Annotated in this window: 55 protein-coding genes, 1 tRNA gene and 1 pseudogene (2 of these 57 only partly in view); 26 read left to right on the top strand and 31 right to left on the bottom strand. The window is 66.3% G+C overall.

Translation table 11 applies throughout. The features are described from left to right. Together hutH and hutI are read right to left on the bottom strand one after the other, a co-directional pair. A protein-coding gene (gene hutH, locus EAO27_RS07675) for a histidine ammonia-lyase (protein WP_242779162.1) crosses the window boundary here: on the bottom strand, positions 1 to 424 show its 5' portion. The gene continues 1,097 nt to the left of window position 1, outside the view; 424 of the gene's 1,521 nt are visible here — the first part of the coding sequence; its start codon is at positions 422 to 424; the stop codon falls past the left edge of the window. After that, on the bottom strand, positions 415 to 1,602 hold the full coding sequence (hutI, locus tag EAO27_RS07670) for an imidazolonepropionase (protein WP_242779159.1): 1,188 nt from the start codon (positions 1,600 to 1,602) through the stop codon (positions 415 to 417). The genes hutH and hutI overlap by 10 nt, the downstream gene beginning before the upstream one ends. 66 nt (positions 1,603 to 1,668) lie before the next feature. On the opposite strand from hutI, the gene EAO27_RS07665 reads away from it, so the two are divergent. The 3 genes from EAO27_RS07665 to EAO27_RS07655 all read left to right on the top strand — a co-directional run bounded on the left by EAO27_RS07665 (position 1,669) and on the right by EAO27_RS07655 (position 4,668). Further along, a complete protein-coding gene (locus EAO27_RS07665; protein WP_242779156.1) occupies positions 1,669 to 3,018 on the top strand; it encodes a formimidoylglutamate deiminase in 1,350 nt (449 codons plus the stop codon). Beyond that, the gene (locus EAO27_RS07660) at positions 3,015 to 3,674 is read left to right on the top strand and encodes a UTRA domain-containing protein (protein ID WP_242779153.1); all 660 of its coding nucleotides are present in this window, start codon (positions 3,015 to 3,017) and stop codon (positions 3,672 to 3,674) included. Before EAO27_RS07665 ends, EAO27_RS07660 begins: the two co-directional genes overlap by 4 nt. A 238-nt stretch (positions 3,675 to 3,912) precedes the next feature. After that, positions 3,913 to 4,668 (top strand): AraC family transcriptional regulator, encoded by a 756-nt coding sequence (locus EAO27_RS07655; protein ID WP_242779150.1) that lies wholly within the window; start codon positions 3,913 to 3,915, stop codon positions 4,666 to 4,668. Between the two features lie 75 nt (positions 4,669 to 4,743). Here EAO27_RS07655 and EAO27_RS07650 read toward each other — a convergent pair whose 3' ends face one another. After that, complete coding sequence (locus EAO27_RS07650; RefSeq protein WP_242779147.1) at positions 4,744 to 5,208, bottom strand: Lrp/AsnC family transcriptional regulator; 465 nt, start codon at positions 5,206 to 5,208, stop codon at positions 4,744 to 4,746. Between the two features lie 144 nt (positions 5,209 to 5,352). Between EAO27_RS07650 and alr the strand changes: the two genes are divergently transcribed. From alr to EAO27_RS07635, 3 genes are read left to right on the top strand one after another with little or no spacing between them, the layout of a single operon-like run. Next, positions 5,353 to 6,483 carry an alanine racemase gene (gene alr / locus EAO27_RS07645; RefSeq protein ID WP_242779144.1) on the top strand — a complete coding sequence of 377 codons (1,131 nt, stop codon included), beginning with the start codon at positions 5,353 to 5,355 and terminating at the stop codon, positions 6,481 to 6,483. Then, a complete protein-coding gene (locus EAO27_RS07640) occupies positions 6,480 to 7,739 on the top strand; it encodes a D-amino acid dehydrogenase (protein ID WP_242779141.1) in 1,260 nt (419 codons plus the stop codon). Before alr ends, EAO27_RS07640 begins: the two co-directional genes overlap by 4 nt. 29 nt (positions 7,740 to 7,768) lie before the next feature. After that, a complete protein-coding gene (locus tag EAO27_RS07635) occupies positions 7,769 to 8,113 on the top strand; it encodes a RidA family protein (protein WP_242779138.1) in 345 nt (114 codons plus the stop codon). 203 nt (positions 8,114 to 8,316) lie between these two features. Here EAO27_RS07635 and EAO27_RS07630 read toward each other — a convergent pair whose 3' ends face one another. The 4 genes from EAO27_RS07630 to EAO27_RS07615 all read right to left on the bottom strand — a co-directional run bounded on the left by EAO27_RS07630 (position 8,317) and on the right by EAO27_RS07615 (position 13,827). After that, positions 8,317 to 9,126 carry a sulfite exporter TauE/SafE family protein gene (locus EAO27_RS07630; RefSeq protein WP_242779135.1) on the bottom strand — a complete coding sequence of 270 codons (810 nt, stop codon included), beginning with the start codon at positions 9,124 to 9,126 and terminating at the stop codon, positions 8,317 to 8,319. Further along, positions 9,123 to 10,703, bottom strand: a complete 1,581-nt coding sequence (locus EAO27_RS07625; protein ID WP_242779130.1) for a bifunctional protein tyrosine phosphatase family protein/NAD(P)/FAD-dependent oxidoreductase — start codon at positions 10,701 to 10,703, stop codon at positions 9,123 to 9,125. Before EAO27_RS07625 ends, EAO27_RS07630 begins: the two co-directional genes overlap by 4 nt. A 31-nt stretch (positions 10,704 to 10,734) precedes the next feature. Next, complete coding sequence (locus EAO27_RS07620) at positions 10,735 to 11,685, bottom strand: MBL fold metallo-hydrolase (RefSeq protein ID WP_242780491.1); 951 nt, start codon at positions 11,683 to 11,685, stop codon at positions 10,735 to 10,737. Between the two features lie 336 nt (positions 11,686 to 12,021). After that, positions 12,022 to 13,827, bottom strand: coding sequence for a CIA30 family protein (locus EAO27_RS07615; protein WP_242779127.1), 1,806 nt, complete (start codon positions 13,825 to 13,827; stop codon positions 12,022 to 12,024). Between the two features lie 198 nt (positions 13,828 to 14,025). Between EAO27_RS07615 and EAO27_RS07610 the strand changes: the two genes are divergently transcribed. From EAO27_RS07610 to EAO27_RS07590, 5 genes are all read left to right on the top strand, one after another. After that, positions 14,026 to 15,312, top strand: a complete 1,287-nt coding sequence (locus tag EAO27_RS07610; RefSeq protein ID WP_242779124.1) for a dicarboxylate/amino acid:cation symporter — start codon at positions 14,026 to 14,028, stop codon at positions 15,310 to 15,312. 2 nt (positions 15,313 to 15,314) lie between these two features. After that, positions 15,315 to 15,776, top strand: coding sequence for a RidA family protein (locus EAO27_RS07605; protein ID WP_242779121.1), 462 nt, complete (start codon positions 15,315 to 15,317; stop codon positions 15,774 to 15,776). 197 nt (positions 15,777 to 15,973) lie between these two features. Further along, on the top strand, positions 15,974 to 19,057 hold the full coding sequence (locus tag EAO27_RS07600; RefSeq protein ID WP_242779118.1) for a TonB-dependent receptor: 3,084 nt from the start codon (positions 15,974 to 15,976) through the stop codon (positions 19,055 to 19,057). An 86-nt stretch (positions 19,058 to 19,143) separates the two neighbouring features. After that, a complete protein-coding gene (locus tag EAO27_RS07595) occupies positions 19,144 to 20,607 on the top strand; it encodes an amidohydrolase (protein ID WP_242779115.1) in 1,464 nt (487 codons plus the stop codon). A gap of 1 nt (position 20,608) precedes the next feature. Then, positions 20,609 to 21,862, top strand: a complete 1,254-nt coding sequence (locus EAO27_RS07590) for an amidohydrolase family protein (RefSeq protein ID WP_242779112.1) — start codon at positions 20,609 to 20,611, stop codon at positions 21,860 to 21,862. Positions 21,863 to 21,893: 31 nt separating this feature from the next. On the opposite strand, the gene EAO27_RS07585 is transcribed toward EAO27_RS07590, so the two are convergent. Continuing rightward, positions 21,894 to 22,373 (bottom strand): Lrp/AsnC family transcriptional regulator, encoded by a 480-nt coding sequence (locus EAO27_RS07585; protein WP_037512420.1) that lies wholly within the window; start codon positions 22,371 to 22,373, stop codon positions 21,894 to 21,896. A gap of 2 nt (positions 22,374 to 22,375) precedes the next feature. Next, positions 22,376 to 23,716 (bottom strand): cation:dicarboxylase symporter family transporter, encoded by a 1,341-nt coding sequence (locus EAO27_RS07580; RefSeq protein WP_242779071.1) that lies wholly within the window; start codon positions 23,714 to 23,716, stop codon positions 22,376 to 22,378. A 314-nt stretch (positions 23,717 to 24,030) separates the two neighbouring features. Here EAO27_RS07580 and EAO27_RS07575 point away from each other — a divergent pair, with 314 nt between their 5' ends. From EAO27_RS07575 to EAO27_RS07560, 4 genes are all read left to right on the top strand, one after another. Further along, positions 24,031 to 24,720, top strand: a complete 690-nt coding sequence (locus tag EAO27_RS07575) for an RNA polymerase sigma factor (RefSeq protein ID WP_242779069.1) — start codon at positions 24,031 to 24,033, stop codon at positions 24,718 to 24,720. 13 nt (positions 24,721 to 24,733) lie between these two features. Next, complete coding sequence (gene metC, locus EAO27_RS07570) at positions 24,734 to 25,939, top strand: cystathionine beta-lyase (RefSeq protein WP_242779066.1); 1,206 nt, start codon at positions 24,734 to 24,736, stop codon at positions 25,937 to 25,939. A gap of 75 nt (positions 25,940 to 26,014) precedes the next feature. Beyond that, a complete protein-coding gene (locus EAO27_RS07565; RefSeq protein ID WP_242779063.1) occupies positions 26,015 to 28,477 on the top strand; it encodes a TonB-dependent receptor in 2,463 nt (820 codons plus the stop codon). Between the two features lie 27 nt (positions 28,478 to 28,504). After that, the gene (locus EAO27_RS07560) at positions 28,505 to 29,995 is read left to right on the top strand and encodes a VCBS repeat-containing protein (RefSeq protein WP_242779060.1); all 1,491 of its coding nucleotides are present in this window, start codon (positions 28,505 to 28,507) and stop codon (positions 29,993 to 29,995) included. Between the two features lie 240 nt (positions 29,996 to 30,235). Here EAO27_RS07560 and EAO27_RS07555 read toward each other — a convergent pair. Continuing rightward, a tRNA-Ser gene (locus EAO27_RS07555) sits at positions 30,236 to 30,328 on the bottom strand. Positions 30,329 to 30,577: 249 nt separating this feature from the next. Between EAO27_RS07555 and EAO27_RS07550 the strand changes: the two genes are divergently transcribed. After that, on the top strand, positions 30,578 to 31,339 hold the full coding sequence (locus tag EAO27_RS07550) for a DUF1134 domain-containing protein (RefSeq protein WP_242779057.1): 762 nt from the start codon (positions 30,578 to 30,580) through the stop codon (positions 31,337 to 31,339). Positions 31,340 to 32,024: 685 nt separating this feature from the next. On the opposite strand, the gene EAO27_RS07545 is transcribed toward EAO27_RS07550, so the two are convergent. From EAO27_RS07545 to petA, 3 genes are read right to left on the bottom strand one after another with little or no spacing between them, the layout of a single operon-like run. Then, a complete protein-coding gene (locus EAO27_RS07545) occupies positions 32,025 to 32,837 on the bottom strand; it encodes a cytochrome c1 (RefSeq protein ID WP_242779054.1) in 813 nt (270 codons plus the stop codon). A gap of 31 nt (positions 32,838 to 32,868) precedes the next feature. Beyond that, entirely contained in the window at positions 32,869 to 34,152 is a 1,284-nt protein-coding gene (locus EAO27_RS07540) for a cytochrome b/b6 (RefSeq protein ID WP_242779051.1), read from the bottom strand. 13 nt (positions 34,153 to 34,165) lie between these two features. Next, complete coding sequence (gene petA, locus EAO27_RS07535) at positions 34,166 to 34,723, bottom strand: ubiquinol-cytochrome c reductase iron-sulfur subunit (RefSeq protein ID WP_242779048.1); 558 nt, start codon at positions 34,721 to 34,723, stop codon at positions 34,166 to 34,168. Positions 34,724 to 34,945: 222 nt separating this feature from the next. Between petA and EAO27_RS07530 the strand changes: the two genes are divergently transcribed. Beyond that, positions 34,946 to 35,404: a tRNA (cytidine(34)-2'-O)-methyltransferase gene (locus tag EAO27_RS07530; protein ID WP_242779045.1), complete on the top strand. Its 459-nt coding sequence runs from the start codon at positions 34,946 to 34,948 to the stop codon at positions 35,402 to 35,404. Continuing rightward, positions 35,401 to 36,261, top strand: a complete 861-nt coding sequence (gene hemF, locus EAO27_RS07525; protein ID WP_242779042.1) for an oxygen-dependent coproporphyrinogen oxidase — start codon at positions 35,401 to 35,403, stop codon at positions 36,259 to 36,261. The genes EAO27_RS07530 and hemF overlap by 4 nt, the downstream gene beginning before the upstream one ends. 55 nt (positions 36,262 to 36,316) lie before the next feature. Here hemF and EAO27_RS07520 read toward each other — a convergent pair whose 3' ends face one another. Together EAO27_RS07520 and EAO27_RS07515 are read right to left on the bottom strand one after the other, a co-directional pair. Next, positions 36,317 to 37,174: a hypothetical protein gene (locus tag EAO27_RS07520; protein WP_242779040.1), complete on the bottom strand. Its 858-nt coding sequence runs from the start codon at positions 37,172 to 37,174 to the stop codon at positions 36,317 to 36,319. Positions 37,175 to 37,235: 61 nt separating this feature from the next. Next, the gene (locus EAO27_RS07515; protein WP_242779037.1) at positions 37,236 to 38,054 is read right to left on the bottom strand and encodes a hypothetical protein; all 819 of its coding nucleotides are present in this window, start codon (positions 38,052 to 38,054) and stop codon (positions 37,236 to 37,238) included. A gap of 129 nt (positions 38,055 to 38,183) precedes the next feature. Here EAO27_RS07515 and lipB point away from each other — a divergent pair, with 129 nt between their 5' ends. Both lipB and EAO27_RS07505 read left to right on the top strand, forming a co-directional pair. Then, positions 38,184 to 38,837, top strand: a complete 654-nt coding sequence (gene lipB / locus EAO27_RS07510; protein WP_242779034.1) for a lipoyl(octanoyl) transferase LipB — start codon at positions 38,184 to 38,186, stop codon at positions 38,835 to 38,837. A gap of 9 nt (positions 38,838 to 38,846) precedes the next feature. Next, positions 38,847 to 39,179, top strand: a complete 333-nt coding sequence (locus EAO27_RS07505; RefSeq protein WP_242779031.1) for a hypothetical protein — start codon at positions 38,847 to 38,849, stop codon at positions 39,177 to 39,179. Between the two features lie 4 nt (positions 39,180 to 39,183). On the opposite strand, the gene queE is transcribed toward EAO27_RS07505, so the two are convergent. From queE to EAO27_RS07475, 6 genes are all read right to left on the bottom strand, one after another. Continuing rightward, entirely contained in the window at positions 39,184 to 39,816 is a 633-nt protein-coding gene (gene queE / locus EAO27_RS07500; protein ID WP_242779028.1) for a 7-carboxy-7-deazaguanine synthase, read from the bottom strand. Between the two features lies 1 nt (position 39,817). Then, a complete protein-coding gene (queC, locus tag EAO27_RS07495; RefSeq protein ID WP_242780489.1) occupies positions 39,818 to 40,504 on the bottom strand; it encodes a 7-cyano-7-deazaguanine synthase QueC in 687 nt (228 codons plus the stop codon). A 194-nt stretch (positions 40,505 to 40,698) separates the two neighbouring features. Continuing rightward, a complete protein-coding gene (locus tag EAO27_RS07490; RefSeq protein WP_242779025.1) occupies positions 40,699 to 41,121 on the bottom strand; it encodes a hypothetical protein in 423 nt (140 codons plus the stop codon). Positions 41,122 to 41,246: 125 nt separating this feature from the next. Next, positions 41,247 to 42,161: an Hsp33 family molecular chaperone HslO gene (locus EAO27_RS07485; RefSeq protein WP_242779022.1), complete on the bottom strand. Its 915-nt coding sequence runs from the start codon at positions 42,159 to 42,161 to the stop codon at positions 41,247 to 41,249. Further along, positions 42,158 to 43,084 (bottom strand): ornithine carbamoyltransferase, encoded by a 927-nt coding sequence (gene argF, locus EAO27_RS07480; RefSeq protein WP_242779019.1) that lies wholly within the window; start codon positions 43,082 to 43,084, stop codon positions 42,158 to 42,160. Before argF ends, EAO27_RS07485 begins: the two co-directional genes overlap by 4 nt. A gap of 28 nt (positions 43,085 to 43,112) precedes the next feature. Further along, positions 43,113 to 44,300, bottom strand: a complete 1,188-nt coding sequence (locus tag EAO27_RS07475) for an aspartate aminotransferase family protein (RefSeq protein WP_242779016.1) — start codon at positions 44,298 to 44,300, stop codon at positions 43,113 to 43,115. Between the two features lie 167 nt (positions 44,301 to 44,467). On the opposite strand from EAO27_RS07475, the gene EAO27_RS07470 reads away from it, so the two are divergent. Together EAO27_RS07470 and EAO27_RS07465 are read left to right on the top strand one after the other, a co-directional pair. After that, positions 44,468 to 44,998 carry a hypothetical protein gene (locus EAO27_RS07470; RefSeq protein ID WP_242779013.1) on the top strand — a complete coding sequence of 177 codons (531 nt, stop codon included), beginning with the start codon at positions 44,468 to 44,470 and terminating at the stop codon, positions 44,996 to 44,998. Next, a complete protein-coding gene (locus EAO27_RS07465; protein ID WP_242779010.1) occupies positions 44,998 to 45,483 on the top strand; it encodes a DUF421 domain-containing protein in 486 nt (161 codons plus the stop codon). Before EAO27_RS07470 ends, EAO27_RS07465 begins: the two co-directional genes overlap by 1 nt. A gap of 30 nt (positions 45,484 to 45,513) precedes the next feature. On the opposite strand, the gene EAO27_RS07460 is transcribed toward EAO27_RS07465, so the two are convergent. Together EAO27_RS07460 and EAO27_RS07455 are read right to left on the bottom strand one after the other, a co-directional pair. Next, positions 45,514 to 46,500: an LLM class flavin-dependent oxidoreductase gene (locus EAO27_RS07460; protein WP_242779007.1), complete on the bottom strand. Its 987-nt coding sequence runs from the start codon at positions 46,498 to 46,500 to the stop codon at positions 45,514 to 45,516. A 67-nt stretch (positions 46,501 to 46,567) separates the two neighbouring features. Beyond that, positions 46,568 to 47,020, bottom strand: coding sequence for an Lrp/AsnC family transcriptional regulator (locus EAO27_RS07455; RefSeq protein ID WP_242779004.1), 453 nt, complete (start codon positions 47,018 to 47,020; stop codon positions 46,568 to 46,570). Between the two features lie 72 nt (positions 47,021 to 47,092). Here EAO27_RS07455 and EAO27_RS07450 point away from each other — a divergent pair, with 72 nt between their 5' ends. After that, a complete protein-coding gene (locus EAO27_RS07450) occupies positions 47,093 to 47,683 on the top strand; it encodes a LysE family translocator (protein ID WP_242779001.1) in 591 nt (196 codons plus the stop codon). A 44-nt stretch (positions 47,684 to 47,727) separates the two neighbouring features. Beyond that, positions 47,728 to 48,744, top strand: a complete 1,017-nt coding sequence (locus tag EAO27_RS07445; protein WP_242778998.1) for an aldo/keto reductase — start codon at positions 47,728 to 47,730, stop codon at positions 48,742 to 48,744. Here the strand turns inward: EAO27_RS07445 and EAO27_RS07440 are convergent. Further along, a complete protein-coding gene (locus EAO27_RS07440) occupies positions 48,729 to 49,313 on the bottom strand; it encodes a hypothetical protein (RefSeq protein ID WP_242778995.1) in 585 nt (194 codons plus the stop codon). The two genes, EAO27_RS07445 and EAO27_RS07440, sit on opposite strands and share 16 nt — an antisense overlap. A gap of 39 nt (positions 49,314 to 49,352) precedes the next feature. Between EAO27_RS07440 and EAO27_RS07435 the strand changes: the two genes are divergently transcribed. Beyond that, positions 49,353 to 49,808, top strand: coding sequence for a DUF411 domain-containing protein (locus tag EAO27_RS07435; protein WP_242778992.1), 456 nt, complete (start codon positions 49,353 to 49,355; stop codon positions 49,806 to 49,808). Between the two features lie 70 nt (positions 49,809 to 49,878). Here EAO27_RS07435 and EAO27_RS07430 read toward each other — a convergent pair whose 3' ends face one another. The 3 genes from EAO27_RS07430 to EAO27_RS07420 all read right to left on the bottom strand — a co-directional run bounded on the left by EAO27_RS07430 (position 49,879) and on the right by EAO27_RS07420 (position 52,006). Beyond that, complete coding sequence (locus tag EAO27_RS07430) at positions 49,879 to 50,751, bottom strand: dienelactone hydrolase family protein (RefSeq protein ID WP_242778989.1); 873 nt, start codon at positions 50,749 to 50,751, stop codon at positions 49,879 to 49,881. Positions 50,752 to 51,052: 301 nt separating this feature from the next. Further along, positions 51,053 to 51,325 (bottom strand): hypothetical protein, encoded by a 273-nt coding sequence (locus EAO27_RS07425; RefSeq protein WP_242778986.1) that lies wholly within the window; start codon positions 51,323 to 51,325, stop codon positions 51,053 to 51,055. A gap of 21 nt (positions 51,326 to 51,346) precedes the next feature. Continuing rightward, positions 51,347 to 52,006 (bottom strand): HAD family phosphatase, encoded by a 660-nt coding sequence (locus tag EAO27_RS07420; RefSeq protein ID WP_242778983.1) that lies wholly within the window; start codon positions 52,004 to 52,006, stop codon positions 51,347 to 51,349. Positions 52,007 to 52,075: 69 nt separating this feature from the next. On the opposite strand from EAO27_RS07420, the gene EAO27_RS07415 reads away from it, so the two are divergent. Continuing rightward, a complete protein-coding gene (locus EAO27_RS07415; RefSeq protein ID WP_242778980.1) occupies positions 52,076 to 52,264 on the top strand; it encodes a hypothetical protein in 189 nt (62 codons plus the stop codon). Positions 52,265 to 52,283: 19 nt separating this feature from the next. On the opposite strand, the gene EAO27_RS07410 is transcribed toward EAO27_RS07415, so the two are convergent. The 4 genes and pseudogenes from EAO27_RS07410 to glmS all read right to left on the bottom strand — a co-directional run. Further along, positions 52,284 to 52,595, bottom strand: a complete 312-nt coding sequence (locus EAO27_RS07410) for a type II toxin-antitoxin system RelE/ParE family toxin (RefSeq protein ID WP_242778977.1) — start codon at positions 52,593 to 52,595, stop codon at positions 52,284 to 52,286. Then, positions 52,592 to 52,843, bottom strand: coding sequence for a type II toxin-antitoxin system ParD family antitoxin (locus tag EAO27_RS07405; RefSeq protein ID WP_242778974.1), 252 nt, complete (start codon positions 52,841 to 52,843; stop codon positions 52,592 to 52,594). Before EAO27_RS07405 ends, EAO27_RS07410 begins: the two co-directional genes overlap by 4 nt. Before the next feature lie 158 nt (positions 52,844 to 53,001). Further along, positions 53,002 to 53,673, bottom strand: a pseudogene (locus tag EAO27_RS20965) (SMI1/KNR4 family protein). An 11-nt stretch (positions 53,674 to 53,684) separates the two neighbouring features. After that, on the bottom strand, positions 53,685 to 55,299 hold the 3' portion of the coding sequence (gene glmS, locus EAO27_RS07395) for a glutamine--fructose-6-phosphate transaminase (isomerizing) (protein WP_242778968.1). 209 nt of this gene lie beyond the right edge of the window; 1,615 of the gene's 1,824 nt are visible here — the last part of the coding sequence; the start codon falls outside the window, past its right edge; it ends in the stop codon at positions 53,685 to 53,687.

Below are 55,299 nucleotides of genomic sequence, written 5' to 3'. Positions count from 1 at the left end.
CACCCGAAGCGCCGACCGAACCCTGCGCGGGAACGACCGGGGTCAGTCCCTTGTCGAGCATCGCCTCGAGCATCGCGATCGTCGCCGGACGCACCCCCGACCCACCGCGCGCGAGGCTCGCGAGCTTGAGCGCCATCATCAACCGCGCGACGGGCACCGGCATCGGCTCACCCACCCCCGCGGCGTGGCTGAGCACGATATTGCGCTGGAGCGTTTCCAGATCGTCCGCCTCGATGCGCACCGCCGCCAGCTTTCCGAAGCCGGTGTTGATGCCATAGACCGCCTCGTCGCGCGCGAGGATGCGCTCCACCGCCGCCGCGCTCGCAGCGATGGCGGCGCGGCACTCGGGCGCAAGGCGAACCGCGCCGCCGCGATAGATGTCGCGCCATTCGGCGAGGCTCACCGATCCGGGATTCAATTGCATAGTCCGTCCTTGATGCGCGCGTGAAGCGGGTTGAAGCCGATGCGGTAGACAAGCTCGGCGGGTTCGCTGGTGTTCCAGATGGCGAGGTCGGCGGCCTTGCCGACTTCGAGCGTGCCGATGTCGGCCTGCAAACCGAGCGCGCGCGCCGCGTTGACCGTGACCGCGCGCAGGCATTCGGTGACCGACAGGCCGAACAGCGTCGCACCCATGTTGAGCATCAGCAGCAGCGAGGTCGTCGGCGAGGTGCCGGGATTGCAATCGCTCGCGAGCGCGATCGGCACCCCGGCCTCGCGCAGGGCCTGCACCGGCGGCTTGTGCGTCTCGCGCATGAAATAATAGGCGCCCGGAAGCAGCACCGCGACGGTGCCCGCACCGGCCATCGCCGCGATATCGGCCGCGTCGATATGTTCGAGATGATCGGCCGACAGCGCCCCGTAGGAGGCGGCGAGGCTGGCGCCCGCGAGGTGCGAGAGCTGTTCGGCGTGGAGCTTGACCGGCAGGCCCGCCGCGCGCGCGGCGTCAAAAACGCGCGCAATCTGCTGCGGCGTGAAGCCGATGCCCTCGCAGAAACCGTCGACCGCATCGGCGAGCCCCGCTGCTGCGGGAATGATCGCGTCGCAGACCAGGTCGACATAGGCGTCGGGATCGTCGCGATATTCGGGGGGCACCGCATGCGCGGCGAGCAAGGTCGTCGCGACACGCACATCGCGCGCTTCGCCGAGCGCGCGGGCGGCGCGCAGCATCTTGAGCTCGTCGTCGACCGTCAGTCCGTAACCCGACTTGATCTCGATCGTCGTCACCCCCTCGGCGAGCAGCGCGTCGAGCCGCGGCAGCGCGCTTTCGACCAGTTCGCCCTCGGACATCGCGCGCGTCGCGCGCATCGTCGAGACGATGCCGCCGCCCGCGCGAGCGATCTCCTCATAGGTCGCACCTTCGAGCCGCATCGCCCATTCGTTGGCGCGACTGCCGCCGTGGACGAGGTGCGTGTGGCAGTCGATCAGACCGGGGGTAATCAGCCGCCCCGCGCAGTCGATGACCTCGGCGGCACCCGGCGCCGCGCCGGCATCGCCCACCCACGCGATCCGCCCCGCGCGCGCACCGATCGCGCCGCACTCGATCAGTCCCAGGCCGTCGCCGGTCAGCGTCGCGATTCGGGCATTGGTCCAGATTCGATCCATGCTCCTAACTTGCCTGCTTCGATTATTATGTCTAGACATAATCGGACAAGATGAAGGGAGCGAGGCATGACGGCACTCTGGTTCGAACGGGCATTGCTGGCGGAAGGATGGGCGCGCGACGTGCGCGTGGCGATCGACGCGGGCCGCATTTCGGCCGTGGAAGCCGACGTCCCGCCGCAGCCCGGCGACGAACGCCACGCGATCGGCCTGCCCGGCCTCGCCAACCTCCATTGCCACGGTTTCCAGCGCGGCATGGCGGGCCTCTCCGAAACGCGCGGACGCCCCGACGATGATTTCTGGAGCTGGCGCGAGATCATGTACCGCTTTCTCGACCGGCTCACGCCCGACGACATCGCCGCGATCAATGCGCTCGCCTTTGTCGAAATGATGGAAAGCGGGTTCACCCGCGTCGCCGAATTCCATTATCTCCACAACGATGCCGACGGGCGCCGCTACGCCGACCCCGCCGAGACCGCGGGCGCGGTGGTCGCGGCGTCGGCCGAGAGCGGCATCGGCCTCACCCTCCTCCCCGTCTTCTACGCCCACGGCGATTTCGGCGGCACGCCCCCCGCACCGGGGCAGCGACGTTTCCTGTCCGATGTCGACAGCTTCGCGGCGCTCGTCGAGGCGAGCCGCGCCAAGCTGCCCGCCGACGCCACCTTCGGCATCGCGCCGCACTCGCTGCGCGCGGTGACCGCGGAGGAACTGGCGGCGATCGTCCCGCTCGCGGGCGATGGCCCCATCCACATCCACGCCGCCGAACAGCGGCGCGAAGTCGAAGCGTCGCTGGCGTGGAGCGGCCAGTGTCCGGTCGAATGGCTGCTCAACCACGCCGATATCGACGCGCGCTGGTGCCTCGTCCACGCGACGCACCTCACCGAAAGCGAATGCGACCGCCTCGCGGCGAGCGGCGCGGTCGCAGGACTCTGTCCGGTGACCGAAGCCAATCTGGGCGACGGCATCTTTCCCGCCGACCGCTATCTGGCAAAGGGCGGCATGCTCGGCATCGGCACCGATTCGAATATCCTCATCGACCCCGCGGGCGAACTGCGCGCGCTCGAATATAGCCAGCGGCTGCGCGAGCGCCGCCGCGCGATGCTCGGCAGCGACGCGATCCCGTCGATCGGCGAGCGGCTGTTCCGCGAAGCGCTCGCCGGCGGCGCGCGCGCGACGCGCGCGGGCACAGGCATCGCGGCCGGCGAGCCCGCCGACCTGTTCAGCCTCGATGCCGAAGACCCCATGTTCGCGGGGACCGACAGCGCGACGCTATTCGATCGCTGGATCTTCGGCGCGCGGACACCGGTGGTGGACTGCGTCTGGCGCGGCGGCCGCAAATGGGTCGAAGGCGGCCGCCACGTCGCGCGCGACGACGTCGCCGAACGCTACAAGGCGGTGCTGCGCGGCCTGCTCGCATGAGTTTCGAGGCGGATATCCGGGTCGCGATCGAAAGCGATATCCGCGCTGGCACGCTGCGCCCGGGCGACAAGCTGCCGTCGGAGCACGAGCTGGCGGCGCTCCATGGCTGTTCGCGCGCGACGGTCAGCAAGGCGATGGGCGCGCTGCACCGCGCCGGGCTGATCGAACGGCGGCGCAAGGCGGGAAGCTTCGTCGCCGACCAGCACGTCCATTCGGCGGTGCTCGAGGTCCCCGATCTCGCGCGGCTGATCGCGGCGCGCGGACAGGAGTATCGCTGGAAACGGCGCGAGCGGCGACAGGCGGGTGCCGACCTGCACATCGAGGGGCTCCACTATGAAGGCGGCACCGCGCTGGCGCTCGAAATACGCAGCATCGCGACCGCGACCGTGCCCGACGCCGCCGCCGAACCCTTTCTCGACGTCGCGCCCGGCACCTGGCTGCTCGCGCATATCCCGTGGACCTCGGCGCGGCACCGCATATCGGCGGCGGGCGCCAGCCCCGCCGAGGCGCGCGCGCTCGGCGTTCCACCGGGCACCGCGTGCCTGATCCTCGAACGCAGCACCTGGCGCGCCGACGAGCCGGTGACCACCGTGCGCCAGGTCTTCCGCGGCGACATGTTCGACATGGTCGCGCATTTCGAACCCAGCCTCGGCTGAATATCCGCGCCGCGGTACGGCGCAGGCACATCGTTTTCGCCGCCGGGCACAATCGCCGGGCTGTCCGCGCGCGCGCCGGCTGCTAGCGTCGCCGCCCGTGACCGGCCGTGCCCGACCCGCGCATCAGATGCGGGGGACGCGTCCTCGTCATTCCGGCGCAACTCGTGTACCGGACCATGTCGGACACAGGTTGCCGGATCGTGACACGGTCGTGCGGCGGCGAGCGAGAGGAATGTTCATGGCGTCCAAGCATGTGGTGATCGTCTCGCGCGAGATGACGAGCTTCGTCGGCGGCGGACGCTGCGACGCGACGCGCGTGCCGCCCGACGCGCTTCTGCTCGGTTTCGGCGGGGTCCAGGAACCGGTCGTGAGCACGCTGACGCCGCATGAATTCGGCGCCGGCGCCGAAGAGCATCTGCTGGTGTTCGCGGTGACGCGCGCGGCATGCGTCCGCCTGTTCGGCGAGCTGCCCGACCCCGCGGCGCGCTGGTATCTTCCGTCCGACCTGCGCGCGCTCGGCCAGTCGATCGTCGCACCCGACAGCGAACCCGCCGCCGCCGACATGCTGCGCCTCGCGCGCTCGATCGAACTGCTCTGCCAATTTTTCGCGGCGCTGCGCGCGGGGCGCATGGTCCCCGTCGATGCGCAGCCCAGCCTGAGCGAAAGCGACGTCGCGCGCGTCGCCGCGGCGCGCCGCATCGTCGACGAACGCTGGCACGAAAAACTGACGATCGACGACATCGCGCGCAGTTGCGGCCTCAATCGCGACAAGCTGACGCGCGGTTTTCGCGAGCTGTACAGCTGCACCGTCGCCGAGGCGCTGAGCGAGCGGCGGCTGCGGCAGGCGCGCGAACTGCTTGCCGCGAGCGATCTTCCCGTCGCCAGCATTGGCTATCGCTGCGGCTACCTCAACAACGCCAGCTTCACGCGCGCCTTCTCGCGCCGTTTCGGCATGGCGCCGACCGCGATGCGCCGCGTCGGTATCGCGGCGTGACCGCGATCACGGCCGCCGGCTGAACGCACCGGACCGGCAAGGCGCCGCCCGTCAGCGACGGATGGTGCCGGCGTGCTAGGTGCCACCGCGCCGCCCGCGCCCGGGGATGTGGCTGAGCACGCTCCGCATCGCGAGGCTCGAATGGATGCGGGCCACGCCGGGCAGCCGCGACAGGATATTCTTGTGAATCGCCTCATAGGCCGCGGCGCTCGTCGCCGAGGCCCGGAGCAGATAATCGGCGTCGCCGGTCATCAGATAGCATTCCTCGATCTCGGGATATTGTCGCACCGCGGCCTCGAACCGGTTGAGATAGGCCTCGGTCTGGCGTTCGAGACTGATCCGCACGATCGCGATTACGCTGCCTTCCTCAGGCGCAGCGACGATGGCGGTATAGCCGCGGATCACGCCGCGCGCCTCGAGGTTGCCGACCCGCCGCAGGCAGGCCGAAGGCGAAAGCCCGACCTCGGCCGCAAGTTGGCTGTTCGGCATCCGGGCGTTGAGGCGCAGGAGCCTGACGATGTTCCGGTCGATCGAATCCATGGCGCAATATCATTCTGTTTTCTGTGATGATGATTGCACGTATCATCAACAATCGCGCGATAACATCATCGTTCGATCAAAAAATGCGAACGATATTCTGCTAAGTTCGATCCAGAGAACAGCATGTTTGCGGGGATCGAGGATATGGATATTCGGGGCATCAGCGGCGGACGGCTTCGTATCGACCTGGACGCGATCATCCGGAACCACCGGCTGGTCGCAGAGCGGGTTGCGCCTGCCGCGGTCGGCGCGGTGGTCAAGGCCGATGCCTATGGTCTCGGCGCGATCGCGGTGGTCGAGGCGCTGCGCGACGCCGGGTGCCGCCTCTTCTTCGTCGCGCATCTCGGCGAGGCGCTGGACCTGCGCGGGGTGCTGCCTGTCGATGCGCGGCTCGTCGTGCTCAACGGCCTGCCCCCCGGTGCCGAAGCCCTGTGCGCCGGCGCGGACGTCACGCCGGTCCTCAATTCTCCCGAACAGGCACAGCGGTGGGCCGACGCCGCGCAAGCCGCCGGCCGGCGGCTGCCCGCGATCCTCCAGGTCGACAGCGGGATGGGGCGGCTCGGGGTCGCGGCCGCGGACCTTGCGCCGCTGGCCGCGGACACGAAGTTTCGTTCGATGATCGAGCTTGTCATGGTGATGAGCCATCTCGCCTGCGCCGACACGCCCGATCACCCCGCCAATGCCGCGCAGCTGGCCTGTTTCGAAACGGCGGCCGCGCTGTTCCCCGGCGTTCCGCGCGCGCTCGCCAATTCGGGCGGCGCCTTCCTGCCCGCCGGATTTCACACCGACATCGTCCGGGCCGGTATCGCGCTCTACGGCGGCGCCCCGAACCGGAGCGCCCCCAATCCGATGTGGCCGGTGGTCGCGCTCGACGCCCGCGTCATCCAGATCCGGACGATCGCCGCCGGCGGCGGCGTCGGCTATGGTCTCAGCCATCGTTGCGAACGCGACAGCCGCATCGCGACGATCGGTGCGGGCTATGCAGACGGGCTTCCGCGGTCGCTCGGCAATCGCGGTGCGGCCTGGTTCGGCGGCGTACGGCTGCCGATCGTCGGTCGCGTTTCGATGGACAGCATTACGATCGACGTCACCGCGCTGCCCGCGGGCGCCATCGGGCCGGGCGACTGGGTGGAGCTCATCGGTCCGCACCAGCCGGTCGACGCGCTCGCCGACGACGCGGGCACGATCTCCTACGAGATGCTGACCGGGCTCGGCGCGCGCTACGATCGCACCTACCTCCCGGCATCGACGCGCGACCGGGCGGTGGCGGCATGAAGGTCGCGGTTCTCGGCAGCGGCGTCATCGGCGTCGCCTCGGCCTGGTATCTCGCCGAGGAGGGGCACGAGGTGACCGTGATCGACCGCCAGCCCGGCCCGGCGCTCGAAACCAGCTTCGCCAACGCCGGCGAGATATCGCCCGGCTATGCCTCGCCATGGGCCGCGCCGGGCATCCCGCAAAAGGCGATCCGCTGGCTGATGATGCGGCACGCGCCGCTGATTCTCCAGCCGAAGGTCGATGGCGAAATGCTCGGCTGGCTGTTCGCGATGCTGCGCAACTGCACCGGGACGCGTTATGCGATCAACAAGGCGCGGATGGTACGCCTCGCCGAATATAGCCGCGACCGGCTCATGGCGCTGCGCGCCGAAACCGGTATCGCCTATGACGAGCGGATGCAGGGCACGCTGCAATTGTTCCGGACGCAGAAACAGCTCGACGGCATCGCCAAGGATATCGACGTGCTCCGCGCCGGCGGCGTTCCGTTCGAAGTGCTCGACCGCGCCGGATGCGTTGCGGTCGAACCCGGCCTCGCGGCGGCGCAGGACAAAATCGTCGGCGGCCTCCGCCTGCCCGGCGACGAGACCGGCGATTGCTTCAAATTCACCGCGGCGCTCGCCACGATGGCCACCGGGCGCGGCGCCGTCTTCCGCTATGGCGAGAATATCCGTTCGCTGGCGGTCGAAGGCGGCCGTATTGCCGGGATCGAAACCGATCGCGGGCGGATCACCGCCGACCGCTACATTCTCGCGCTCGGCAGCCATTCGGCGGCCATGGTGCGGCCTCTGGGGCTTCGGCTGCCGGTCTATCCGGTCAAGGGCTATTCGATCACCGCCCCGATCGTCGACGCCGCGCGGGCGCCCGAATCGACCCTGATGGACGAAAGCTACAAGATCGCGATCACGCGCCTTGGCGACCGGATTCGCGTCGGCGGGATGGCCGAGATTTCGGGTTACAACAATGCGCTGCCCGAACGCCGCCGCGCGACGCTTGTCCATTCGCTGACCGACCTGTTCCCCGGCGCGGGCGATGTCGGCGCCGCCAGCTATTGGTCGGGCCTGCGCCCGATGACCCCCGACGGGACGCCGGTGATCGGCGCGACGCCGTACGAGAATCTCTATCTCAACACCGGACACGGAACGCTGGGCTGGACGATGGCGTGCGGGTCGGGCCGGCTGATCGCCGATCTCGTCAGCGGCAGGCCAACCGATATCGAGGCTGCCGATCTGTCGATCGCGCGCTATGGCGCGCGCTGACCACTTCACCCAGACGAAAGGATAATCCGATGAGCATCACCCGTATCCAGGCCGGTCCGCGCATGAGCCAGGCCGTCGTGCATGGCGACACCGTCTATCTCGCGGGGCAGGTCGGCGCGCCGGGCGAAAGCGTCACCAGGCAGACGCAGGTCATCCTCGGCCAGATCGAAGCGCTGCTGGCCGAAACCGGTTCGGAAAAAGCCAAGATCCTGTCGGCGACGATCTGGCTCGCGGACATGGCGGACTTCGCCGAAATGAACGCGGTGTGGGACCAATGGATCGACGGTCGCGACGCCCCGGCGCGCGCGACCGGTGAAGCCAGACTGGCAACGCCCGACTACAAGGTCGAAATCATCGTCATCGCCGCGCGCTGACGGGAATATGGCGGAGACCGGAAGACACCGGTTTCCGCCATCGTTCGAACGGCAACGGTTCGGGGGCCTTCAGAAATCTGCCCGATTTAATCCGGATCGCCCTCCACGAACCGCGCCATCGTCCTGCGCAACGCGGGCCCAGGCAACGCCGTGGTCGAACTTCGAACGACACCGTCCCGGCGCGCGTGACAATCACTACGCGCTTACGAGCCGGTCCAATGTGCAACACCCGGCAACAGGGCACCAGCGCTGCGCACGAGCATGTAGGCCGCCACCGTGAAAATCAGGATCGCGAATATCATCGTCAGCCCGCCGCGTGACGAGAGCCGGCGCGCGGCGCGCGTGCCCACCATTCCGCCGAAAACGCCTCCGACAATGAAAATCGCGGCGAGCCTCCAGTCGACGAGGCCCGAGGCCGCGTAGCTCAATGCCGTCGTCAGCCCGAAGGCCGTGACCGCGACGAGACTCGTACCCACCGCGTTGAGGATCGGCATCCGCGTCGATGCGATCAATCCGGGCACGATCAGGAAGCCCCCGCCGATGCCGAAAAAGCCCGAAAAGCCACCGGTGCCGAGCCCGTAGCCCAGCACCGTCGGCGCATTTTGGCGATTGCAGGCGGCGCCCTCGACCCCCGAATTATGTCGCCCGCGCAGCATCAGCGCGCCGACGACGAGCATCAGCAGCGCGAACAGGAAAAGCAGTTTCTGGCCGTCGATCGCCTTGCCGAGTGTCGATCCCGCGAGCGCGCCGACGACACCGCTGCTCGCATAGAGGAAGCCGCAGCGCCACTTTACCGTTCCCGCGCGCGCATGCTGCGCAAGCCCCGATGCGGCGTTCGCGGCGACCGCGAGCGCGCTTGTCCCGATCGCGACGTGCGGGCTCGCCACCCCCACGAGATAGACCATCAACGGAACGGCAAGGATCGATCCTCCGCCGCCGACGAGCCCCAATGTGAAGCCAACGACCCCGCCCGACAGCGCGCCGAGCAGATATTGGACGGTATCGAGCGTCACCCGCCCTCGCCTGCCATCCGCGGCGTCGCAAGCCATTCACGCCCGCGCAGCATGCCATGCCAGTAAACGGGCGGCAGGATCTTCTCCTTGAGCAGCCAGGACAGGCGCGACGGGCGCGTCCCTTCGATCAGCCATTTGGGGAAGGTCGGAAGCAATTTTCCGCCATAGCCGAACTCGGCGAGCACGATCCTGCCGGCTTCGACCGTCAGCGGACAGCTGCCATAGCCGTCATAGGCCGCGACCGGCGGCGCGCCGTCGAGCGCGGCAAGCGCGTTGAGCGCCACCACGGGTGCCTGCTTGCGCGCCGCCGCCGCCGTCTTGGCATTGGTGGTCGCCGCCACATCGCCGAGCGCGAACACATTGTCGTGCACCGGATGGCGGAGCGTCGTCTCGTCGACCGCGACGAAGCCCGAGGGCGCGGCGAGCGGGCTCGCGGCGACAAAATCGGGCGCGACCTGCGGCGGCACGACGTGGATCATGTCGAACCGCTCCTCGACACGGCGCATCTCGTCGCCGCGGCTCTGCTCGAAGATCGCAACCTTCGCGGCGCCGTCGATCGACACGAGCCGCGACTGGAGCTGCAAGTCGATGCCGTAGCGCGCGATATAGGCCTCGAGCGCCGGAACATAGGCGGCGACCCCGAACAGCGCCGGGGTCGCCGCATGGAACTGGACCTCGGCCTTGCCGAGCCGTCCTTCGCGCTCCCAGCGGTGGCACGCGAGATACATCGCCTTTTGCGGCGCCCCGGCGCATTTGATCGGCATCGGCGGCTGGGTGAACAGGGCACGGCCGCCACGGAAACGGCGCACCAGCCGGTCGGTATAAGGCGCGAGGTCGTAGCGGTAGTTCGAGGTCACACCGCCGGTGCCGAGCGCGCCGGAAAGCCCCGGAATCGCCTCCCAGTCGATCTTGAGACCCGGGCAGACGACAAGGACGCGGTAGGACACAGCCCGGCCATCGGCGAGAATGACGCGGTCGTTCACGGGGTCGAAAGCCGCCGCCGCGGCGCGTATCCATTCGGCCCCCGCGGGAATCAGCCCTGCCTCGGCCCGCCGCGTGGCCCCGGGCGTGAAGATGCCGCCGCCGACCATCGTCCAGCCCGGCTGGTAATAATGATCCTCGCTGGGTTCGACGATCGCGAGACGGACGCCCGGGCGCCGCCGGAGAATGCTGGCCGCGGCGGCGATCCCCGCGCTGCCGCCGCCGACCACGACGATATCCCACGCGGATGCATCGCCGTCCTTGCCGAGCGCCGCCGCCATGGCGGCGAGCCGTTCGGACCGCGCGCCCGAACGGCAATAGGCAAGAACGGGCGCCGGAAGCTCGGCGAGCGCGCGCGCCATCGCGGCGGCGTCGCGCTCGCCGATCGTTCCCGGGACCACCGGGATATGGACGAAGCGGAGGCCGTGCGCCGCGGCCGCCGCCGCGATCGAGGACGCCGCGGGCTGGCCCGCCTCCTCGCCGTCGGGACGGTTGCAGACAATCGATCGGACGCCCGAGGCCGCAATAGCGGCGATGTCGGATGGCGCGATCTGCGGCGATACGCGAAGCGTCGCGGTCAGGGTCTTCATGGTCATGGCTTCTCCGTTCGCAAGTGGCACCCGGCCTTCAAAGCCGGTCGACGGGGATTTTGAGATAGACGACGCCGTTGCACTCGGCGGGCGGAAAGCGTCCCGCACGCATGTTGACCTGGACCGACGGCAGGAGCAGCTGCGGCATGGCGAGCCCGGCATCGCGGGCGCGGCGGCGGGCGACGAAGTCTTCCTCCGTAATGCCGTCGCGGGCGTGGACGTTCGCGGTACGCTGCGCGGCCACCGTCGTCTCCCAGGCGTGCTCATTGCGTTCCGCCGTCAGATAGTCGTGGCACATGAAGAGCGGGGTTTCGCCGGGCAGTTCGAGAATGCGGCGCAGCGAGCGAAAGAGCGTGCGGGCGTCGCCGCCGGGGAAATCGGCGCGCGCCGAGCCATAGTCGGGCATGAACATCGTATCGCCGACGAAGACCACGTCGCCGATGACATAGGCGACGCAGGCCGGCGTGTGGCCCGGGACATGGAGCACCGTGACGGGGAGATCGCCGATCGCGAAGCAGTCGCCGTCGGACCAGAGCCGGTCGAAGTCGGAACCGTCGCGGCGGAAGTCGGTCTCGGCGTTGAATATCCCGCCGAACACCGCCTGCACGTCGCGGATATGTTCGCCGATCGCCACCCGACCGCCGACGGCCTCCCGGAGCCATGGCGCCGCCGAGAGATGATCGGCGTGCGCGTGGGTTTCGAGCAGCCAGTCGATCGCGATGCCCTCGCCGCGCACATAGTCGGCGATCGCGCCGGCGGAGCGCGTCGAAGTCCGCCCCGCCGCCGCGTCATAGTCGAGCACGCTGTCGATCACCGCACCGCGCATCGTCGAACGATCATGGACGACATAGCTGATCGTCGAGGTGGCGGGATCGAAAAAGGCGCGAATCGCCGTGGCCCCGCGCTGCACCGCGGCGAGCTGCGCGGTCGCCGCCGCTAGCGCAGCATCGCCGCCTGCGCGGCCCGCGTCCTCGGTCCGCAGGTCCATCGCCTGCGCGGCCGGTTGCGCCGACGGGGAAGATAATATTTCGGCCATGGCAGGCAGCGGCTCCTTTGGGGCAAGGGCCGGCCCGTGTTTCGGCCCGGAAGGTTTACCCTCATCGGCTAAGACGCAGCATGACGAGCGACCCCCACCAGCTTTTTCATTCGTTCGGCCATTTTCCCTCCCGCCGCCGGCGACTGCGCGCCTGTCCCGAGCCCGCGCGTGACCGCCGGCGCTCCGGCCGGCTCCTGGAGATGCCGTGGCGAAGGCGCCCGCGCCGGTTTCAAACCGGGCACGCTGCGGGACGAAGGCTCGGCGCGGGTGGTGCGAGGGAACTCCGCCTCAGTAGAAGCCGAGATTGTCGATTTCGCCCCAGGCACTTGCGCCCGCCACGCGCTGGACGACGACACCGACCTGTACGAGATCGTCGCCGCGCCATGCGGGAACGGGGGCGCCCGCACGCCCCGACCGTGTCGGCACCAGCGCCGTGAAGGGCACGCGCAGTTCGGACCAGCCCTCCTTCGCCTCGACAGGAGCGGTCCATTCGCCCGCGAGCGTGTTGACGACGACGAGGTAGCGGCCCGCACCGCGCATATCGAGGCGAACGCCGGCGAAGCGGCGCGCGTCGACGGCGCGCACCGAACCGCGGCTGAGCGGCACGATAACGCCGCCCTCGGGCAGGTCCTTCAGCGACATCTGCGCAGCGAAGGCGAGCGCGCTGCCTCCGCCGTCCGCATGGGCAACGCGGTTGGTCACCACCTGCGACCGCTCGACCCCGCCATCCATGTCGACAAGCCGCAGCGTGTCGAGGCTGCTGCGGCCATCGGCGCGTTCGAAATCGTCGATCAGCGGCGCCGCAGGTGTCGCGGGCAGCGCCGTCGCGAGATTACCCGCCGGCAGCTTGACGCCGCCGCCGCGCACGAGCTTGCCGTCGACGAACACCCGGTCGATCTTGCGAACATCGCCGATCGCCTCCCATGGCGTGCCATCGATGAGGATAAGGTCGGCGCGCTTGCCCGTCTCGATCGTGCCGCGATCGCCGAGCAGTCCTAGCGCGAGCGCGCTGTTCGAGGTGCCCGCGAGCAGCGCCGCTTTGGGCGTCAGCCCGGCCGCGACGAGCAGTTCCATTTCCTGCAGGGTCGATATCCCATGCTTGGCACCGCCGATCCCGGCATCGGTACCGACCGCGATCGGGACGCCGGCAGCGGCCAGCTTACGGACATTCTCCTCGGCGTAGCCATATTTGCGGATACGCAACCGTGTCGCCGCGTCATCCTTGCGCCCCGGCCCCATCTCGTCGGGCTTCAGCTGGTAAATCGCGAGCGTTGGCGCGTAGAAAGTGCCGGCCTTCCTGATCTCGGCTACCGCCTCGTCGCCGAGCACCCCGTCCTGGATGCTGTGCGCGATCACGTCGACACCCGCCTGCGCCGCAAGCTTGCCACGCTCGACCGTCACCGTGTGAGTGAGGACGCGCTGGCCATGCTTGTGCGCTTCGTCGGCGAGCGCGGCGAGCGTCTCGACATTCATCGAGGTTTCTTCGGGCAATTGGCCGTAGCGCCAGCCGTCGGCAAAGGCCTTGATATAATCGGGCTTGTAGGGCTGTAGCGCCAGCACCTCGCGCCGCGCGCTCTCGGCGGTCGCAACCCATTTGGTGGTGTTGGTGTCGCCCCAGTCGGCGCCATGCCCCCCGGGCGTACTCATCCGCGCGACGAAATTGACGTGCGGCGCATAAAGGTCGGCGAGCCAGGCGCGGCGCGGCGCGAAAGCCTCGGGCTGCTGATGGAAATCATTGACCGTGGTGACCCCGCTGTCGAGATAGGCGTTGGCGATCTGGGGCAACGTGCCCGGCGAACCCGCGGGCGACCAGTGGGTGTGGACGTCGATGAAGCCCGGCAGCAATGCCTTGCCGTCGGCGCGAACGACCGTCGCGCCCGACGGGACCTTCACATCGGCGCCGACCGCCTCGATCCGTCCGCCGCGCACGATCACGGTCCCGCGGAATGGCGCCCTGCCGGTCGCGTCGAAGATCGTCGCCCCGGTGATTGCAACGACGTCGTGGCCTGACTTCGCGAGCACCGACGGGCCTGCCCAGCCCAGTCCGGCGACGATTGCGGTTCCCGCCACGAGCATCTTCCGAAACCTGGCCACGTCGCTCTTCTCCTCAGCTGATTGTCCCTGCATCGCTGTGACGCAGCCGCGGCGGCTTACCCCACCATTGTCGGACTGCGCCCGCCATGTCGCAACAAAATGGGCTTGTCGACCGCATTGCTGCTGCGGAACCTCGCAGCCCTTACGTCTCTGCATCCTGTACGCCCCCCGCCGGGGCGAAGCGGGAACGGGACAGACATGAACAGAGCCTTCGCCTTCATCCTCATCTTCGCCATGGTCGCAGGCATCGCCGCAGGCTGGTTCGTCAACGCGCATTTCCCCGCAGCCAAGGCGGCCGACATTGCCGACAATCTCTCGATCCTCACCGACCTCTTCCTCCGCCTCATCAAGATGATCATCGCGCCGCTCGTCTTTGCGACGCTCGTTGCGGGCATCGCGCATATGGAGGACGCCGCCGCAATCGGCCGCGTCGGCGCGAAGACGATGGGCTGGTTCATCGGCGCGTCGATCGTCTCGCTTTCTATTGGCCTCGTCATGGTTCATCTGCTCCAGCCCGGCGCGGGCCTTGCGCTCGACCTGCCGACGACCGGCGCCGAGGGCGTGGTGGCGACCGGCGACTTTTCGCTCAAACAGTTTGTCACCCACCTCATTCCGCAATCGATCGTCCAGGCCATGGCCGAGAACGAGATCTTGCAGATCGTCGTCTTCTCCGTGCTCGTCGGCTCGGCGGTCGCCGCGATCGACGACAAGGCACCGGCGGTTCTCGCCTTGGTCGAGCAGGTCGCCGCGATCATGCTCAAGGTCACCGGCTATGTGATGAAGACCGCGCCGCTCGCGATCTTCGCCGCGCTCGCCTCGACCGTCGCGACGCAGGGGCCCGGCGTTCTCGTCACCTACGCCGGTTTCGTGAGCGGTTTCTATCTCTCGCTCGGCGTCCTCTGGCTCGTGCTGTTTCTTGCCGCACTGGCAATCATCGGCGCGCGCGCCTTTGGCCTGTTCCGCGGCATTCGCACCCCCGTGCTTCTCGCCTTTTCGACAGCGAGTTCGGAAGCCGCCTATCCCAGAACGATGGAAGAGCTCGAAAAGCAGGGCGTCAACCGCCGCATCGTCTCCTTCGTTCTGCCGCTCGGCTACAGCTTCAACCTCGACGGCTCGATGATGTATTGCACCTTTGCCGTGCTGTTCATCGCGCAGGCCTATGGCATCGACATGAGCATCGGCCAGCAGGTCACGATGCTCCTCCTGCTCATGGTTACGTCCAAGGGCATGGCGGGGGTGCCACGCGCCTCGCTGGTCGTGATTTCGGCGACGCTCGCCTATTTCAAGCTCCCCGAAGCCGGGCTGCTCCTGATCCTCGCGGTCGATCACTTGCTCGACATGGGTCGCTCGGCAACCAACGTCGTCGGCAATTCGGTCGCCGCCGCGGTCATCGACCGCTGGGAAGGCCGGCGCATGGCGGATGGCGATGCCGCCGACGCCCCAACACCCGCCGACCAGCTCCCCTCATACGCAACAAAGGAGTGATCATGTCGCGTATCGAAAGCCGTCTCGCCAGTCTCGGTATCGAGCTCCCCCAGCTCTGTCCGCCGGTCGCCAACTATGTTTCGGCCACGCGAGCAGGCAACATCATCCAGGTTTCGGGACAATTGTCGACCCATGCGGGCGGCGGGATCAAAGGCACGGTCGGGGTCGATTGCAGCATCGCCGACGCGATTGTCGCCGCCCGGCTCTGCGCGATCAATCTCGTCGCCCAGTTCAGGGCCGCCACTGGCGGTGAACTCGACCGGGTCCGCGTCCTGCGGCTTGGCGGCTATGTTCAGGCGGGACCGCAGTTCTTCGACATCCCGACGGTAATGAACGGCTGTTCGGACCTCATCGTCGACGTGTTCGGCGACGCCGGACGGCATGCCCGTTCGGCAATCGGCGTCTACCGCCTGCCCTTCAACTTCGCGGTGGAAGTCGATGCGACGATTGAAATTGTCGATTAAATCGATAGACAATCTCGGTAAGGCTGCTATGGGCTCCCCCACATAAAATTGCCTTGCTGCGCAGACAGTTGAAATTTTCTGCCGATTCCTGATGGGGATTTCAACCGCCGTTGCGTCAGAGCGAATCGAGATGGGCGTCAACGATCCATCCGCTCGCATGGAGGACGACACAGGGTCGACAACTAGGGGACACACGCATGCTTATTGAGAAATTGCCGCTTCACCGGGCCTTGCTGCTCGCATCCTCGTCGCTCTGCCTCGCCGGCGCCGGTCCCGCTTTCGCGCAGGACGGCGCGTCTGCGAGTGGAGCCGCCGCGGGCGATCCGGCCGAGTCCGAAATCGTCGTGACCGGAAGCCGCATCGCCGGTTCGAAAATCACCGAAGCGCTCCCCGTCACCGTGGTCGGCGAAAGCGAGATCGCGGCGACCGCCGCGGTTTCGGGCGACGACCTCTTCCGCTCGATCCCCCAGATGGGTGATGTCTCGTTCAACAGCAGCAACGGCCAGACGAGCAGCAACTTCGCGCGCGGCGACATCGGCTCGGTCGACCTGCGCGGGCTCGGCGTCGGCAATACGCTGGTGCTGCTCAACGGCCGCCGCGTCGTCCAGCATCCCGGCAGCCAGGCGAGCGCCTCGCTCGCCCCCGTCATCACCTATAACACCAACGCGATTCCCGTTTACGGCGTCCAACGCGTCGAAGTGCTGCGCGATGGTGCGGCGGCGCTCTATGGAACCGATGCGGTCGCGGGCGTCGTCAACACCGTGCTGCGCGACAATATCGACGGCGGCAGCCTGTCGCTGCAATATGGCGGCGGTGAGGGCACGGGTCTGCGCGAATTCAACGCCTCCGGCTACCTCGGCAAGGACCTCGCCGAGAATCGCGGCAATATTTCGCTCCTCTTCAACTACACGCGCCGTACCGCACTGACCTCGCAGGATCAGGATTTCACCGCGACCGGCGACCACCGCAACTTCCCCGATTTCGCGGGCACCGTCTTCGCGGGCAACAACGCGCTCGACGACCGCAATACGCTCTCGCCCTGGGGCGATTTCACGACCGGCGTGCGCGTCCGTCGCGGCACCGCCAATATCACGACCAACGCCGGCGTTTTCTCGATCCAGCCGACGGCGAACGGCGGCTGCTCGGCGGCACTCACCGCCGACATCTGCATCGACGACGGTACGCGCGCGACCACCGGTGCCGACCGCAACACGCGCTGGGACGCGCAGGCCAATTATCCGATCTCGATCTCGCCCAAGCTCGACCGCGTCAACCTGTTCGCCAGCGGGCATTACGACCTCAGCGACGGCCTGACCCTGTTCGGCGAGGCCGGCTATTATTACGGCAAGACGCGCAGCGTGCAGGACAGCGTCTTCACCATCGGTTCGATCCGCATGTCGATCCCGGCATCCAATTACTGGAACCCCTTCGGCCCGGTCACCTTCGCGAACGGCAGCGTCAACCCGAACCGGCTCGCCGGAATCGATGCCCCCGCCGCGGGCCTTCCCGTGACGATGACCAATTACCGCTTCACCGACATGGGGCCGACGATCGTCGACGTGACCAATCGCCAGTTCCGCGCGGTGCTCGGTCTGCGCGGCGAGGCGCTCGGCTTCGACTGGGAAACCGCCGCCGTCTATTCGGAGGCGAGCGTGCGCGACGTCCAGGACGGGATCAGCGCCACACTGCTCCAGCAGAATCTCGCGCTTTCGACCCCCGATGCCTATAATCCGTTCAACGGCGGCAACCCCGCCGACCCCACCGGCATCGACACCAACCCGAGCAACCAGGCCGCACTCGACGCGATCCGCATCAAGAGCGTGCGCCGGGGCAAGGCGACGCTCGCGATGTGGGATTTCAAGGCGTCGAAAGCCGACCTCTTCGCGCTTCCGGCCGGCAATGTCGGCATGGCGATCGGCGGCGAAGTGCGCCGCGACACGCAGCTCGACGACCGCGACGAGCGCGTCGACGGGACGATCAAGTGGACCGACACGGTGGCCGGGATCGTTCAGGACAGCGACCTCTTCGGCGTCAGCCCGACCCCCGACACCAAGGGCTCGCGCACCGTCTTCGCGGCCTATGCCGAGTTCGCCGTGCCGCTGATCGCCCCCGAGATGGAAATCCCGCTGATCCGCAGCCTCGAACTCCAGCTCGCCGGGCGTTACGAACATTATTCGGACTTCGGCAGCATCGCGAAGCCCAAGATCGCCGCCGCGTGGGACCTGTTCGAAGGCTGGCGCATCCGCGGTTCGTGGGCGCAGGGCTTTCGCGCTCCCAACCTCGAGCAGACCAATGCTACGGTCATTACGCGAGGCAACACGCGCACCGACTATATCCGCTGCGAGGCCGACCTGCGTGCGGGCCGGATCGCGCGCTTCGGCGACTGTTCGCGCAGTTTCGTGACCACGGGCCGACGCGCCGGCAACCCCGACCTCAAGCCCGAAACCTCGACGACCTTCACCGTCGGCACCGTGCTCCAGCCGCCGGTCTTCAACAGCGGTACCGTCCGCACGACCTTCACGGTCGATTACTGGCAGGTGAAGCAGAAGGGCATCGTCGGAATCTATGGCGAGGGCAATGCTCTCATCAACGACTATCTCCAACGCCTCCAGGGTTCGACCGATCCCAATGTCGTTCGCCTCGCGCCGACCGCGGACGATATCGACCTCTTCGCGGGCACCGGGATCGATCCGGTGGGTCAGGTCCAGTATGTCGACGACATCTATCGCAACCTCGAACCCCAGACGGTGCGCGGCATCGACTTCGGCTTCAATCTCTCGGTGCGCGATACCGGCATCGGCACCTTCGACTTCAGCGCCAACGCCGCCTATCTGCTCAAATATTTCCGCGACGCCTCGCCCGACATCCAGACCCTGCTCGATGCACGCGCGGCGGGAACGATCAACATCGACACGATCATTCCCGAAGGCGGCAGCCTGATCCGCCAGGACGGACTTCCGAAATGGCGCGGTTCGGCCTCGCTCACCTGGAAGCTCGACCAGTTCACCGCGGGTGGTTTCGTGAGCTACACGGGCAGCGTTCTCGACAACGACATCTCGGTGAACGGCGAAAACCTCCTGCTCAAGGCGTACACCACGGGCAATCTCTACCTGCAGTATGATCTGAAGGGCGGGTTCACCGACGGAACCCAGCTTCGGGTCGGGGTGCGCAACATCACCAACGCGCGGCCGCCGCTCGATTCGAGCGCCTTCGGCTATATGGGCTCGCTCTATTCGCCGAACCCCCGCTACTGGTACGCGAGCGTGAAGAAGAATTTCTGACCGCTCTCCCGTCCGGCCGCCGCGCAATCCCGCGCGGCGGCCGGATTGCCGCCCTTCCCATCGTTCCCGCACAAGGTGATTCCGGCGTGACACGACAGCATCCTGAGACATCCTTCCGCCCGCTCCGCCGCCACACGGCGCGGCCCCTGCTTCTCGGCGCGTCGCTGGCGCTGCTCGCCGGCTGTTCGGCGGCCGCCTCATCGGCGCGGCCATCCGACACGCCGCCCGCTCCGCAGCCGACCGCAGCCCCCGCGCCCGTGTCTTTCGCGAGCACGTACCAGCCGCGCCCCGCGGCCGACACCGCGATCGTCGGCGCCTCGATCCTCACCGGGACGGGAACGCGGATCGACAACGGGACCGTGCTGATGGCGGCCGGCAAGATCGTCGCAGTCGGCCCCGACATCGCGGCCCCCGATGGCGCGCGCATCATCGACGGCCGCGGCAAATGGGTCACGCCCGGGATTATCGACGCGCATTCGCATCTCGGCGTCTTCGCGGCGCCCGGCGTTCAGGGGCATGCCGACGGCAACGAGAATATCGATCCCTACACCGCGCATGTCTGGGCCGAGCATTCGGTATGGCCGCAGGATCCCGTCTTCACCAAGGCGCGCGCCGGCGGCGTGACCAGCCTGCTTATCCTCCCCGGTTCGGCCAATCTTTTCGGCGGGCGCGGGGTGAGCGTGAAGAATGTCCCCGCGGTCACCGTCCAGCAGATGAAGTTTCCCGGCGCGCCCTACACCCTCAAGATGGCTTGCGGTGAAAATCCGAAGGGTCGCTACGGCAGCCGCGGCCGCGCGCCGGCGACGCGGATGGGCGAAGTCGCGGGCTTTCGCCGCGCATGGATCGACGCCGCCGAATATGGCCGCAAGATCGATGCCTATGAGAAAAAGCGCGCGCGGGGCGAGGCGGCCGAGGCACCCAAGCGCGACCTTGGGCTCGAAACGCTCGCGGGCGTGCTGAAGGGCGACATCCTCGTCCAGAACCATTGTTACCGCGCCGACGAGATGGCGGTGATGCTCGATGTCGGCCACGAGTTCGGTTACAAGACGCGCGCCTTCCACCATGCTGTCGAGGCGTACAAGATCGCCGACCTGCTCGTCGCCGACGATGTCTGCGTTGCGACCTGGGCGACGCGCTGGGGCTTCAAGATGGAGGCCTATGACGCGATCGAGGAAAACGCCGCGATCCTGAGCAAGGCGGGGGTCTGCGTCGCGATCCATTCGGACGAACAGCGTCTGATCCAGCGCCTCAACGTCGAGAGCGCGGTCGCGATCGCCGCCGGACGCCGCGCGGGCATCGACATCCCGCAGGAAGAGGCGATCAAGTGGATCACCATCAATCCCGCGAAGATCATGGGAATCGCCGACAGGACCGGCTCGCTCGAGCCCGGCAAGATGGCCGACGTCGTGCTGTGGAGCAAAAATCCGTTCAGCGTCTATGCGATCGCCGAAAAGGTTTTCATCGACGGCGCGCTCGTCCTCGACACGAGCGATCCCGCCACCCGCTACAGGAGCGACTTCGAAATCGGCCAGCCGGTCGGGGAGGAATGAGATGACACACCGCTTTCCGGCGAGCGCCGCCCTCGCCCTGATCCTCGCCGCGACCACCGCCGCCTCGCCCGCCGCTGCGCAATCCTTTGCGATCACCAACGCCCATCTCGTCACCCCCGGCCCGGTCGGCGAGGTCGAGAATGGGACCGTCGTCGTGCGCGACGGCCGCATCGTCGCGGCCGGCAGCAGCGTCGCGGTCCCTGCAGGGCTCCGCACGATCGACGCCAAGGGCGCCACCGTCACGCCGGGCCTCATCGCGGTGAACACCGCGCTCGGGCTCGTCGAGGTCAATTCGGTCGGCGGTTCGGTCGACAACAGAACGAAGAATTCGGGGATCAGTGCGTCCTTCGACGTCCAGTACGGCCTCAACCCCGCCTCGACGCTCATCCCGATCGCGCGCCTCGGCGGCGTCACCCATGCCGTCGTGATGCCCGACTATGATGACAGCGACCAGGAACGCGAACTGCCGTTCGCAGGCAAGGCTGCGATGATCTCGCTCGGCGAGGGCGCGAACATCCTCCAGCGTCCCGGCGTCGGCATGATGCTCGAACTCGGCGAGGACGGCGCCGCGCGCATCGGCGGCTCGCGCGCCACCGAATTCGTCCAGCTGCGCCAGATCTTCGATCTCGTGCGCCAGCCACCGCGCGACGAATATCCCTTCGAGCTCTCGCAGGCCGACATCGCAGCGCTGAAACCCGTGCTCGCGGGTACGATGCCGCTCATCGTCGTCGTCCACCGCGCCGCCGACATCCGGCAGGTGCTGACCCTGGCGCGCGAGTACCGGCTGAGAATCATCCTCAGCGGCGCCGAGGAAGCCTGGCGCGTCGCGGACGAGATCGCCGCGGCGAAGGTTCCCGTCCTCATCAACCCTACCTCGAACATCCCGTCGAACTTCGACATGCTCGGAGCGTCGCTGCGGAATGCCGCGATCCTGAAGGCAGCGGGCGTCGAGATCGCGATCGGCGGCAATGACGCCGGGCACCGCGTACGCGAGATGCGCTACAATGCGGGGCTCGCGGTATCGCGCGGCCTTCCCTACGCCGCGGGCATCGAGGCGCTCACGCTCGCCCCTGCGCGCATCTTCGGCGTTGCCGACCAGATGGGTTCGATTGCACCGGGCAAGGCGGCCGACATCGTGATCTGGGACGGCGATCCGCTCGAGCCGCTCACCCAGCCGACCGCCATCTTCATCGCGGGCCAGGAACAACCGCTGACCTCGCGCGCCACCGAGCTCGGCAAGCGATACGCACGCTGACCTCCCGCGCCGCGGCCGTCCTTGCGAAGGATCAGGACGGCCGCGCCGTGAGCGGCAGCGCCGTGGTGAACTTGATTTCTTCCATCGAAAAGGCCGAACTTACGTCGGTCAGGCGGATCGAACGGATGATGCGCCGATAGACCGCGTCATAGGCGGCCATATTCTCGACCCTCAGCTTGAGCAGATAGTCGACGTCGCCGGTCATGCGATAGAATTCGACGACCTCGGGAATGTCACGGATCGCCGAGTTCAGCATTTCGAGCCAGGCCTCGCTATGCTCGGACGCGCGCAGGCTCACGAAAACCGTCAGATCGAGCCCCAGCGCGCTCGCGTCGAGGATCGTAACCCGGCGCGAGATCACGCCGCTCTCCTCGAGCCGCTTGATCCGCCGCCAGCACGCATTCTGCGACATATTGGCCTTGGCCGCGACGGCCGCGACCGACAGCGTGGCATCCTCCTGAAGAAACCCCAATATCCGGACATCAGCGTCGTCGAGTGAAACGCGGGTCATGTCTATCCTCCTCCATTGTCCCGGACACCGGCTGCGTCCGCTGCAAGAGCCGGCTGAGCCGCCATCGTTCTTTCGTCTGTCATTTCCTCGCCACCGAGCGCATCGGCTTCACGACGCGCCGGCCCCATCCGTGCGATCGCGGTCGTCGCAGCGACGTCCATCGTCACATTGCCGACGGTCCGCACGAGATCGGGAATCATCTCGACCGCGATGAGCAGCGCGAGAGGCTCGATCGGAATACCCATCGCGACGCAGATCGGCGCGATCGATGTCAGGAAGCTCACCTGCCCGGGAAGGCTCACCGACCCGATCGTCGTGATCGCCGCAACCGCCGCACCGGCCGCGATCGCCGAGGGGGCGAGCGGCAGGCCGAGCCAGTGCGCGACATAGATGGCGACCGCGAGGTTCATAGCCGGGCTCGTTACCCGAAAGATCGCGACCGCGACCGGCAGGGACACGCGCGCGACCGAGGGGGCGACCCCGAGATCGGCCGAAGCCTTCAGCATCGGCGGCAGCGACGCGAGCGACGACTGGGTGCTCAGCGCGACCGCCTGCGCGGGCGCCACCGCCTTCGCAAAGGCCAGAAGCCGCACGCGGCCACCGAAGACCGCAACCGGATAGGCGAGCGCCCATGCGGCAAGGCCGGCGCTCGAAACGATCACGACATAATGAGCGAGCGCACCGATCGCCGACGTCCCTGCCCGCGCGCCGACACCGAAGGCCAGTGCAAGCACGCCGATCGGCGCGAGCGCGAGCACCCAGCCGACGATGAGCAGGACAGCGCTCGCGATCGTGTCGAAGAAGGCAGTCACCGGCTCGCGCTGCGCGGCGGGAAGCCGCGCGAGCGCGACCGCGAAAACCGCCGTGAAGAGAATGAGTGGCAGCAACGCATCGTTCGCTGCGGCGGCAATCGGGTTGGTGGGTACGATCGAGCGCAGGAAGGCGCCGATCCCCACCGCCGGTGCGGGGTCATGATGTCCGGTAGAGAGGCTCGCCGCAAGCGCGCGCGCGGCATCGGCAGGCATGGGAAAGAGGGCCAGCAGCGCGGGAACGAGGACCGCGGCCATCGCCGTAGAAATCCAGAGCAGCGCGATGAAGGTGATCACCGAACGCATCGCGACCCGATCGCCGCGCGCACTGTCGACGGTCTTCGCGATCCCGGTGATCAGAAGCGAGACGACAAGCGGAATGATCGTCATCCTGAGGCCATCGAGCCAGACGCCGCCGATGCTGTCGGATATGGCGACGGCCTGGTCCAGACCTCCGAGCCTCAGCAAACTCGATCCCACGCCCAGCGCCAGCCCGGCGATCAGCGCCGACAATATGAACCAGGTTCTCGCCATGCGACCACTCCTCCTGCCTCCCCGACACAGGAGGCCCCTGGGCTTTGACGCGTCGCACGCCGAATACCCCATCGCCCAAAGCGCGATTTCGCGAGGAAGTTTTCCGCCCTGGAGCCGATTGCCGCCTTCCAAGGCGATTTGGGACAAATGATTCGACCGAACTGACGACCCTTGTTCCATATTTAGATCATTTGATCGGCTAAATAGCATATTTTAAGTTCAAACATCCCAATTTTTGATGAAAAAGCTTCAAAGTCGGTGATGAAATCACCCGGGGACTCATGTCATAAAATGTCGCCACAAGGGGACACACGATGACATTCAGCGCCTATGGGGCAGATTATGGGAATGAAAACGTCGTGGCCGACGATGCCTGGCCGACGCTCGAAATGTCCGCGCCGCCGAGGGACAAGCAATCGATTGCGCCCATCGCGACGTCGGGCGAGCCCGCCCCCGATCTCGTGAAAACCTTCTGGCCCCACCTCCCTCTCCTCAGAAAATATCTCCGTCGCCGCGTACCGGTCGCGGACCTCGACGACATCCTGCAGGATGTCCTCCTCAGCATCGTCCGCCGCGCCGATGCCGCTGCGGTTACCCATCCCAAATGCTATCTCTTCCAGGCGGCGCAGGCGGCACTCGTCGACCGCCATCGTCGGCAGACGACACGCCGCGCCGACAGCCATTGCCAGCTCGACGAGCCCGACCATCCGGTCGACGAGCTTTCACCGCTGCGCATCCTGCTCGCAAAGGACGAGGTGCGCGCGGTCGAAGCGACGCTCGGACGGCTTCCCGAGCGCACACAGGAAATCCTTGTCGCGATGCGCGTCGAGGGATCGAGCCTCAAAAGCCTCGCAAACCACTACAACGTCTCGACGAGCGCGATCGAAAAGCATGTGACGAAGGCAGCCAAGGCGCTGTCGGCCGTCCGCCGCAGCAATCTCGTCGCCGCGAGGCGCAACGCCGCATCTCCGCAGCGGCAGAAACTCCTCTCCGGTTCCATATAAGAAAGAGACCATAATGACGCCTTGCAGCACGGTTCACGAGCAGACGCGGCTCATCCACGGCGACACGCCGTGCGACGCGCTCCAGCGGACGCCGGGTCCGCCCATACAGCGCGGCTCGACGGTGCTGCTTCCGACCTGCGAGGCGCTCTACGACGGCGGCAAGGTGACCTACGGCCGCGTCGGCCTCTCGACCCAGCGCATCCTGCGCGACGCGCTGCGCGATCTTGAACATGCCGACGAGGCCTTCATCTACCCGTCGGGCCTCACCGCGATCACCGGCACGTTGCTTGCCCTCCTTTCGGCAGGCGACGAGGTTCTCGCGTGCGATACTGTCTACAACCCGACGCGCCGCTTTCTTGTCGGCACCCTCGCCCGCTACGGCGTGACCGCGCGCTATTTCGATCCCGCCGACAGCGCCGAAACGATCCGTTCGATGATCACCCCGGCAACACGCGTGATCTTCCTCGAATCGCCGGGCTCACTCTCGTTCGAGATGCAGGATATTCCTGCGATCGCCGCGATGGCGAGGGAAGCCGGCGTCATGACCGTCATCGACAATACCTGGGCGGCGGGCGTCCTCTTCAAGCCGCTCGACCATGGTGTCGACGTCAGCATCCAGTCGCTCACGAAATATGTCTGCGGCCATTCGGATGTCTTCATGGGGCTCGCCGCCGCAAAGGGTGTCGCAGCCGAGATGCTGGCGAGTTCGAACTATGAGGTCGGCTGGGCGGTTTCACCCGACGACGCCTATATGGCGATCCGCGGCCTCAGGACGCTCCGCACACGGCTCGCACAGCATGGCGCGGCCGCGCTCGAGGTCGCCGAATGGCTCGCGGTTCAGCCGGAGGTGCACTCGGTCATGTGTCCGGCGCTGCCGTCCGATCCCGGCCATGCGATCTGGAAGCGCGACTTCACGGGCATCTGCGGTCTGATCGGGGCGGTGCTCGAACCTGCCTCCGATGCCGCCGTCGCGGCCATGGTCGAACGGCTTGAACTCTTCGGTCTCGGTTTCAGCTGGGGTGGCTATGAAAGTCTCGCGATCCCGGTCGATCCGCAGCTCAAGGCGCGCACCCACAAGCAAAGCTATCCCGGCCCCTTGCTAAGATTGCACGTCGGGCTCGAAAGGGTGGATGACCTCATCGCCGATTTGCGGCAAGGGCTCGACACCCTTTCGCAGGACACAGCGGCATCGCAGCCCAGATTGCGCGCCGCGGGATAAGCGCCGGGAACGGCGAAAACCAAAATACGGCAAATTCACCAGGGGGAACGAATTTCCGTGTTCAGGAGCAAGACCATGAAAACATATAGCAGACTGCTGATCGGGGCATCATGCATCGCCGGCGCCGTGTCGGTGCCCGCATTCGCGCAGGACGCCGCCACCGCCGATGCAGGCGATTCGGCGGCGCAATCCGACATCATCGTCACCGGCACGCGCGGCCAGGCGCGTACCGTCATTTCGAGTCCGACCCCGATCGACGTGATCGGCGGCGAGGATATCGAGAAGCTGGGTGGCGGCATGCAGTTGCGCGACGCGCTCACCCAACTCGTGCCGTCCTTCCAGTCGACGACGGTCGGCAGCTCGTCGTTCAACAGCCTGACGCGCCCCGCGGGCCTGCGCGGCCTGTCGGGCGTCCATGTCCTCGTGCTCGTCAACGGCAAGCGCCGCCACAACAGCTCGATCATCGACTTCAACTCGGGCGCCACCTCGCAGGGCGGCAATCCGGTCGATCTCGACCTGATTCCGTCGAGTGCGATCGAACGCATCGAAGTGCTGCGCGACGGCGCCTCGGCGCAATATGGCTCCGACGCGATCGCCGGCGTCATCAACGTCATCCTCAAGACCAACGACAGCGGCGGCCGCGCAACGATCGAGGCTGGCCAGCGCTATGGCCGCGACGGCAGCGGCAGCGATGGCGAGACCATTTCGGGCAGCGTGTCCCACGGCTTCGCGCTCGGCGACGGCGGCTCGTTCACCCTCTCGGTCGAGGGCAAGAAGGCCAATGCCGCGGTCCGTAACAGCGATGTGACGGGCCGCCTCTATGCGCTCCTCCCGGGCGGCGCGCAGGATCCGCGCGAATTGACCGCCAATCGCCGCACCTATCTTGGCGGGCTACCCGAGGTCACAGACGTGAAGGTCGCACAGACGCTCGTCCTGCCGCTCGGCAACGTCACCTTCTATTCGGACGGCACCTTCGGCTATCGCGACGCGCGCGTCGGTCAGGCCGGTCGCCGTCCGAGCAGCAACCAGAATATTCTCGAAATCTATCCCGACGGCTTCTCGCCCTTCTACACGCTGCAGGAGACCGACTTCCAGCTGACCGGCGGCCTGCGCGGCGACGCGGGCGGCTGGAACATCGACCTCAGCAGCACCTATGGCCGCAACCATGCCAAGAACGGGGCCGAAAATACGCTCAACGCCTCGCTCGGCCCCTCGAGCCCGACCGAGTTCAAGACCTTCAGCTCGGCCTTCGATCAGTGGACGAACAATCTCGACCTCACGCGCCGCGTCGACCTCGGGGGCGATATGGCGCTCCAGGTCTCGATGGGTGCCGAATATCGGTATGAATCCTATGTGACCAAGCCGCTCGATGTCGACAGTTACCGGAGCGGCGGCTATTTCTATCCGAGCGGTGAATTCGCCGGGAAGCCCGCGCAGGTCGGCGCGCAAGGCGCAATCGTCGTCACCCCGGAAGACGCCGCGGACGTGAACCGCAACGTCTGGGCGGGCTATGTCGACCTCGCGCTCGATGTCAGCCCGCGCTTCCTCGTCACCGCCGCAGGCCGCTTCGAGCATTTCGACGACAGCTCGGGCAGCGTCTTCAGCGGCAAGGTCAGCGCGCGCTATGAACTGACCGACTGGCTCGCCTTCCGCGGTGCGTTCAGCAACGGCTTCCGCGCGCCGTCGCTGGCGCAGCAGGATTTTGCGCAGACCTCGACCTCGATCAACCTCGTCGACAACGCCTATATCCCCGTGCTCACCAAGATCGTGAAAACGAACTCGGCGGTCGCGCAGGCACTGGGTGCGCAGCCGCTCAAGCCCGAGAAGTCGAAGAACTACAGCCTCGGTTTCACGCTGACACCGACGGCGGGCCTATCGCTTTCGGTCGATGCCTACCAGATCGACCTCGACAACCGGATCACCCTCACCGGCCTTCTCTCGGGGCCCGGCATCCGCAATATCCTGCTCACGAACGGCTTCTCGGGCGACCAGTCGGTCCGCTTCTTCACCAACGCCGTCGACACCCGCACCCGCGGCATCGACGTCGTCGGAACCTATGCGTTCGATGTCGGCAGCGTCGGGCGCCTGCGCACGAGCGTCGGTTTCAACTACAACGACACCGACATTCGCGAGATCGCCGCCAACCCGCCCGAACTCGCCGGACTCAGCCTGACGCTGTTCGACCGCCGCACGCAGGGCTGGTTCACCGAGGGGCCGAAAACCAAGCTGATCCTCGGCGCCAGCTTCGAATCTGGACCATTCGCCCTCAGCCTCAAGGAAACCCGGTACGACAGTTTCCGTTCGCTCGACAATGCGGCCAAGAACGACCAGAGTTTCGGCGCAAAGTGGATCACCGATCTTGAGCTATCCTACGGGATTACAGAGAAATTGCGGGTCGCGGCGGGCGCCTATAACATCTTCGACGTCTATCCCGACCGCACGACCGTGACCAACACCATCGGGCTCGCGCCCTATGGCGCCGGGCCGTTCGGCCAGTATGGCGGCTATTATTATGGCCGGATCGCGGTCGAATTCTGATCCCGGCCAGCCAAGGGAGTCCGCGTCATGCACGATGAACTGATGCGCCCCCTGGCCTGGGTCGCCCTCTCGCTCGGCGTTGCCGGCGTCGGGGCGACCCAGCCCCCCTCCCCCGCCTTTTCGCCAGTCCAGCCGGGGGATTTCACACACCCCGGATCGCTCTCGAACAGCTGGGCCGATTTCGACCGCGACGGTGACCTCGACCTTGCCGTCTCGCTCGCAAGCGGCGAGATTCGTCTCTACCGCAACGATCGCGGCACCTTCAGCAGCATCGGCGCCGCGACGGGCCTCCCCGTCTCGGGCGCCGAAATGCGCGGCCTTGCCTGGGGCGATTATGACGGCGACGGCTGGCCCGACCTCTACGCCGGCGCCACGAAAGAGAATGCTGCCAACCTGCTCCTCCGCAACGACCGCGGTCGCCGCTTCATTCCGCAAGCCGCCGCACCGGTCGCGGCCGGGCGATCCGCGCGTCAGTCGAGCTGGGTCGATTTCGACAATGACGGCGACCTCGATCTCTTCGCGGCCAACCGGAGCGGTCCCAATGCGCTGTCTCGTCAGGACGCGAACAGCCTCGTGCGCGTCGGCGCCGAACGGGCCGGCGACGATCCGCGGCCGACCGTCGGCGCCTGCTGGTTCGACTACGACCGCGATGGCGACCTCGACCTCTTTCTCGCCAACCAGTCGGGCGCAACCGACGCGCTCTGGCGCAACGACGGCGACCGCTTCACCGACGTCGCGCCGGCGCTCGGCATCGATCGTCCGGGCCGCCCGCGTACCGAAGGGAGCGTCGGCTGCGCGGTCGGCGACTATAACAATGACGGCGAACTCGACCTGTTCGTCGCGAGCTACGGCGCCAACACCCTCTACCGCAACAAGGGCGCCGGCAGTTTCGAGGATGTCGCGCCGCTCTTGGGCCTCGCCGAAGCCAATCATGCCGTTGGCGCGGCATGGGCCGATTTCGACAATGACGGATGGCTCGACCTCTTCGTCGCCGCCTACACCGGCAGATCGGGCGCGCAGCAGCCCGCGAACCGCCTCTTCCGCAATCTCGGCGGCAAGGGGTTCGCCAATGTCCTGCCGCCCGGTTCCACGCTCGACGTCGCCGATCACGGCGTCCAGTGGATCGATTATGACCGCGACGGTGCGCTCGATCTCTCGGTGACGCGCGGCTACACCGACACCGGCGGCCATTTCCTCTTCCACAACGACCTCGACCAGGCGGCCGCGCGGCGCAGCCTTGCCGTGCGCGTCCTCGACAAGGCGGGACGGTTCACGCGCATGGGCGCCGAAGTGCGTCTCACCGACGCCGCCGGAGCGGTCCTCGCCACGCGTCAGGTGTCGACCGGCGAAGGCTATAATTCGCAGGGGACACAGCCCGTCCATTTCGGCCTCGCGACGATGGCGCCGGTGACTGTCGAAGTGACGTTCATGGGCAAGCAGGGCCGCAAGACGCAGCGGATCGAGCGGGTGGCACCCGCGCGCTACGCCGGCAAGGAACTCGTCGTCCGCGAACACTGACCGATCCGCCGCGCGCCACTCCCCGACCGGAAGCCGGAACTCCGCCGGAAGGGGATGGCGAAGACGCCATCGCGAATAGCCTCCAGTCGAAGCACGGTCGGCGCCGCGACCGCCCGCGTCGCGGAAGGCGCGGGACAATCTGCGTCGATCTCTTCCTTGCGACGCAGATCGCCTTTCGCCGAGTTCCCCGACGACCGGGCCTGGAAAATTCGGCTTTGCAGGCGCTTGCGGATAGGTAGGTGGCGGAGACGGAGGGATTCGAACCCTCGGTACCGGATTTACCAGTACGACGGTTTAGCAAACCGTTGGTTTCAGCCACTCACCCACGTCTCCGCATGGTCTGTCGCGCTAACGACAGGCTGGCCTAGGCGGGTCGCTATAGCCATGCGCCTCGCGCCCCGCAACGCCTAACATTGCCCTTTTTTGACGCCGCACCATCAATTTGTCGTGCGTTCCGATTCGGTCTGGCGCAAAATCGACTCAAGTCATCGCCGGTTCATTGCCCGCCGCCCAAACCGAGTCATGGTAAATGCGCGCCGCGATGCGGCTTTGCGTCCACGGCCCGGATTTTTGGGGGATTATATGCGTCTTTCGTTCACCAGATTCGCCGCCATGGCGGTCGCCTCGATCGGCCTCGGCCTGTCATCGCTGCCCGCCGCGGCACAGATGACCCAGATCGACCCGAACAGCGCGATCGATGCCGATCTCGACACCCCGCCCCCGCCGCCGCCCGCCGAGACCTACAGCGATTCGTCGCTCGACAGCGATCTCGCCACCGGCGACCAGCAGATCACTAGTGACAGCGGCGTTGCCGCAACGACGGGCGATCCGGCGGTCGCCGCGACCACGGCGCCCCCCGGGTCGACCTACAAGAAGGATGACCTGATCGGCGCCGCCGAAGGCGTGTTCGGCAAGGGCGCGCAGGGCCTCGCGAGTATGATCGAGGACATCCTCAAGAAGCAGGGCGAGCCCAACGCCTATATCGTCGGCCGCGAGGCTAGCGGCGCGCTCGTGCTCGGCGTGCGCTACGGGTCGGGCACGCTCTATCACAAGATCGAGGGTGAAATGCCCGCCTACTGGACCGGGCCTTCGGTCGGGTTCGACGCTGGCGCCAACGCCGGCAACACCTTCGTGCTCGTCTACAACCTGTTCGACAGCAACGATCTCTACAAGCGTTACCCCGCCGGCGAAGGCGCCGCTTACCTGATCGGTGGCTTCAACGCCTCGTATCTCCGCCGCGGCGATGTCGTGCTGATCCCCATCCGCGTCGGCGTCGGCGCGCGTCTCGGCGCGAACGTCGGCTATATGAAGTTCCGCAAGAAGCAGAGCTGGGTGCCCTTCTGAGCACAATCCCCTTGGCAGGGGGACGACAAGGCCCGCGGTTCGGCGCGGGCTTTTTCTTTGCGCGACTGCAACGAGCCACCCCGCGACAAGTGCCGGGGAGCAGAAGCAGGCCGCTAGCGGCGGCGGGAAGCAGCTGCTGAAGATGTGATCCCTAGCGGAAGCCAGGGCTCGGAATGCCAACACGAACCCGGCGTGTTCCTGCAATGGGCCCCGGCTTCCGCCGGGGAGCACGAAGGGCTGGATTCGGTCATTTTCCGTCATCCCGGCGAAGGCCGGGACCCTACCCTACAAGCCGTGATGCACCGGCGAGATCCCGGCCTTCGCCGGGATGACAACCGGAAATGGGACACGGTCCGCTTCGCACCCCAATGCTGACATACGAAGCCCTGTCATCCCGCTCGCATCCCGGGCGGAGCAGAGGACTTCTATTGCTCGACATCAAAGGCGATCAGCGTCTCGCCCGGCTTCCAGCCGCTGCGATCCGCAGCGGTCGGGACGTCGACCGTCCTTGGCGGCATAAGTTCCGCCATCGGGCCGCCGGGCGGAAGCGCCGCACTTCGAGACGACGATCCAGACAGAAAAACGCCGCGCGGCTTTGAAAAGCCGGCGGCGTCGCCCGATCAGGGTGCCAGGCAGAATAAAGGAAGGGCGATCACGACGGACCGCCCTCCCCTCTAGCCATCGATCAATGCTTCTTGTCGGCCCAGATGTTGCGGTACGACAGGAAGGTCAGCACGGTGAAGATCGTGATGAAGCCGAGCACGGCCCAACCGGTCCACACGCGCTTCACCAGATTGGGTTCGGCGGTCCACACGAGGAAGGCAGTGACGTCGCGCGCCATATGCTCGACATCGTTCTTGCTGCCGTCGGCGAAGGTCACCTGACCATCGTTCAGCGGCTTGGCCATCGCGAGGTTCAGGTTCGCGAAATAGGCGTTGTAGTGCAGGCCGGTGCCCGGCTGAAGTTCCTTGGGCAGGTTCTTCGGCGGGTTGGTGTAACCGGTCAGCAGCGAATAGACGTAGTTCTTGCCGCCTTCACGCGCCTTGGTGATCAGCGAAAGGTCGGGCGGCAGCGCATTGTTGTTTGCGGCGCGCGCGGCGACTTCGTTCGGATAGGGCGACGGGAAGTGGTCCGACGACAGGCCGGTCCGCGTCGCCGGCTCACCCGTGTCGGGATTGATCGACGGGATGTTGTCGTAGCTCTTGGCAAAGCTCTTCACCTGGCCCTCGGTATAGCCGAGATCCGCAATGTTGCGGAAAGCGACGAGGTTCAGGCTGTGGCAGGCCGAGCAGACTTCCTTGTACACCTGCATCCCGCGCTGGAGCTGCGCCTTGTCCCAGTGCGGGAAAAGGCCGTCGCTCTTGAGCGCGAGGTGGCGCGGGTGCTTGTGGAAGGAATTGGCGACATTGGGTTCATTGCTGAGCGGTGTCGTGAAGATCGCGAACACCAGCGCGGCAATGAAGCCGAGGCCGACGAGAAAACCGAGCGGGCGAACCATGGCTGTATCAGCTCCTGTTAAAGTCCGGCGCTCAGGCCGTTGCCGGGGCCGACTCTGCGTCGGCATGCTTGGCGAGAACCGCTTCCGTGATCGAGTTCGGCATCGGCAGCGGACGTTCGATCCGCGAGATGATCGGCAGGATGATCAGGAAGTGCGCGAAATAGTAGATCGAACCGATCTGGCTGAGGATCACATAGGGCTGCTCAGCCGGGCTCTTGCCGCAATAGCCCAGGATCAGGACGTCGACGACGAGGATCCAGAAGAAGATGCGGTTGAGCGGACGGTAGGTCGACGACTTCACCGGCGAGCTGTCGAGCCACGGCAGGAAGAAGAGCAGCGCGATCGCGGCGAACATCGCGATGACGCCCCACAGCTTCGCATCAATCCACAGGAAGTTGAAGGTGAAGGCGCGCAGGATCGCGTAGAAGGGCCAGAAATACCATTCGGGAACGATGTGCGCCGGCGTCGAAAGCGGGTTGGCCGCGATATAGTTGTCGGCGTGGCCCAGAAGGTTCGGCGTGAAGAAGGTCAGCGCGGCGAACACGAACAGGAAGACGCCGAGCCCGAAGCCGTCCTTCGCGGTGTAATAGGGGTGGAACGGGACGGTGTCCTGCTCGTCCTTCACCTCGATGCCCGTGGGGTTCGACGAACCCGGGATGTGCAGCGCCCAGATGTGCAGGATGATGACACCCGCGATCACGAAGGGCAGCAGATAGTGCAGCGAGAAGAAACGGTTGAGCGCGGCGTTGTCGGGCGCGAAGCCACCGAGCAGCCACTGGCGGATCGGCTCGCCGACCATCGGTATGGCCGAGAAGAAGCCGGTGATCACCTGCGCGCCCCAGAAGCTCATCTGACCCCAGGGAAGGACGTAGCCCATGAAAGCGGTCGCCATCATGAGGAGGAAGATCACGACGCCGAGCAGCCATACCATCTCGCGCGGCGCCTTGTACGAACCGTAATAAAGGCCGCGGAAGATGTGGAGATAGACGACAATGAAGAACATGCTCGCGCCGTTCATGTGCGCGTAGCGGATGAACCAGCCCGCATTCACGTCGCGCATGATGTGCTCGACCGAATTGAAGGCGACGCCGGCGTTCGCGGCATAATGCATCGCCAGCACGATGCCGGTGATGATCTGGATCGCGAGCGCGGCTCCGGCAAGAACGCCGAAGTTCCAGAAATAGTTGAGGTTGCGCGGCACCGGATAGCCGCCGCCGATCGCGTTATAGACGAGGCGCGGCATCGGCAGCTTCTCGTCCAGCCACTGCATCAGCGGATGCTGGGGCTGATATTGCTTGGCCCAGGGAAAGCTCATCTTATCTCGCTCCTCAGCCGATCGTCACGACGGTGTCGCTGGTGAATTCATAGGGCGGCACAACCAGGTTGGTTGGCGCGGGGCCCTTACGGATGCGGGCCGCGGTGTCGTAGTGCGACCCGTGGCACGGGCAGAAATAACCGCCGAAATCGCCGCGGTTCTCGCCTTCGGCAGCGCCGAGCGGCACGCAACCCAGATGGGTGCAGACGCCCAGCGTGATCAGCCAGTTTTCCTTGCCGGGCTTGGTGCGCTCGGCGAGCGTCTGCGGATCGCGCAGGTCGGCCGGCTTGACCGCATTCGCCGCGGTGATTTCGTCGGCGGTCAGGTTGCGGACGAACACCGGCTGCTTGCGCCAGCTGGTCTTGATCGCCTGACCGGTGCCGATCGCCGAAATGTCGATCTCGGTCGACGACAGCGCGAGCACGTCAGCCGACGGATTCATCTGGTTGACCAGCGGAAGGACCACCGCCACCGCACCGACACCGGCGAAACTGACCGCCGCGATGTTGATGAAGTCGCGGCGCCGGACTCCTTCCTCGATTCCGGCGGTTTGTTCGGTATCACTGGCCATTCGACTGCCCTTGCATGGGTGAACTGACAAAATTTCCGGAAGGGGAAGGCCGCCCTGTTTGCACGCATGCGAAATGGCGCAGCCCGGCGGCCCCTCCGGGAATTGCGGGCCTGATAGCCGCACAGTCCGGGCTTGCCAACAGGCAATTTCCGCTTCTTTGACCGGACCGCCATCGTGCGCCGAAACGCTCGATTTGCGGCGGCCCGCGCCCTAGGGAAAGCCATGGACATCGCGCTCTATCAACCCGACATCGCCGGCAACGTCGGCACCATCCTGCGCACCGCGGCCTGCCTTGGCGTGCCCGCGCATATCATCGAACCGTGCGGCTTTCCCTTTTCGGACGGCGCGCTCCGCCGCGCAGGCATGGATTATGCCGAACGCGCCAATGTCCGGCGCCATCCCGACTGGGGCGCCTTCCAGACATGGCAGCAGGATCAGCAGCGACGGCTCGTCCTGATGACGACTGCAGGAGCGACTCCCCTCCCCGACTTCGATTTCGTGCAAGGCGACATACTACTGCTCGGCAGCGAATCCTCCGGCGTCCCGCCCCACGTCCACGAAACCGCGGCGGCGCGCGTCGCGATTCCGATGCGAAGCGGCTTTCGCTCCTTGAATGTCGCGGTCGCGGCTGGCATCGCCCTCGGCGAAGCGCTCCGGCAGACGAAAGGCTTTCCCGCATGACCCCGCTCGACCCGCAACAGCAGGCCGCCCGCACCTGGTTCGAATCGCTCCGCGACCGGATCTGCGCCGAATTCGAGGCGATCGAGGCCGAAGCCGGCAGCGACGCGCGCTTTCAGTATACGCCGTGGGACCGCGAGGCCGACGGGCTCGCCCCCGGCGCGGGCGGCGGCGGCGTGCGCGGTGTGATGACCGGACAGGTGTTCGAAAAGGTCGGGGTCAACGTCTCGACCGTCGGCGGCGCCTTTGCGCCCGACTTCGCCGCCTCGATCCATGGCGCGAGCGAGGACCCGAGCTTTTTCGCCACCGGCATCAGCCTCGTCGCGCACATGGCGAATCCCCACGTTCCGGCCGTGCATATGAACACACGCTTCCTCGTCACCACCAAGCGCTGGTTCGGTGGCGGCGCCGATCTCAATCCGCCGATTCCCTACAGCCAAGACACCGACGCCTTTCACGCACGGCTGCGCGCCGCCTGCACCCCCTTCGGCCCCGAAGTGTATGAACGCTACGCCAAATGGGCCGACGACTATTTCTATATCCCTCACCGCGGTGTCCATCGCGGCGTCGGCGGCATCTTCTACGACCATCTCGAATGCGGCGACGACGCCGAATATGACCGCAATTTCGAATTCACCCGCGCGGTCGGCGAAGCTTTTCTCGACATCTTTCCGCAGATTGTGCGGCGCCGGATGGGCCTGCCCTTCACCGACGCCGAGCGCGAACAGCAACTGGTCTGGCGCGGCCGCTACGCCGAATTCAACCTAGTCTACGATCGCGGCACATTGTTCGGGCTCAAGACCGGCGGCAACATCGACGCGATCCTGATGAGCCTGCCGCCGCTGGCGAAGTGGAGCTGATAGAAAAAGGGCGCCCCGTCCCCGGCGCGCCCTTTCCTTTTCGATCGGGTACCGGTCAGGCGAAGATATCGCCCTGACTGACCTGCCCGCCGAGCGCGCGATAGATGCCCGCCGGGATGCCAACCTGCAGATAGGCCATCGGAATGCTGAGTAGCAGCGCGCCGACGATGATGCCGACAAAGGACCCCGTGCTCGGCATGCCGCCGCCCGCGAACATCGATACGCCGACAATCGCGCCGATGATCAAGAAGATCACGAACAGCGCGATGGCGAGCAAGATGAAATAGGCGAAAATCTTCCATTGCGACGCCGCGGTCATCCGCCACGATTCGCCCAGCCCGGTCAGCACGTTGAAGGTCCGCCGGTCGGCCATCACCGGCCCCATGCACGAAAAGCGCGCGGCGAGCCAGATGACGAACAGCATGAACAGCGGCAAAAGCAACAGCACCAGCAAACCGCTGCGCGCTGCCGCAGCCTCGCTCGGCTGACCGCCCATCAGCATCGGGGCAAAGGCGCTGCCGAATATGAGAAAGGCCAAGAGACCCAGCACGATCACCAGCGCGATCACCAGCAGCAGCACGGGTAACGAGGCGATCAGCCCGTAGCCGATCGCGCTGCCAAGCGGCTCGGCACCGTTGGTCAGGCCAACACGCCACGACGCGAAATAGCTGCCGGTCTGGAGTACATAATTGACGAGGCTGATCAGGATGGCGAGCGCGCCGAGCGCGGCAAAGCCGCCGCCTGCCGCAAAGGCCATCGGATCGCTCATCGCGGCGCCGCCACCGAGCGCGAATTGCAGGATAAGCGGCGCAACGATCCCGACACCGATCAATATGATCGCGTGATTGGCGCCCTGGCCGGCAAAGAAACTGGTCGCATAGGACCAGGCCTGACTGATGCTAATCCGATTCATCGTCTGTTCCCCCTTGCTGATTGTGGCTGCGACCTCCGACCCTTTTGTCTGGCTTGTTGGGTTATTTGAAAATGTCGTCCGGCCCGCGGACCGCAAGCTGGCGATAGGTTGCCGCGGTGATCGCCGCCGTCACGATGCCGCCGATCGCGGCGACCCCGCCCTCGACCAGCCCGCCGAGCAGGCGGCCGAAACCCTCGCCGGTGCCCGCTACCGCCGCGATGACGCCGCCGAGAATCGCAGCGACGACGACGATCACAATCATGACGAGCAGCAGAAAAAAGGCGATGCGCCACCCGTTGCCCCGGGTCAGCGCCAGCCCCTCGCGGATCGCCGTAACGGGATTGTAGAGCGTCCGGTCGGCTACGATCGGCGAAACCACCGCCAACCGGCCCCAGAAATAGAGGCACAGGCCGGCGAGGAGGCACAGCCCGACGAACAGCAGCAGCCCACCAACCACGCTCCCCGCCGACGCCGCGCCCGGCAAGATGAGCAGCAGTGCGGCAAGGCCGAGCGCGAGACCGAGCAACAGCTGGATCGCGATCATCGTCGGAATCATCCGGATCGCGAAGACCAACGCCTCGCCCACGGTGATTCCCGTCCGCGACAGCCACAGGCGCAGGATGCCGACACCCCCGATCGCCGCGATCACCGCAACAAGTATCTGGTAGGGGATCGCCTGGCGCGCGCTTTCCTGAAAGCTCGCCAATATCTGTTCGAAGGTCGCACCATCCGCGGGCGTGATCGGCTGCGGGCCGAACCAGCTGACGGCAAGTGTCGGAAGGAAAAGGAAAACGGCAGCAATCGTGCCGGTGAGGGCGCTGTGCGACCGCAGCAGGTTCATGCTGTCGTCCCACGCCGCGCCCATGTCGAATTTCGGCATCGATACCCCGTTGCTTGTCTGGCTTCGTGGCGACGCAGACTGGCCCTCTTGGACCGCGATGTCCAGCCTTGTTAGTGATTTAGCCGCCGCCCCTTGCACAAGCTCGCGCGGGGAGGCAGGAGCGGCGGCATGCATGCCCTGCCGCTTCCCGAATGGACCTTATCTCCCGGCCTGACCGACTACATCGGCGCGCTCGCCGATATGGAAGCACGCGCCGCGGCGATTCATGCGGGCGACGGACGCGAGCGTGTCTGGCTGCTCGAACACCCCCCGCTCTACACCGCAGGGACCAGCGCCGACCCGGCCGAACTGCTCGACCCGCGCTTTCCGGTCTATGACGCGGGGCGCGGCGGGCGCTACACCTATCACGGCCCCGGCCAGCGCGTCGGCTATGTCCAGCTCGATCTCGCGCAGCGCGGCCGCGACGTGCGCGCCTATGTCCATGCGCTCGAAGGCTGGGTGATCGACGCGCTCGCGACGCTCGGCGTCGATGCCCGCCGCGCCGAGGGGCGCATCGGCATCTGGACCGACGACGAAACGGGACGCGAGGCCAAGATCGGCGCGATCGGGGTGCGCGTGAAACGCTGGGTGACGATGCACGGCTTTTCGCTCAACGTGACGCCCGATCTGGCGCATTTCGGCGGCATCGTTCCGTGCGGGATTGCCGAATTTCCGGTGACCAGCCTCGCCGCGCTCGGCAAGGCGGCCGGTTTCGCCGCGGTCGATGCCGCGCTCGCCGCCGGCTTTCCAGCCTTTCTCGACAAAATTTCAGGCAGCGACTAGGACAGGATCATGACCCGCATCGCCTTTGCATCGCTCCTGGTTCTCGCGCTGGCCGCCTGTGGCAGCGAACCCGGTGGGAAGACCACGACCAAGCTCGACGCGATCGAGGTACAGCCGGGCACGATCAGCGATTCGATGATCATCCTCGACGATGCCGACGGCGATGGAACGGCGGTCGACAACAGCGTGCCCGACGACGGCAGCGCGAAAGCGGCGGCCAAGACCGGCGAGGAGGATGCGGAAGACGCCTCCGAAGAAGCGGGCGACAGCGAAGCGGTGGCGATCTCCACCCCGGTCGCCAAGTCCGAAACCGCCGCCCCCGCCAAAAAGGCCGGCGAGTGACGGCCTAGCGAAGGCCGAGGCTCTTGTGCGTCTGCAACGACAGGCGCCAGCGCGGGTCGGCCATCACCAGTTCGACGCAAGCCCGCACATTGTCCCCCGCTTTCGGATCGTCGAGCGGCTGGACAAGCCGGTGCGTGAAATCGAGCGTTGCAAGGTGCCCGACGTCGCTCCCCGGCTGCGGCCAGACGAGCTTGAGTTCGTCGCCGCTTGTCTGCACCAGATCGCTCCCCGCCTTGGGGCTGACGCAGATCCAGTCGATGCTGCGCGGAATCGCGAACGTGCCGTTGCTTTCGATCGCGATCGTGAAGCCCCTGGCGTGGAGCGCGTCGATCAGCGCGTCGTCGACCTGCAACATCGGTTCGCCGCCGGTGAGCACGACATAGCGGTCGGCCTCCCCCTCGCCCCACGCCGATGCGATCATCGTAGCAAGCGCGGGGGCGTCGGCATATTTGCCCCCGAGCGTGCCGTCGGTGCCGACGAAATCGGTGTCGCAGAAGCGGCAGACCGCCTTGGGGCGGTCCTGTTCGCGTCCCGTCCACAGGTTGCAGCCGGCGAAGCGGCAGAACACCGCGCGGCGCCCGGCCTGCGCGCCCTCGCCCTGCAGCGTCAGAAATATCTCTTTGACGGCATAGGCCATGTCAGGCGTAGCGCGTCGGGTCGGGAAGCCCCGCCTCGGCGAACCCCTTGCTGCGCAGGCGGCAGCTGTCGCAAAGTCCGCAGTGCAGTCCCTCGGGGGTCGGATCGTAGCACGACCAGCTCTCGCCCGCATCCATGCCGAGCCGCGCCGCTTCGGCGGCGATGTCGGCCTTGGTCATGTGCTGGAGCGGCGCGTGAATCCGGAAATCGACGCCCTTGTCGCCGTCGCGCGTCGCAAGCCGCGCCAGCGCCTCGAACCCTGCGATGAAATCGGGCCGGCAGTCGGGATAGCCCGAATAGTCGAGCGCATTGACCCCGATCACGATGTCCTGCGCACGGCGCGCCTCGGCGAGCCCCAGCGTCAGCGACAGGAAGATCAGGTTGCGCGCGGGCACATAGGTGATCGGGACCTCGTGCTCGTCTACCCCGTCCTTGGGCACGTCGAGGTCGGCGGTCAGCGCCGAACCGCCGAAGCGGCGAAGATCGAGCGGCAGCACGATATGTTCGGCGGCGCCGACGGTGCGCGCGATACGCGCCGCCGATTCCAGCTCGACGCGGTGGCGCTGGTTGTAATCGACGGTCAGCGCGACGATGCGCGCCCCCGCCTCGCGCGCGAGCCCCGCGCACACCATCGAGTCGAGCCCGCCCGAAAGGAGGACGATCAGCGTTTTTCCGGCCAGATCCTGCATCCGCGCCCGATACGCCGCCGCGCGGCGCGACGCAAGGTGCGCCATGCTGCATCGCACCAAAGAATTGGGCCGCCCGGCATCGCCACGCGGCCCAGTTCGGCCTGAAAGCCGTTAGGGAGAAGGACACACATCGGTGCGTCGTGCCGCCATCCTAACCGGCGATGGTTAAAGGCGGGTTACAGTCCATCCCGCGATCACTTGCGCCCGCCGCCTGCGCAGGCGCCGATCCTGCGCGCCTCGATCGCCTGCGAGAAGGGCTTGCCGTCGGCGATGCCCTGCGTGTCGATCTGGACGAGGCGATTGGTCTCGGAGCGGATCGACGTGCGGCCATGGCCCGCGCCGGGACAGGTGTAATGCACCGTCACCGACTTCGCGCCGTCCTCGATCACGTAGCGCGAGCAATTGTTCCGCGGATGATAGATCTGGATCATCCGGCGGGCATCGCCGACGCACAGCGTCTGCACGATGACCGAACTGTCGCGCTCCTTGAGCTGCCACTGCCCCTTTTCGAGCTGGTCGAGCATCGCCAGCGACGGCGCCTGAGCGGGCACCGCGGTCGCGCAGGCGAGCGCACAGGCGCCAAGACCATATTTCAATGCGGGAGAGAAGATCGCCATTCGAACCTATCCACTGGCTACCACGATCGGGCGAGAGATGCGACCCCGTGGGCATGGATGTAGCAATGGGGCGCCGCGATTTCAACCGCTTGGCGCCAGAAACCCTCGCCTCGTCGCTGCAACGCTCAGTGCGACGCGGCGATTTCTTCGAGCGGGATCGGGAAATTCCGCGAGCAGAACGCGCAATCGACGACGATATTTCCTGTCGTATCGGCCATGTCGATGCGCTCGACTTCGGGGAACTGGCGCAGCACCCCCGCAAAATATTCGGGGCTGCAACGGCACCCGCGCGTCACCGTGACACCCGGCTCGATGCGCACCTCATCCTCGTGGAACAGGCGCCACGCGAGCGTCTCGAGCGACGTCGCGGGGTCGGTGAGTTCCTCATCCTTGAGCGTCGCGGCAATCGTGCGCGCATGTTCCCATTCGCCGTGCGCGTGACGCACGTGCAGCCGGTCGCGCCCGACCTCACCCTCCGGGAGATGCTGGAGCAGCAGACCACCGGCAACGCACCCCGCCTCGGCATCGTGGCGTGCAGCGAGGCTGATCAGGCTCGGGATCTGCTCGGACTGCACGAAATAATGTTCGGCGGCATCGCCGATCGACGATCCTTCGAGCGGAACGATGCCCTGGTAACGCTCGCCGCTCGCTTCCTGGTCAAAGGTGATCGCGAGGAACCCCTCGCCGAACAACGCGAACAGCGTCGGATCGGGTCCGACCTCGGCCAGGCGCTCGGCATCGAACTTCAGATAGCCGCGCAGTTCGCCGCCGCGATAGTCGCAAACGAGCAGTTCGACCGGCCCGCCGCCGGTCTGCGCCTGCAGCGTCATCTGACCGCCCTCGGCCTTGAGCGTCGAGCCGAGCAGAACCGTGAGCACCAGCGCCTCGGCCAGCAGCTTTTCAGCGACCGGCGGGTAGCTGTGCGCCGCCATGATCGTGTTGAGCACCGGTCCAAGCCGCACCAGTCGCCCGCGCACATGGCGCGCGGCGATGGTGAAGACCAGCGGCTGGTCGAACCAGGTCTCGACGATATCGCTCACAGCTTTTCGAGCGCCCAGAGCAGCACCGACTTCTGCGCATGGACGCGGTTTTCCGCCTCGTCCCACACGCGCGACCGGGGGCCGTCGATTACCGCGTCGACGACTTCTTCGCCGCGGTGCGCGGGCAGGCAGTGGAGGAAGAGCGCGTCGCCCTTCGCGCCGCCCATCAGCCGTTCATCGACCTGATAGGGCGCCATCGCCGCCAGCTTGTTGTGCGCGTGATCCTGGCCCATCGACACCCAGGTGTCGGTGACGACGACATCGGCGCCCGCCACCGCCTCGCGCGCGTCGCGGACGATGTCGATACGCGCGCCCTTCGCGCGCGCCGCCTCGACGAAGCTCGCGTCGGGTTCATAGCCCTGCGGCACGCCCGCGCGGACGTTGAAGCCGAACAGCCCCGCCGCCTCGATCAGCGACGCCAGCACATTGTTGCCGTCGCCCAGCCACGCAAGCTCGAGACCCGGCAGCGCCTTGCCGCCCTCGACCAGCGTCAGCAGATCGGCGACGATCTGGCACGGGTGCGACAGGTCGGTCAGTCCGTTGATGACGGGAACCGTGGCGTGATGCGCCAGTTCCTCGATCTTGTCGTGATGATCGGTACGGATCATGATCGCATCGGCGTAACGCGACAGCACGCGCGCGGTGTCGGCGATCGTCTCGCCGCGGCCGAGCTGGCTCGTCCCTGCGTCGAGGATCATCGGTACCCCGCCGAGCTGGCGGATCGCGATGTCGAACGAACAGCGCGTGCGCGTCGAATTCTTCTCGAACACCATCGCCAGCACATGGTCGGCGAGCGGCTTGTCCGCGTCAGGACGCGCCTTGGGCCAGCCCGCGCGCGCGCCCTTGCGGGCGATCGCGTCGGACAGCATCGCCGCGATCGCATCCCCGCCCGCGTCGGACAGGTTCAGGAAGTGCCGCATCATGCCCTCCGTTCGACAGGAACGGCGAACATCAGGACGCCGGCGGCGTATAGCTCGCCGCCCCCGCCGACAATTTGGCGATGCATTCGTCGATATGACCCTGCTCGATGTTGAGCGGAGGCAGGATACGCACGACATTGTCGCCCGCCGCGACGGTGAGCAGCCCGTGGTTGTCGCGCAGATGCGCGACAAAGGCGCGGCTGTCGCTCTTGAGCTTGATGCCGAGCATAAGCCCCATGCCGCGCACGCTTTCGAACAGGTTGTCGTGGTTCGGAATCAGCTGTTCGAGCGCGCCGCGCAGCCGTTCGCCGGTCGCCTTGACGCCGTCGAGGAAGCCATCCTCGAGGATCACGTCGAACACCGCCTGCCCGGCCGCCATCGCCAGCGGGTTGCCGCCATAGGTCGAGCCGTGGGTGCCGATCACCATGCCGCGCGCGGCCTTTTCGGTCGCAAGGCACGCTCCCAGCGGGAAGCCGCCGCCGATGCCCTTCGCGGTCGCCATGATATCGGGCGCGATGCCATATTGTTCATAGGCATAGAGCGTGCCGGTGCGTGCGACGCCGCACTGAACCTCGTCGAAAATGAGCATCAGGTCGCGCTTGTCGCAGATATCGCGCAGCGCCTGGAGAAAGGGCTGCGAAGCCGGGCGGATGCCGCCCTCGCCCTGCACCGGCTCGATCAGGAAACCCGCGGTGTTGTCGTCGACAAGATCGAGCGCCGCGTTGACATCGTCGAACGGCGCGTAAGCGAAGCCCGGCAGCAGCGGATCGAAACCCTTGCGCAGCTTTTCCTGGTTGGTCGCGGAGATCGTCCCCAGCGTGCGGCCGTGGAAAGCGTTGTTGAAGTTGATCAGATTATGCTTTTCGGCATTGCCCGCGCTCGAGTGATAGGCACGCGCGGTCTTGATCGCGCACTCGACCGCTTCGGCGCCCGAGTTGGTGAAGAAAACGGTGTCGGCAAAGGTGTTGTCGACCAGCCGCTGCGCAAAGGCCTCGCCCTGCGGGCTGCCGTACAGGTTCGACACGTGCATCAGCGTCGCGGCCTGATCCTGGATCGCCTGGGTCAGGTGCGGATGGCCGTGGCCGAGCAGATTGACCGCGATGCCGCTCGCGAAGTCCAGATAACGCTCGCCTCGCTCGCCGATCAGATAGGCGCCTTCGCCTCGCACCGGACGCACGGCGCACCGGGGGTAGACGGGCATCAGCGGCGTGATCGACATGAGTTTGCACCTTTCAAAACGGGGCGGAACGGAATGGCGCGCAATAGGGCTCGCAATGGGACAAATCAATGGCAGCGATCACCCGCCGCGGCGCGCGGCGCGCCAGGGGACGCGAGGCAACTTTTTCTTGCCGATTCCGTTGCTCAAGGGATCGAGAAAGGAGAGGCATGTCCAAAGCCCGCAGATTTCCCGACGGCCTCGACGAAAGCCACCTTCACGGCGGCCGCCTGTTCGCACGCCACGCCAGCCCGCTGTCGGCCATCCTGCTCGGTTCATTCCTGCTGCTCGCCCTGCTCGACCTGACTGGCGGCGGCCGCACGGCGCCGGTCAAGGGTGATTTCGACGCCGCCTCGCTGGTCGTCGATACGCCGCGAACGCTCCGCAACGGGGAGTTTTTCGAAACGCAGGTCGAGATTGAAGCCCATACCGATCTCGGCGACGCCGTGATCGCGGTGACGCCCGAACTCTGGCGCGACATGACGATCAACACCACCTTGCCATCGCCCGCCGGGGAAACCTATCGCGACGGGCTGCTGCGCTGGTCCTACGGGCCGATGAAGGCCGGCGAACGCCTGCGCGTAAAGATCGACGGACAGATCAATCCGCCGCTGTTCGCCGGGACGGCCGGCAGCATGCTGCTCTATGACGGCGATCGGCGGATCGGGCGTGTGCCGCTTTCGATCAGGGTCTTTCCCTGATGGATATCGTGCTCCGCGCCACCGTGATGTTCGCCGTGCTCTACGCCCTGCTGCGGCTGCTCGGCAAGCGCGAGCTCGGGCAGATGACGCCATTCGAACTCGTCGTGCTGGTCGTGATGGGCGACCTCATCCAGCAGGGGGTGACACACAATGATTTCAGCGTGACGGGTGCAACGCTTGCCATTTGCACCTTCGCTTTCTGGGGCGTTGTACTCAGCTGGCTCAGCTATTTGTTTCCGCGCCTCAAGGACCCGCTCGAAGGCCGGCCCAAGATCGTGATCTGCGACGGCAGGCTGTGCGAGGAAAATTTGCGTCGCGATCGCCTGACCCGCACCGAAATCGAATCCGAAATGCGCCTCGCCGGGATTGCCCACATCAGGCAGGTGGCATGGGCCATCCTCGAACCCCAGGGCAAGATCAGCTTCATCCGGCGCGACGACACCCCGGACAGCCGGCAGAGCGACCGCGATTCGGTCGCGAAATAGGCCGCCCGAACCGCCTGTTCGCCGGACCGCTTACAGGCTGCGCGCCGCCTCCATCGCCAGCGCCACCGAATGCTTGCGCGCGTCATGATCGTACATCGAAGAAGCGACGATCACCTCGTCGACGCCGGTGCGCGCGGCAAAGGCCTTGAGGCCTGCCGCGACGTCATCGACCGTACCGACCGCCGAACATTGCAGGACATGATCGAGGATCGCGCGCGCATTGGGCGGCAGACCGTCCCTGTACCCCGCGAGCGGCGCTTTCATTTTGCCCGGATTGCCGGTGCGCAGCGCAACGAAGGCCTGCTGCTGCGACGAAGCGAGCAGCTCGGCCTCCTCGCGCGTGTCGGCGGCAAAAACGTTGAACGCCGCGGCGGCGTAGGGCTCGGCAAGCTGCGCCGACGGCTTGAACTGACGGCGGTAGATGTCGAGCGCCTCGTCGAGCGCGTCGGGCGCGAAGTGGCTCGCAAAGGCATAGGGCAGCCCGAGCGCAGCGGCGAGCTGCGCGCCGAATAGGCTCGATCCCAGGATCCACAGCGGCACGTTGGTGCCCTCGCCCGGCACCGCCCGGATTCCGAGGCGGTCGTCGCCGGCCAGAAAGGCCTGCAATTCGACGACATCCTGCGGGAACTGGCGCTCGTCGCTCGCAAGATTGCGGCGCAGCGCGCGCGCGACGACGCCGTCCGAGCCCGGTGCGCGGCCGAGCCCGAGGTCGACGCGGCCGGGGAACAAAGCCTCGAGCGTGCCGAACTGCTCGGCGATCACCATCGGCGCATGGTTCGGCAGCATGATCCCGCCCGCGCCGATGCGGATCGTCGAGGTCGCCTGCCCGATATGCGCGAGCACGACCGCGGTCGCGGCGCTGGCGATCCCCGCCATCCCGTGGTGCTCGGCAACCCAATAGCGTTCGTAGCCAAGCACCTCGGCGTGACGCGCGAGATCGGCGGCGTTGGCGAGCGACTGGGCGATCGTTCCCGTGTCGGTGACGGGGACGAGGTCGAGGAAGGATAGTTTCAGCATGAAACCGATATGCGGTCGCGCCGTGCCGGGTTCAAGCGCCTCGCGTCGCGGGCGGGGCGAAGAAAAACTATGCCCGCTCGTCCTTGGGCGAGTCCATCAGCACATAGGTGGTGATCGAATGCACTTGCGGCAGCACGCCGAGCACCTCGGTGTGGAAATGCTTGTACGCCGCAAGGTCGGCCGCCTCGACACGCAGCAGATATTCGATCGCCCCGGTGATATTGTGACACTCGCGCACCTCGGGCGCCTCGGCCATCGCCGCCTCGAACCCCGCCTGCGCCTTCTTGGTGTGCGTCGACAGGCCGACGGTGACATAGGCGAGGAAGCCGTTGCCAACCTTTGCGGGATCGATACGCGCGCGATAGCCGGTGATCACGCCGCTGCGCTCGAGTTCCTGCACGCGGCGCAGGCACGCCGACGGCGATAACCCGACGCGCTCGGCGAGCTCGATATTGGGGATTCGCCCGTTCGCGGACAGCTCGCGCAATATCTTGCGGTCTATGGTATCGATTTTGATCATCGATTGTGCATTTTACCGCAGATCGGGCTTTCTTTGCAATCCGTATCACAAAATCCGAACTATGTTGCGCGCATGAATCAGACCGCCCTGCTCGCACTCTCCGCCTTCGCGCTCGTCTCGTCGATCACGCCGGGACCGAACAACATGATGCTGATGGCATCGGGGGCCAATTTCGGCCTTCGCCGCACCGTCCCGCATGCGCTCGGGGTCGGGATCGGCTTCACGCTGATGATCATCCTCGTCGGGGTCGGGCTGATGGGACTGTTCGACCTGTTCCCCGTACTCAATCTGGTCCTCAAGGTGGTGAGCGTCACCTATCTGCTGTGGCTTGCGTGGAAGATCGCCAACGCCGCCGCGCCCGACACCGCGGGCAACGCGGGCGGCAAGCCGATGACCTTCGTGCAGGCAGTGCTGTTCCAGTGGGTCAACCCCAAGGCCTGGTCGATGGCGCTGACCGCGATCGCGCTCTACGCCCCCGATCGCAATCTCTTCGCGGTGCTGCTCGTCGCACTCGTCTTCGGCGTCATCAACCTGCCCTCGACCAGCCTGTGGGCGGTGATGGGCGTGTCGTTGCGCGGCTGGCTGTCGAGCCCGGCACGGCTCAAGGCGTTCAACTGGACGATGGCGGCCCTGCTCGTCGGATCGCTTGCGCTTCTGCTCTGACCGCTTAAGGCACGGCGCAACGAACGACTGTGAGGGGTATCATCATGCAAAGCCGCCGCCTCGGCCAGAGCGCCATCCATGTGTCCGACATCTGCATGGGGACGATGACCTTCGGCAGCCAGGCCGACGAAGCCACCGCCTTCCGCGTGCTCGACCGCTGTTTCGAGGCCGGAATCAATTTCTACGACACCGCCGAGGGTTATCCGGTGCCGCCCGACACGAAATGGGTCGGCCGCACCGAAGAGATCGTCGGGCGCTGGCTCAAGACCAAGCCGCGCGACGCGATCATTCTCGCGACCAAGGTGTCGGGGCCGAGCCACGTCTGGTTCAAATCGCCGTGCCGCGGCGGCATGACCGCGCTCGACCGGCACAATATCATGAAGGCGATCGACGACAGCCTGACGCGGCTCCAGACCGACTATGTCGACCTCTACCAGACCCACTGGCCCGATCATGACGCGCCCTACGACGAGATGATGGATGCGCTCGACGAACTCGTCCGCGTCGGCAAGGTGCGGATCCTCGGCTGCTCGAACGAGACGAGCTGGGGGCTGATGAAATCGCTCGCCGCCTCCGAACGGCTCGGCGCCGCGCGCTACCATACGATCCAGAATAATTTCAGCCTCAACAACCGCCGCTTCGAGGATGAACTGGCACAGGTCTGCCGGCAGGAAGGCGTCAGCCTGATTCCCTATTCGCCGCTCGCCGGCGGGGTGCTGTCGGGCAAATATCAGGGCGGCGCGACCCCCGAGGGTGCGCGCTTCTCGCGCTATCTGCAAATGCCCGGACGGCAGGCCGCCATGGGGCGCCGCTTCGTCAACGACAAGAGCCTCGCCGCGACCGAGGCCTATCTGAAGATTGCAGCCGACGCGGGCCTGCACCCCGTCACCATGGCGACCGCCTGGTCGAAACAGCACGACTTCGTCGCCTCGACGATCGTCGGGGTGAGCGCCGACGACCAGCTCGACCCGATCCTCGCGGCGATGGAGCTGGTGCTGAGCGACGATGTGATGGCGGCGCTACACCAGGTGAGCAAGGACATCCTCTACCCGATGGGGTGATCGACCCGCCGCAGCGTCGGCCACTCCAGCACCAGCGCCTCGCCGGCGCGCAGCGCGCGCCATTCGGCCGCGAGCCGGTCGAACGCTTCGAACACCCGCGTCTCCGCGGCATCGATCGCAGCCCGCTCCTCGCCGCTCAGCGCCTGCCGCACCCGCGCAGCCTCGGCCAGCACGGCGCGCTGTTCGGCACTGTCAGGCCGCCGGCCGCTGCGCCAGCCGATGTCGAACAGGAAGGCGGCGAGCTCGGACAATTCGCCCTCGCGCCCCTGCGTCTCGACCAGCTTCCGGCCCCTGGCGAGCTGCTTGCGCACTGTCCGCCGTTGTTCGCGGGCATCGACCTTGCCCTCCGTCGCCGCGACATGGAACGATCCCGCGGTGCCGCCCGCGGCGATCTGGCCGAACACGCCGCCTTTCAGCCCCAGCACCGCTTCGACGACAAAATGCACCATGTCGTGCGGCACGTCGGCGTCGAACCCCGGCGCGGGGTCCATCACCAGCACCGGCAGTCCCGCGCGCTCGATGCGCATCGCATAGCGGCGTTCGCCCGACCGGATGAAATGGACTTTCATCCCGCCAGCCTATAGCCTCGGCGCCCGAAAGGAACCCCCATGACGCTCGCCCGCCGCACGCTCGTCGCCCTCTCCGCCTTTGCCGGGATCATCGGCACCGCGCACGCCGCCAGCCCGACGATGTTCCGCGACGCCGGATGCGGCTGTTGCCTCAAATGGCTGGAGATCGTGAAGGCGTCGTTCGGCACCAGGGTAGCGGTGGTCAATGCGCCCGACATGAACGCGGTCAAGGACAAGCAGGGCGTACCGCAGGCGCTGCGCAGCTGCCACACCGTGCTCGTCGGCGGCTATGTGATCGAGGGCCATGTGCCGGCGAAGGAGATCGCCCGCTTGCTCAGGGAAAAACCCAAGGGCGTCAAAGGCCTCGCGGTCGCGGGCATGCCCACCGGATCGCCCGGCATGGAATATCGCAACATCCGCGACGCCTATCAGGTCATGACCTTCGGCCCCGGCGGCCAGCGCGTCTATGCGAGCTATGCCGCAAGCGGCGGCTGAGCCGCCCCGCCTACGTTCATCCCGTTGGCGAGCATTCCGGTCACCTCCGTTATTGCGGGCGAAATGAGCGTCAGGCCAGCTCGGCCCTGAACAGCTCGAGCATCCGGCCCCACGCCTTCTCGGCTGCCGCTTCGTCATAGGCGCGGCCGTCGGGCGGGCACCAGCCGTGCATCGCCCCGGCATAGACCTCGACCTCGTGCCACTGCGGACGCGGCGCCAGCGCCTCTTTGAGCAGCACTTTCTCGTTCGGGCTTTCCTTGTCGTCATTGTCGGCGATCGCGAAGAGATAACCGGCGTTGGTGTCGTCGATCAGCAGATGCGGGCTGTCGGGCTTGTCGGTGGCGACGCCGCCGCCGTGGAAGCTCGCCGCAGCGCCGACGCGGTTCGGGCTGAGCGCGGCGGTGTAGATCGTCATCGCGCCGCCCATGCAATAGCCGGTGGTGCCGATCCGGCGTTTCGTGTCGACTTCCTTCTGCGCGTCGAGGAAGGCTAGGTGCGCCGCGGCATCGGTCTCGACGATCGGCCGGGTGAGCCGCTTGAGATATCCGAACAATTTCTCGCGCACCGCGGGCACGTTGAAGTCGTTGGCCGCGTCGACCACCGGCGATTTCTGCCAGCGGTAGAAGGGGTTGATCGTCAGCACCGCATAGCCCTCACCCGCCAGCCGGTCGGCCATCTGGCGAAAGGCGGGGCGCAGCCCGCGAATATCCGGCCACACCAGAACGCCGGGGTGCCTGCCCTCGGCGGGCGCGACGAAATAGGCGTCGCACGTCCCGTCGGCGGTCGTGATCGCGACGTCGCGCCGCACCAGCGCCTTGCCCTCGATCGCGCGCGCGGGCAGCGCCGCGACCAGCGCCCCTGCCCCCGCCAGCGCGGTAAAGCTGCGTCGCCCGACGGGCAGCCCGGCGCGGTCGAGATCGGCTTCGGTTTCGTTGGTGCACATCGCGTCTCTCCTTGGGGACTCAAAAAAACCGGCAGAAAACTGCCGAACTTTACACGGAAATCATATCGGCCACCGCCGTTGCCCGGCGCGAGCCGGGGCCCATGCCGCAAAGGGCCTGGCAATCCATCCGCGTCCCGGTTTTCACCCGGGAGCGGCAAACGCCCTTCGCACGAAAAGCGGCAGAAAACTGCGTAACTTCATTCGCGATTGGCGTTTCGATGGACGAGCATATCGGCATCGTCCGCAGGCTAGTCTGGCGATGTTTTTTAGGACAGCGCTTTTTGCGCCGCGAACGCCATCGTCATCGGCGCCCTTCAAGGTCCTTGATGATGTCGGGCGCCGCCAGATCGCGCGACGCCTTGTCCAGCACCGGATCGAAACCATGTGCCTTGCCATAGTTCAGCCCGTCGCCCCCGGTCTGCATCTCCTCCCAGCGTGCATTGTCCCGCACCGGCTCGTCGTCGAGCAGATCGCGCGCCGCGCGCTGCACCTTTTTCATTCGCCGCCACAGCCACACCGGCCACACCACGATCGCCGCGAACAGCATCAACGGCCACAGAATATTCCAGATCACGCTCACCCCCTCCCCGGTTGGTCAGGCAGCGATGCTAATCTCTTCAAAGGCAAAGGCAAGCCGGTGCACCCCGACATCGCGCAGCTTGTCGCCGTGCGCAGCGCGGTCGACGATATGTCCCGCGCCGCAAAAGCCGATCACCGTCATCCCCGCGGCCAGCGCGGCGCGCGCGCCGATCGGCGAATCCTCGATCGCGAGGCACGCCGCCGGGTCGACCCCAAGCCCCTTCGCGGCCGCCAGATAGATGTCGGGAAAGGGCTTGCCGCGCCCCCAGCCGTCGGCGCTGTAGACATGTCCGCCGAAATGATGCGCCAGCCCGAAGCGGTCGAGCGACGAGGCAATATAGGCGGGGCTGCTCGACGAGGCGATCGCGCGGGGCGTCGTCCCCAGCGCGTCGAGGAATGCGGGCGCGCCGGGCACCGGCGCGAAGCCCTCGGCGAACATGCGGATCGCGCGCTCGCGGTGCCGTTCGCGAAAATCGGACGGCAGCGGACCGCCGAGACGCAGGGTGATGCGCCGCTCGGTCTCCTGCCAATTATGCCCGCAATAATCGCGCAGGCAGTCTTCGTAGCTGGTGGGCAGCCCGATCGCGGTCAGGCTCTCGGCGAGCGTCTTGTTCGCGCGCACCTCGCTGTCGGCGACGACGCCGTCGAAGTCGAAGATGATGGCGGCGGGGGTCATGAACGCGCGTCCTGTTTATGCGAATGCAACCTGTCGCGCCTAAACGCCAAGCCGACAGGAGACGCAATCATGAAGTTTATCGAGCTCAAGTCGCGCGGCGGCAATTATCTGGTCGTCGCCGACAATGTCGCGTGGCTCCGCGACTATGAGAATGGCCAGGTGCAGGTCGGCATGGTCGGCGGCGCGCCGCTGCTGATCGTCGGCAAGCTGGAGGAGATTGCGGCGTCGATATTGGAACAGGCGAATTCGGCGGAGTAACACCGTGCCGGAAGCGCCGTCAGTCATCCACGCCGAAGTGGGAAATAACGTCGCGGCTGCCGTGCAAGATGTTAACGACCTCCAGCAAATCTTCCTGATAGCGAAAAAAGATGATGTAGCCCTTGTGCGGCGTCGAACGAACGTCTTCGCGCAATTCGTTTCGCGGGGTTCCCAGCGTTCCGGGCAGTGATGTGATATGACGGCAACGCCCAATCAATTGAAAAAGGAAGGACTCGGCGACATCCTCGCTGCCGCTTTCCTCGGATATGAAATCCGAAATATCACGCAAATTTTCTCGCGCTTGTGCGGTGAACCGCAGTTCACGCGTCATGCGGCAGCTTTGCCGGCCCGCCGCCCGTCAAGGCTCTCGCGAACATGGGCCATTACCTCTTCACCCGTATAGGAGCCGCCCTGCTCGATCGACGCATTGATCGTTTCGCGCAGCGCGGCCAGCTTTTGCTCGCGCTCCTCGACCAACCTCAGACCTTCGCGAACGATTTCACTGGCTGAGCCATAGCGGCCAGCTTTCAGCAGTTCTTCGATATAGGCGTCCCAGCGGGGACCGACGGATACGTTCATGGCCTTGCTCCTCATGACTGCCTCTACGTCCATAACATAAATTGCACAGTTTATGTTATATTTATGAAAGGTCGTCGCGCAGATGATCGCGGCGTGATTTTGGAGCAGCGAACGCGGGGGAGTGGGGCAATGGAGGGCCAGCGATGTGGCGGCCGATCTCATTTGTCGCGGCGCCAGAACGCCCACCACGATTGTTTCAAAGCAGGCGCCTCGCGGATTCCAAGGCCCTGCTCTCTCGCACAATCGGGGTCAATCCAAGCCGAGATTATCTTTGGCGGCTCCTGCAATGCGCTGTCGGGTTCAAGATCAAAGGCATCTTCATGCTCCAGCCCTCGAACGAAAGCCTCAAAATTGTGGGCCACTTGGGTGATCCGATAATCGCACTCCTGATCGATATGGACGACCTTCGGCTCACCCGATGGCCCACATTCCCGATAATCGAGGCATAGCATGTCATGGCCGGCAGAGGGGCAGTCACCGAAGTATATCCCGATGTCGGGATAGCCCCACTCATCATTGGACTGGCGACTTCCAAGCTCGCCGCACAATGACCATATCTGCTTCCGGCCAATCCCCTTAATGCCGGTTATCGCGACATGGTCTTCGGCCTAGGAAGTCGGAGTGGCAGTTCGGTGACAGGTGCTCGCCGGGCAACCGCCGTTTTGCGACTGCATCAACTCAATGTACGCCGCCGGCAATTTATACCCTAGTTCCTTTTCCACCGATCGGATGACGTCCGGGGTCGGAAAGGGCTCGACATATTCACGGCCTGCCCAGTCGGAGTCTTCCCAAAAGGTAGAAAGATCAAAGTCGTTGAATATCTTCGGCATGGAGGGGCAGACTACTCCACCGTCACCGACTTCGCCAGATTGCGCGGCTGGTCGACGTCGGTCCCCTTGGCCACCGCCACATGATAGGCGAGCAACTGCACCGGCACCGCGTACACCAAAGGCGCGATCAGCGGGTGGACCTTGGGCATTTCGATCGTCGCCATGCAGCCGTCGCCGGCTTCGGCGAGGCCCTCGGCATCGCTGATCAGGACGATCTTGCCGCCGCGCGCCATCACCTCCTGCATATTGCTCACGGTCTTTTCGAACAAGGGGCCGCTGGGCGCGAGAACGATCACCGGGACCGCCTCGTCGATCAGCGCGATCGGGCCGTGCTTCATTTCACCCGAGGCATAGCCTTCGGCGTGGATGTAACTGATTTCCTTGAGTTTCAACGCGCCTTCGAGCGCGAGCGGATAATCTGGACCGCGGCCGAGATAAAGCACGTCGCGCGCCGGGGCGACGAGATGCGCCATCGCCGCGATTTCCTCGTCATGGCTCAGCGCGGCGTTGAGCGCGGCGGGCGCCTCGATCAGATGCTTGACGATTTCACGTTCCTCGGCGGCGCTGAGCTTGCCCTTCTTGAGCGCGAGATGCGCGGCGAGCGCGGCGAGGACCGCGAGCTGACAGGTGAAGGCCTTGGTCGAGGCCACGCCGATTTCGGGGCCGGCGTGGGTCGGAAGCAGCAGGTCGGCTTCACGCGCCATGCTGCTGGTGGGGACGTTGACGACGACCGCGATCGTCTGGCCGTTCGCCTTGCAATGGCGCAGCGCCGCGAGCGTGTCGGCGGTCTCGCCCGACTGCGAGATGAAGAGCGCGAGCCCGCCGGGTTGCAGCACCGGATCGCGGTAGCGGAATTCGGACGCGACATCGATGTCGACGGGGACGCGCGCGAAGGTTTCGAACCAATATTTGGCGACCATGCCGGCGTAGAAGCTGGTGCCGCAGGCGACGATGGTGATGCGGTCGATCGCCGACAGGTCGAAATCCATCTGCGGCAGCGCGACGGTCTGTTCGAGCGGGCGGATGTAGGAGGAGAGCGTCTGCGCGACGACGGTCGGCTGCTCGAAAATCTCCTTCTGCATGAAGTGGCGGTAATTGCCCTTCTCGATCGTCGCGGCGGTGACGCCGCTGGTGGTGATCTCGCGCGTCACCGGATTGTTCGCGGCGTCGAAAATCTGCGCGCCGTCGCGCGTGATGATCACCCAGTCGCCCTCGTCGAGATAGGCGATCTTCTGCGTCAGCGGCGCGAGCGCGAGCGCGTCCGAGCCGAGATAGGTCTCGCCCTCGCCATAACCGACGACGAGCGGCGACCCGAGGCGCGCGCCGATCAGCAGCTCGGGATGGCTGCGAAAGGCGATGGCGAGCGCAAAGGCACCGCGGAGCTGCGGCAGCACCGCCTGCACCGCCTCGGTCGGCGATTTGCCGGCCTCGACCTGTTCGCTGACGAGGTGCGCGACGACTTCGGTGTCGGTCTCGCTCTCGAACCTGCGCCCGCGCGCCTGCAGCGCCTCGCGCAGCGGCTTGAAATTCTCGATGATCCCGTTGTGGACCAGTGCGACCTCGCCCGTCGCGTGCGGGTGCGCATTGCTCGTCGTCGGGGCGCCGTGCGTCGCCCAGCGCGTGTGC

Source organism: Sphingopyxis sp. YF1 (assembly GCF_022701295.1).
Classification (GTDB): Bacteria; Pseudomonadota; Alphaproteobacteria; order Sphingomonadales; family Sphingomonadaceae; genus Sphingopyxis.
This window is presented reverse-complemented; position numbering and strand designations above follow the sequence as displayed.

What these genes read in the sequence shown, in the direction of transcription:
- EAO27_RS07600 (WP_242779118.1), top strand. Translation starts at nt 15,974, where the DNA reads ATGCTTATTGAGAAATTGCCGCTTCACCGGGCCTTGCTGCTCGCATCC.
- EAO27_RS07505 (WP_242779031.1), top strand. Translation starts at nt 38,847, where the DNA reads ATGACCCGCATCGCCTTTGCATCGCTCCTGGTTCTCGCGCTGGCCGCC.
- EAO27_RS07610 (WP_242779124.1), top strand. Translation starts at nt 14,026, where the DNA reads ATGAACAGAGCCTTCGCCTTCATCCTCATCTTCGCCATGGTCGCAGGC.
- EAO27_RS07560 (WP_242779060.1), top strand. Translation starts at nt 28,505, where the DNA reads ATGCACGATGAACTGATGCGCCCCCTGGCCTGGGTCGCCCTCTCGCTC.
- EAO27_RS07620 (WP_242780491.1), bottom strand. Translation starts at nt 11,685, where the DNA reads ATGGACCTGCGGACCGAGGACGCGGGCCGCGCAGGCGGCGATGCTGCG.
- EAO27_RS07635 (WP_242779138.1), top strand. Translation starts at nt 7,769, where the DNA reads ATGAGCATCACCCGTATCCAGGCCGGTCCGCGCATGAGCCAGGCCGTC.
- EAO27_RS07445 (WP_242778998.1), top strand. Translation starts at nt 47,728, where the DNA reads ATGCAAAGCCGCCGCCTCGGCCAGAGCGCCATCCATGTGTCCGACATC.
- EAO27_RS07415 (WP_242778980.1), top strand. Translation starts at nt 52,076, where the DNA reads ATGAAGTTTATCGAGCTCAAGTCGCGCGGCGGCAATTATCTGGTCGTC.
- EAO27_RS07520 (WP_242779040.1), bottom strand. Translation starts at nt 37,174, where the DNA reads ATGAATCGGATTAGCATCAGTCAGGCCTGGTCCTATGCGACCAGTTTC.
- EAO27_RS07450 (WP_242779001.1), top strand. Translation starts at nt 47,093, where the DNA reads ATGAATCAGACCGCCCTGCTCGCACTCTCCGCCTTCGCGCTCGTCTCG.
- argF (WP_242779019.1), bottom strand. Translation starts at nt 43,084, where the DNA reads ATGATGCGGCACTTCCTGAACCTGTCCGACGCGGGCGGGGATGCGATC.
- EAO27_RS07420 (WP_242778983.1), bottom strand. Translation starts at nt 52,006, where the DNA reads ATGACCCCCGCCGCCATCATCTTCGACTTCGACGGCGTCGTCGCCGAC.
- hutI (WP_242779159.1), bottom strand. Translation starts at nt 1,602, where the DNA reads ATGGATCGAATCTGGACCAATGCCCGAATCGCGACGCTGACCGGCGAC.
- EAO27_RS07435 (WP_242778992.1), top strand. Translation starts at nt 49,353, where the DNA reads ATGACGCTCGCCCGCCGCACGCTCGTCGCCCTCTCCGCCTTTGCCGGG.
- queC (WP_242780489.1), bottom strand. Translation starts at nt 40,504, where the DNA reads ATGCAGGATCTGGCCGGAAAAACGCTGATCGTCCTCCTTTCGGGCGGG.
- EAO27_RS07665 (WP_242779156.1), top strand. Translation starts at nt 1,669, where the DNA reads ATGACGGCACTCTGGTTCGAACGGGCATTGCTGGCGGAAGGATGGGCG.
- EAO27_RS07430 (WP_242778989.1), bottom strand. Translation starts at nt 50,751, where the DNA reads ATGTGCACCAACGAAACCGAAGCCGATCTCGACCGCGCCGGGCTGCCC.
- alr (WP_242779144.1), top strand. Translation starts at nt 5,353, where the DNA reads ATGGATATTCGGGGCATCAGCGGCGGACGGCTTCGTATCGACCTGGAC.
- EAO27_RS07465 (WP_242779010.1), top strand. Translation starts at nt 44,998, where the DNA reads ATGGATATCGTGCTCCGCGCCACCGTGATGTTCGCCGTGCTCTACGCC.
- EAO27_RS07440 (WP_242778995.1), bottom strand. Translation starts at nt 49,313, where the DNA reads ATGAAAGTCCATTTCATCCGGTCGGGCGAACGCCGCTATGCGATGCGC.
- EAO27_RS07640 (WP_242779141.1), top strand. Translation starts at nt 6,480, where the DNA reads ATGAAGGTCGCGGTTCTCGGCAGCGGCGTCATCGGCGTCGCCTCGGCC.
- EAO27_RS07625 (WP_242779130.1), bottom strand. Translation starts at nt 10,703, where the DNA reads ATGACCATGAAGACCCTGACCGCGACGCTTCGCGTATCGCCGCAGATC.
- EAO27_RS07580 (WP_242779071.1), bottom strand. Translation starts at nt 23,716, where the DNA reads ATGGCGAGAACCTGGTTCATATTGTCGGCGCTGATCGCCGGGCTGGCG.
- EAO27_RS07545 (WP_242779054.1), bottom strand. Translation starts at nt 32,837, where the DNA reads ATGGTTCGCCCGCTCGGTTTTCTCGTCGGCCTCGGCTTCATTGCCGCG.
- EAO27_RS07540 (WP_242779051.1), bottom strand. Translation starts at nt 34,152, where the DNA reads ATGAGCTTTCCCTGGGCCAAGCAATATCAGCCCCAGCATCCGCTGATG.
- petA (WP_242779048.1), bottom strand. Translation starts at nt 34,723, where the DNA reads ATGGCCAGTGATACCGAACAAACCGCCGGAATCGAGGAAGGAGTCCGG.
- EAO27_RS07490 (WP_242779025.1), bottom strand. Translation starts at nt 41,121, where the DNA reads ATGGCGATCTTCTCTCCCGCATTGAAATATGGTCTTGGCGCCTGTGCG.
- EAO27_RS07660 (WP_242779153.1), top strand. Translation starts at nt 3,015, where the DNA reads ATGAGTTTCGAGGCGGATATCCGGGTCGCGATCGAAAGCGATATCCGC.
- lipB (WP_242779034.1), top strand. Translation starts at nt 38,184, where the DNA reads ATGCATGCCCTGCCGCTTCCCGAATGGACCTTATCTCCCGGCCTGACC.
- EAO27_RS07475 (WP_242779016.1), bottom strand. Translation starts at nt 44,300, where the DNA reads ATGTCGATCACGCCGCTGATGCCCGTCTACCCCCGGTGCGCCGTGCGT.
- EAO27_RS07460 (WP_242779007.1), bottom strand. Translation starts at nt 46,500, where the DNA reads ATGCTGAAACTATCCTTCCTCGACCTCGTCCCCGTCACCGACACGGGA.
- EAO27_RS07585 (WP_037512420.1), bottom strand. Translation starts at nt 22,373, where the DNA reads ATGACCCGCGTTTCACTCGACGACGCTGATGTCCGGATATTGGGGTTT.
- EAO27_RS07470 (WP_242779013.1), top strand. Translation starts at nt 44,468, where the DNA reads ATGTCCAAAGCCCGCAGATTTCCCGACGGCCTCGACGAAAGCCACCTT.
- hemF (WP_242779042.1), top strand. Translation starts at nt 35,401, where the DNA reads ATGACCCCGCTCGACCCGCAACAGCAGGCCGCCCGCACCTGGTTCGAA.
- EAO27_RS07550 (WP_242779057.1), top strand. Translation starts at nt 30,578, where the DNA reads ATGCGTCTTTCGTTCACCAGATTCGCCGCCATGGCGGTCGCCTCGATC.
- EAO27_RS07405 (WP_242778974.1), bottom strand. Translation starts at nt 52,843, where the DNA reads ATGAACGTATCCGTCGGTCCCCGCTGGGACGCCTATATCGAAGAACTG.
- EAO27_RS07655 (WP_242779150.1), top strand. Translation starts at nt 3,913, where the DNA reads ATGGCGTCCAAGCATGTGGTGATCGTCTCGCGCGAGATGACGAGCTTC.
- EAO27_RS07650 (WP_242779147.1), bottom strand. Translation starts at nt 5,208, where the DNA reads ATGGATTCGATCGACCGGAACATCGTCAGGCTCCTGCGCCTCAACGCC.
- EAO27_RS07565 (WP_242779063.1), top strand. Translation starts at nt 26,015, where the DNA reads ATGAAAACATATAGCAGACTGCTGATCGGGGCATCATGCATCGCCGGC.
- EAO27_RS07410 (WP_242778977.1), bottom strand. Translation starts at nt 52,595, where the DNA reads ATGACGCGTGAACTGCGGTTCACCGCACAAGCGCGAGAAAATTTGCGT.
- EAO27_RS07605 (WP_242779121.1), top strand. Translation starts at nt 15,315, where the DNA reads ATGTCGCGTATCGAAAGCCGTCTCGCCAGTCTCGGTATCGAGCTCCCC.
- queE (WP_242779028.1), bottom strand. Translation starts at nt 39,816, where the DNA reads ATGGCCTATGCCGTCAAAGAGATATTTCTGACGCTGCAGGGCGAGGGC.
- EAO27_RS07575 (WP_242779069.1), top strand. Translation starts at nt 24,031, where the DNA reads ATGACATTCAGCGCCTATGGGGCAGATTATGGGAATGAAAACGTCGTG.
- EAO27_RS07515 (WP_242779037.1), bottom strand. Translation starts at nt 38,054, where the DNA reads ATGCCGAAATTCGACATGGGCGCGGCGTGGGACGACAGCATGAACCTG.
- metC (WP_242779066.1), top strand. Translation starts at nt 24,734, where the DNA reads ATGACGCCTTGCAGCACGGTTCACGAGCAGACGCGGCTCATCCACGGC.
- EAO27_RS07455 (WP_242779004.1), bottom strand. Translation starts at nt 47,020, where the DNA reads ATGATCAAAATCGATACCATAGACCGCAAGATATTGCGCGAGCTGTCC.
- EAO27_RS07530 (WP_242779045.1), top strand. Translation starts at nt 34,946, where the DNA reads ATGGACATCGCGCTCTATCAACCCGACATCGCCGGCAACGTCGGCACC.
- EAO27_RS07590 (WP_242779112.1), top strand. Translation starts at nt 20,609, where the DNA reads ATGACACACCGCTTTCCGGCGAGCGCCGCCCTCGCCCTGATCCTCGCC.